Annotated in this window: 68 protein-coding genes and 1 riboswitch (2 of these 69 only partly in view); of the genes, 60 read left to right on the top strand and 8 right to left on the bottom strand. The window is 34.4% G+C overall.

Translation table 11 applies throughout. The features are described from left to right. Together D2K60_RS16825 and D2K60_RS16820 are read left to right on the top strand one after the other, a co-directional pair. On the top strand, positions 1-285 hold the 3' portion of the coding sequence (locus tag D2K60_RS16825) for a M20/M25/M40 family metallo-hydrolase (protein WP_117169290.1). The gene continues 846 nt to the left of window position 1, outside the view; only the last 285 of its 1,131 coding nucleotides appear in the window; its start codon lies off the left edge, out of view; the stop codon is at positions 283-285. A gap of 136 nt (positions 286-421) precedes the next feature. Next, complete coding sequence (locus tag D2K60_RS16820; RefSeq protein ID WP_117169291.1) at positions 422-1,669, top strand: DNA polymerase IV; 1,248 nt, start codon at positions 422-424, stop codon at positions 1,667-1,669. A gap of 57 nt (positions 1,670-1,726) precedes the next feature. On the opposite strand, the gene rnz is transcribed toward D2K60_RS16820, so the two are convergent. Continuing rightward, positions 1,727-2,650 carry a ribonuclease Z gene (gene rnz / locus D2K60_RS16815; RefSeq protein ID WP_117169292.1) on the bottom strand — a complete coding sequence of 308 codons (924 nt, stop codon included), beginning with the start codon at positions 2,648-2,650 and terminating at the stop codon, positions 1,727-1,729. 134 nt (positions 2,651-2,784) lie between these two features. After that, entirely contained in the window at positions 2,785-3,531 is a 747-nt protein-coding gene (locus D2K60_RS16810; protein WP_117169293.1) for a glycerophosphodiester phosphodiesterase, read from the bottom strand. Between the two features lie 399 nt (positions 3,532-3,930). Between D2K60_RS16810 and D2K60_RS16805 the strand changes: the two genes are divergently transcribed. The 3 genes from D2K60_RS16805 to D2K60_RS16795 all read left to right on the top strand — a co-directional run bounded on the left by D2K60_RS16805 (position 3,931) and on the right by D2K60_RS16795 (position 5,335). Further along, positions 3,931-4,722 (top strand): SDR family NAD(P)-dependent oxidoreductase, encoded by a 792-nt coding sequence (locus tag D2K60_RS16805; RefSeq protein WP_117169294.1) that lies wholly within the window; start codon positions 3,931-3,933, stop codon positions 4,720-4,722. A gap of 65 nt (positions 4,723-4,787) precedes the next feature. Further along, positions 4,788-5,120 (top strand): iron-sulfur cluster biosynthesis family protein, encoded by a 333-nt coding sequence (locus D2K60_RS16800; protein WP_162880730.1) that lies wholly within the window; start codon positions 4,788-4,790, stop codon positions 5,118-5,120. Then, positions 5,117-5,335, top strand: a complete 219-nt coding sequence (locus D2K60_RS16795) for a YqkE family protein (protein WP_117169296.1) — start codon at positions 5,117-5,119, stop codon at positions 5,333-5,335. Before D2K60_RS16800 ends, D2K60_RS16795 begins: the two co-directional genes overlap by 4 nt. A 33-nt stretch (positions 5,336-5,368) precedes the next feature. Here the strand turns inward: D2K60_RS16795 and D2K60_RS16790 are convergent, their stop codons facing one another. Next, positions 5,369-6,277 (bottom strand): aldo/keto reductase, encoded by a 909-nt coding sequence (locus tag D2K60_RS16790; RefSeq protein WP_117169297.1) that lies wholly within the window; start codon positions 6,275-6,277, stop codon positions 5,369-5,371. A 121-nt stretch (positions 6,278-6,398) separates the two neighbouring features. On the opposite strand from D2K60_RS16790, the gene D2K60_RS16785 reads away from it, so the two are divergent. From D2K60_RS16785 to D2K60_RS21175, 34 genes are all read left to right on the top strand, one after another. Further along, a complete protein-coding gene (locus D2K60_RS16785) occupies positions 6,399-6,947 on the top strand; it encodes an NUDIX hydrolase (RefSeq protein ID WP_117169298.1) in 549 nt (182 codons plus the stop codon). A 9-nt stretch (positions 6,948-6,956) separates the two neighbouring features. After that, the gene (locus D2K60_RS16780; RefSeq protein ID WP_117169299.1) at positions 6,957-8,126 is read left to right on the top strand and encodes an endonuclease Q family protein; all 1,170 of its coding nucleotides are present in this window, start codon (positions 6,957-6,959) and stop codon (positions 8,124-8,126) included. A gap of 599 nt (positions 8,127-8,725) precedes the next feature. Then, positions 8,726-9,364, top strand: coding sequence for a stage II sporulation protein M (spoIIM, locus tag D2K60_RS16775; protein ID WP_117169300.1), 639 nt, complete (start codon positions 8,726-8,728; stop codon positions 9,362-9,364). A 104-nt stretch (positions 9,365-9,468) separates the two neighbouring features. Further along, complete coding sequence (gene fur, locus D2K60_RS16770) at positions 9,469-9,927, top strand: ferric iron uptake transcriptional regulator (RefSeq protein WP_117169301.1); 459 nt, start codon at positions 9,469-9,471, stop codon at positions 9,925-9,927. A gap of 170 nt (positions 9,928-10,097) precedes the next feature. Continuing rightward, a complete protein-coding gene (locus D2K60_RS16765; protein ID WP_117169302.1) occupies positions 10,098-10,316 on the top strand; it encodes a YqzK family protein in 219 nt (72 codons plus the stop codon). Positions 10,317-10,318: 2 nt separating this feature from the next. Continuing rightward, on the top strand, positions 10,319-11,206 hold the full coding sequence (xerD, locus tag D2K60_RS16760) for a site-specific tyrosine recombinase XerD (RefSeq protein ID WP_117169303.1): 888 nt from the start codon (positions 10,319-10,321) through the stop codon (positions 11,204-11,206). Between the two features lie 30 nt (positions 11,207-11,236). After that, the gene (gene deoB, locus D2K60_RS16755) at positions 11,237-12,415 is read left to right on the top strand and encodes a phosphopentomutase (RefSeq protein ID WP_117169304.1); all 1,179 of its coding nucleotides are present in this window, start codon (positions 11,237-11,239) and stop codon (positions 12,413-12,415) included. Positions 12,416-12,426: 11 nt separating this feature from the next. After that, on the top strand, positions 12,427-13,245 hold the full coding sequence (locus tag D2K60_RS16750) for a purine-nucleoside phosphorylase (protein ID WP_117169305.1): 819 nt from the start codon (positions 12,427-12,429) through the stop codon (positions 13,243-13,245). 28 nt (positions 13,246-13,273) lie between these two features. After that, on the top strand, positions 13,274-14,575 hold the full coding sequence (locus D2K60_RS16745; protein WP_117169306.1) for a pyrimidine-nucleoside phosphorylase: 1,302 nt from the start codon (positions 13,274-13,276) through the stop codon (positions 14,573-14,575). A gap of 148 nt (positions 14,576-14,723) precedes the next feature. Further along, positions 14,724-15,917 (top strand): D-alanyl-D-alanine carboxypeptidase family protein, encoded by a 1,194-nt coding sequence (locus D2K60_RS16740; protein ID WP_117170350.1) that lies wholly within the window; start codon positions 14,724-14,726, stop codon positions 15,915-15,917. 104 nt (positions 15,918-16,021) lie between these two features. Further along, a complete protein-coding gene (gene spoIIAA / locus D2K60_RS16735; protein ID WP_117169307.1) occupies positions 16,022-16,375 on the top strand; it encodes an anti-sigma F factor antagonist in 354 nt (117 codons plus the stop codon). After that, on the top strand, positions 16,372-16,812 hold the full coding sequence (gene spoIIAB / locus D2K60_RS16730) for an anti-sigma F factor (protein ID WP_117169308.1): 441 nt from the start codon (positions 16,372-16,374) through the stop codon (positions 16,810-16,812). Before spoIIAA ends, spoIIAB begins: the two co-directional genes overlap by 4 nt. 15 nt (positions 16,813-16,827) lie before the next feature. Beyond that, a complete protein-coding gene (sigF, locus tag D2K60_RS16725; protein WP_117169309.1) occupies positions 16,828-17,577 on the top strand; it encodes an RNA polymerase sporulation sigma factor SigF in 750 nt (249 codons plus the stop codon). A gap of 131 nt (positions 17,578-17,708) precedes the next feature. Further along, entirely contained in the window at positions 17,709-18,323 is a 615-nt protein-coding gene (locus tag D2K60_RS16720; RefSeq protein WP_117169310.1) for a stage V sporulation protein AA, read from the top strand. After that, positions 18,313-18,729 (top strand): stage V sporulation protein AB, encoded by a 417-nt coding sequence (locus D2K60_RS16715; RefSeq protein ID WP_240335271.1) that lies wholly within the window; start codon positions 18,313-18,315, stop codon positions 18,727-18,729. Before D2K60_RS16720 ends, D2K60_RS16715 begins: the two co-directional genes overlap by 11 nt. Before the next feature lie 30 nt (positions 18,730-18,759). Then, positions 18,760-19,326 carry a stage V sporulation protein SpoVABEA gene (gene spoVAEA / locus D2K60_RS16710; RefSeq protein ID WP_117169312.1) on the top strand — a complete coding sequence of 189 codons (567 nt, stop codon included), beginning with the start codon at positions 18,760-18,762 and terminating at the stop codon, positions 19,324-19,326. 22 nt (positions 19,327-19,348) lie between these two features. After that, positions 19,349-20,788, top strand: coding sequence for a spore germination protein (locus D2K60_RS16705; RefSeq protein WP_117170351.1), 1,440 nt, complete (start codon positions 19,349-19,351; stop codon positions 20,786-20,788). 242 nt (positions 20,789-21,030) lie between these two features. Then, on the top strand, positions 21,031-22,329 hold the full coding sequence (gene lysA / locus D2K60_RS16700; RefSeq protein WP_117169313.1) for a diaminopimelate decarboxylase: 1,299 nt from the start codon (positions 21,031-21,033) through the stop codon (positions 22,327-22,329). A 15-nt stretch (positions 22,330-22,344) separates the two neighbouring features. Beyond that, positions 22,345-22,782, top strand: a complete 438-nt coding sequence (locus tag D2K60_RS16695; RefSeq protein WP_117169314.1) for a peptidylprolyl isomerase — start codon at positions 22,345-22,347, stop codon at positions 22,780-22,782. Between the two features lie 760 nt (positions 22,783-23,542). Then, complete coding sequence (locus D2K60_RS16690) at positions 23,543-23,893, top strand: GNAT family N-acetyltransferase (protein WP_117169315.1); 351 nt, start codon at positions 23,543-23,545, stop codon at positions 23,891-23,893. Positions 23,894-24,038: 145 nt separating this feature from the next. Then, the gene (locus D2K60_RS16685) at positions 24,039-24,779 is read left to right on the top strand and encodes a segregation/condensation protein A (RefSeq protein ID WP_117169316.1); all 741 of its coding nucleotides are present in this window, start codon (positions 24,039-24,041) and stop codon (positions 24,777-24,779) included. Continuing rightward, complete coding sequence (gene scpB / locus D2K60_RS16680) at positions 24,776-25,375, top strand: SMC-Scp complex subunit ScpB (protein ID WP_117169317.1); 600 nt, start codon at positions 24,776-24,778, stop codon at positions 25,373-25,375. Before D2K60_RS16685 ends, scpB begins: the two co-directional genes overlap by 4 nt. Positions 25,376-25,540: 165 nt before the next feature. Next, positions 25,541-26,401: a superoxide dismutase gene (locus tag D2K60_RS16675; protein ID WP_117169318.1), complete on the top strand. Its 861-nt coding sequence runs from the start codon at positions 25,541-25,543 to the stop codon at positions 26,399-26,401. A 93-nt stretch (positions 26,402-26,494) separates the two neighbouring features. Continuing rightward, a complete protein-coding gene (locus D2K60_RS16670; protein WP_117170352.1) occupies positions 26,495-27,397 on the top strand; it encodes a D-alanyl-D-alanine carboxypeptidase family protein in 903 nt (300 codons plus the stop codon). Further along, entirely contained in the window at positions 27,398-27,988 is a 591-nt protein-coding gene (locus D2K60_RS16665) for a nucleoside recognition domain-containing protein (RefSeq protein WP_117169319.1), read from the top strand. Then, the gene (locus D2K60_RS16660; RefSeq protein ID WP_117169320.1) at positions 27,985-28,518 is read left to right on the top strand and encodes a spore maturation protein; all 534 of its coding nucleotides are present in this window, start codon (positions 27,985-27,987) and stop codon (positions 28,516-28,518) included. The genes D2K60_RS16665 and D2K60_RS16660 overlap by 4 nt, the downstream gene beginning before the upstream one ends. Before the next feature lie 104 nt (positions 28,519-28,622). Beyond that, a complete protein-coding gene (locus D2K60_RS16655) occupies positions 28,623-29,369 on the top strand; it encodes a pseudouridine synthase (protein WP_117169321.1) in 747 nt (248 codons plus the stop codon). A gap of 136 nt (positions 29,370-29,505) precedes the next feature. Continuing rightward, the gene (locus D2K60_RS16650) at positions 29,506-30,222 is read left to right on the top strand and encodes a response regulator transcription factor (protein WP_117169322.1); all 717 of its coding nucleotides are present in this window, start codon (positions 29,506-29,508) and stop codon (positions 30,220-30,222) included. Then, positions 30,222-31,982, top strand: coding sequence for an ATP-binding protein (locus tag D2K60_RS16645; protein WP_117169323.1), 1,761 nt, complete (start codon positions 30,222-30,224; stop codon positions 31,980-31,982). Before D2K60_RS16650 ends, D2K60_RS16645 begins: the two co-directional genes overlap by 1 nt. Positions 31,983-31,986: 4 nt before the next feature. Continuing rightward, positions 31,987-32,169: riboswitch (cobalamin riboswitch) on the top strand. A gap of 99 nt (positions 32,170-32,268) precedes the next feature. Continuing rightward, positions 32,269-32,652 (top strand): DUF4430 domain-containing protein, encoded by a 384-nt coding sequence (locus tag D2K60_RS16640; RefSeq protein ID WP_240335272.1) that lies wholly within the window; start codon positions 32,269-32,271, stop codon positions 32,650-32,652. Positions 32,653-32,655: 3 nt separating this feature from the next. Beyond that, the gene (locus D2K60_RS16635) at positions 32,656-33,150 is read left to right on the top strand and encodes an ECF transporter S component (protein WP_117169324.1); all 495 of its coding nucleotides are present in this window, start codon (positions 32,656-32,658) and stop codon (positions 33,148-33,150) included. Positions 33,151-33,217: 67 nt separating this feature from the next. Further along, positions 33,218-33,745, top strand: coding sequence for a sigma-70 family RNA polymerase sigma factor (locus D2K60_RS16630; RefSeq protein WP_117169325.1), 528 nt, complete (start codon positions 33,218-33,220; stop codon positions 33,743-33,745). A gap of 5 nt (positions 33,746-33,750) precedes the next feature. Further along, positions 33,751-34,911: a hypothetical protein gene (locus tag D2K60_RS16625; RefSeq protein ID WP_117169326.1), complete on the top strand. Its 1,161-nt coding sequence runs from the start codon at positions 33,751-33,753 to the stop codon at positions 34,909-34,911. Positions 34,912-35,380: 469 nt separating this feature from the next. Then, positions 35,381-35,506, top strand: coding sequence for a hypothetical protein (locus D2K60_RS21175; protein WP_275896244.1), 126 nt, complete (start codon positions 35,381-35,383; stop codon positions 35,504-35,506). Positions 35,507-35,676: 170 nt separating this feature from the next. On the opposite strand, the gene D2K60_RS16620 is transcribed toward D2K60_RS21175, so the two are convergent. Further along, positions 35,677-35,928, bottom strand: a complete 252-nt coding sequence (locus D2K60_RS16620; RefSeq protein ID WP_117169327.1) for a ferredoxin — start codon at positions 35,926-35,928, stop codon at positions 35,677-35,679. A gap of 150 nt (positions 35,929-36,078) precedes the next feature. Here D2K60_RS16620 and D2K60_RS16615 point away from each other — a divergent pair, with 150 nt between their 5' ends. Genes D2K60_RS16615 through D2K60_RS16600 form a run of 4 tightly spaced genes read left to right on the top strand, consistent with a single transcriptional unit; the run spans position 36,079 to position 39,859 of the window. Beyond that, the gene (locus D2K60_RS16615; RefSeq protein WP_117169328.1) at positions 36,079-37,146 is read left to right on the top strand and encodes a YpbB family protein; all 1,068 of its coding nucleotides are present in this window, start codon (positions 36,079-36,081) and stop codon (positions 37,144-37,146) included. Next, positions 37,143-38,669 (top strand): RecQ family ATP-dependent DNA helicase, encoded by a 1,527-nt coding sequence (locus D2K60_RS16610; RefSeq protein ID WP_117169329.1) that lies wholly within the window; start codon positions 37,143-37,145, stop codon positions 38,667-38,669. The genes D2K60_RS16615 and D2K60_RS16610 overlap by 4 nt, the downstream gene beginning before the upstream one ends. Beyond that, positions 38,670-39,254 carry a CPBP family intramembrane glutamic endopeptidase gene (locus D2K60_RS16605; protein WP_117169330.1) on the top strand — a complete coding sequence of 195 codons (585 nt, stop codon included), beginning with the start codon at positions 38,670-38,672 and terminating at the stop codon, positions 39,252-39,254. It begins immediately after the preceding gene. Next, the gene (locus D2K60_RS16600; protein ID WP_117169331.1) at positions 39,251-39,859 is read left to right on the top strand and encodes a LysM peptidoglycan-binding domain-containing protein; all 609 of its coding nucleotides are present in this window, start codon (positions 39,251-39,253) and stop codon (positions 39,857-39,859) included. Before D2K60_RS16605 ends, D2K60_RS16600 begins: the two co-directional genes overlap by 4 nt. Positions 39,860-39,970: 111 nt before the next feature. Here the strand turns inward: D2K60_RS16600 and D2K60_RS16595 are convergent, their stop codons facing one another. Genes D2K60_RS16595 through D2K60_RS16585 form a run of 3 tightly spaced genes read right to left on the bottom strand, consistent with a single transcriptional unit; the run spans position 39,971 to position 41,045 of the window. Continuing rightward, positions 39,971-40,540 (bottom strand): manganese catalase family protein, encoded by a 570-nt coding sequence (locus D2K60_RS16595; protein WP_117169332.1) that lies wholly within the window; start codon positions 40,538-40,540, stop codon positions 39,971-39,973. A gap of 15 nt (positions 40,541-40,555) precedes the next feature. Further along, positions 40,556-40,825 (bottom strand): spore coat protein CotJB, encoded by a 270-nt coding sequence (locus D2K60_RS16590; RefSeq protein ID WP_117169333.1) that lies wholly within the window; start codon positions 40,823-40,825, stop codon positions 40,556-40,558. Beyond that, entirely contained in the window at positions 40,812-41,045 is a 234-nt protein-coding gene (locus D2K60_RS16585) for a spore coat associated protein CotJA (RefSeq protein WP_117169334.1), read from the bottom strand. The genes D2K60_RS16590 and D2K60_RS16585 overlap by 14 nt, the downstream gene beginning before the upstream one ends. A gap of 138 nt (positions 41,046-41,183) precedes the next feature. On the opposite strand from D2K60_RS16585, the gene D2K60_RS16580 reads away from it, so the two are divergent. From D2K60_RS16580 to D2K60_RS16570, 3 genes are all read left to right on the top strand, one after another. Further along, complete coding sequence (locus tag D2K60_RS16580; protein WP_117169335.1) at positions 41,184-41,819, top strand: CBS domain-containing protein; 636 nt, start codon at positions 41,184-41,186, stop codon at positions 41,817-41,819. 232 nt (positions 41,820-42,051) lie between these two features. After that, the gene (locus D2K60_RS16575) at positions 42,052-42,636 is read left to right on the top strand and encodes a genetic competence negative regulator (protein WP_117169336.1); all 585 of its coding nucleotides are present in this window, start codon (positions 42,052-42,054) and stop codon (positions 42,634-42,636) included. Positions 42,637-42,665: 29 nt separating this feature from the next. Continuing rightward, on the top strand, positions 42,666-43,640 hold the full coding sequence (locus D2K60_RS16570; protein WP_117169337.1) for a YpdA family putative bacillithiol disulfide reductase: 975 nt from the start codon (positions 42,666-42,668) through the stop codon (positions 43,638-43,640). 43 nt (positions 43,641-43,683) lie between these two features. On the opposite strand, the gene D2K60_RS16565 is transcribed toward D2K60_RS16570, so the two are convergent. Then, positions 43,684-44,655, bottom strand: a complete 972-nt coding sequence (locus D2K60_RS16565) for an asparaginase (RefSeq protein ID WP_117169338.1) — start codon at positions 44,653-44,655, stop codon at positions 43,684-43,686. An 89-nt stretch (positions 44,656-44,744) separates the two neighbouring features. On the opposite strand from D2K60_RS16565, the gene prsW reads away from it, so the two are divergent. From prsW to spoIVA, 14 genes are all read left to right on the top strand, one after another. Continuing rightward, the gene (gene prsW, locus D2K60_RS16560) at positions 44,745-45,437 is read left to right on the top strand and encodes a glutamic-type intramembrane protease PrsW (protein ID WP_117169339.1); all 693 of its coding nucleotides are present in this window, start codon (positions 44,745-44,747) and stop codon (positions 45,435-45,437) included. Positions 45,438-45,592: 155 nt separating this feature from the next. Then, a complete protein-coding gene (gene sleB / locus D2K60_RS16555; protein ID WP_117169340.1) occupies positions 45,593-46,492 on the top strand; it encodes a spore cortex-lytic enzyme in 900 nt (299 codons plus the stop codon). Positions 46,493-46,510: 18 nt separating this feature from the next. Beyond that, positions 46,511-47,851 (top strand): germination protein YpeB, encoded by a 1,341-nt coding sequence (ypeB, locus tag D2K60_RS16550; RefSeq protein WP_117169341.1) that lies wholly within the window; start codon positions 46,511-46,513, stop codon positions 47,849-47,851. Between the two features lie 125 nt (positions 47,852-47,976). Next, positions 47,977-48,630: a flagellar brake protein gene (locus D2K60_RS16545; protein WP_240335273.1), complete on the top strand. Its 654-nt coding sequence runs from the start codon at positions 47,977-47,979 to the stop codon at positions 48,628-48,630. 139 nt (positions 48,631-48,769) lie between these two features. Continuing rightward, positions 48,770-49,456, top strand: a complete 687-nt coding sequence (gene cmk / locus D2K60_RS16540) for a (d)CMP kinase (RefSeq protein ID WP_117169343.1) — start codon at positions 48,770-48,772, stop codon at positions 49,454-49,456. After that, positions 49,453-50,034 (top strand): lysophospholipid acyltransferase family protein, encoded by a 582-nt coding sequence (locus tag D2K60_RS16535; RefSeq protein WP_117169344.1) that lies wholly within the window; start codon positions 49,453-49,455, stop codon positions 50,032-50,034. Before cmk ends, D2K60_RS16535 begins: the two co-directional genes overlap by 4 nt. A gap of 102 nt (positions 50,035-50,136) precedes the next feature. Next, positions 50,137-51,276, top strand: coding sequence for a 30S ribosomal protein S1 (gene rpsA / locus D2K60_RS16530; protein WP_117169345.1), 1,140 nt, complete (start codon positions 50,137-50,139; stop codon positions 51,274-51,276). A 219-nt stretch (positions 51,277-51,495) separates the two neighbouring features. Then, positions 51,496-52,101: a YphA family membrane protein gene (locus D2K60_RS16525; RefSeq protein WP_117169346.1), complete on the top strand. Its 606-nt coding sequence runs from the start codon at positions 51,496-51,498 to the stop codon at positions 52,099-52,101. Further along, entirely contained in the window at positions 52,094-52,987 is an 894-nt protein-coding gene (locus D2K60_RS16520) for a YIEGIA family protein (protein WP_117169347.1), read from the top strand. The genes D2K60_RS16525 and D2K60_RS16520 overlap by 8 nt, the downstream gene beginning before the upstream one ends. A gap of 1 nt (position 52,988) precedes the next feature. Further along, positions 52,989-53,174, top strand: coding sequence for a capping complex subunit for YIEGIA (locus D2K60_RS16515; protein ID WP_117169348.1), 186 nt, complete (start codon positions 52,989-52,991; stop codon positions 53,172-53,174). A 157-nt stretch (positions 53,175-53,331) separates the two neighbouring features. Continuing rightward, on the top strand, positions 53,332-54,642 hold the full coding sequence (gene der, locus D2K60_RS16510) for a ribosome biogenesis GTPase Der (RefSeq protein WP_117169349.1): 1,311 nt from the start codon (positions 53,332-53,334) through the stop codon (positions 54,640-54,642). Positions 54,643-54,659: 17 nt separating this feature from the next. Next, positions 54,660-55,670, top strand: a complete 1,011-nt coding sequence (locus tag D2K60_RS16505) for an NAD(P)H-dependent glycerol-3-phosphate dehydrogenase (RefSeq protein WP_117169350.1) — start codon at positions 54,660-54,662, stop codon at positions 55,668-55,670. 89 nt (positions 55,671-55,759) lie between these two features. Further along, a complete protein-coding gene (locus D2K60_RS16500) occupies positions 55,760-56,020 on the top strand; it encodes a stage VI sporulation protein F (RefSeq protein WP_117169351.1) in 261 nt (86 codons plus the stop codon). A gap of 361 nt (positions 56,021-56,381) precedes the next feature. Next, on the top strand, positions 56,382-57,432 hold the 5' portion of the coding sequence (gene spoIVA, locus D2K60_RS16495) for a stage IV sporulation protein A (protein WP_117169352.1). 428 nt of this gene lie beyond the right edge of the window; the window shows 1,051 of its 1,479 coding nt (coding positions 1-1,051); the start codon lies at positions 56,382-56,384; its stop codon lies off the right edge, out of view.

The raw sequence follows: 57,432 nt of genomic DNA, 5'->3' as shown, positions 1-57,432 counted from the left end.
GAAAGTACTATTATGTACCCTGGCTATAAGCAAGTAGATGGGGATCATGTTGTAGAAATTGCTAAGCGTGCAGCTAAACGTATTGGACGTAACAGTACACTGAAAACAAGTGGTGGTGGCAGTGACGCCAATATAATTGCAGGATTTGGTATTCCAACAGTAAATTTAGCTGTTGGGTATGAAAATATTCATACAACAAATGAAAGAATGCCAGTAAAAGATTTAATCAAAGTTACCGAATTTATTGTTTCAATTATCGAAGAAGTAGCAACACCTAGTAAATAAATACTTAAAACGTCTCTCTAAGTATTTGAGGGACGTTTTTTTGTGCTACTACTTTGAACGATAACCAATTAGCCATAATAATAAAGATCGTGTTATAATTAATTTAGAACGAATGTTCTTTTAAAGGGAGAGACCTATGTCTAAATGGTATCCAAAAAATGGAAGAGTAATATTTCATGTAGATATGAATAGTTTTTATGCATCAGTAGAGGCAGCTTATGACACCTCATTAAAAGGGAAACCGCTTGCTATTGCAGGCAACCCGGAAGAACGTCGGGGAATAGTAGTGACGAGTAGCTATGAAGCAAGAGCAAAAGGGGTAAAAACGACAATGCCTTTATGGGAAGCGAAAAAGCTTTGTCCTAATTTAATTGTGATGCGCCCAAATTTTGATCGTTATCGTAAAGCATCAAGTGAAATGTTTAAAATGCTTGCAGCAATTACACCTTGTGTGCAACCAGTATCAATTGATGAAGGGTATATGGATATTACCGAATGTGTTGCCTTGGGGTCGCCTATCGAAATAGCTGAACGCTTACAAAAACAGATTATTGATGAATTAGATATACCTTGCAGTATAGGTATAGCTCCAAATAAATTTTTAGCGAAAATGGCTTCAGATATGAAGAAGCCGATGGGAATTACTGTTTTACGAAAACGTGATTTAGCAACAAAACTTTGGCCACTACCTGTAGATGCAATGCACGGAATTGGTGCTAAAACAGCAGAGAAGTTAAATAAAGTTGATATTATTACCATTAAAGATTTAATTGAAGCTGACACATATAGTCTAAAACGTTTGCTTGGCATTAATGGTGAACGGCTTCAAAATCGTGCTAATGGAATTGATTTAAGGCCTGTTGATCCAGATGCAATTTACGATTTTAAAAGTATTGGTAATTCTGAGACATTACCTGAAGATACAATTGATGATAGAGAAATCCAGAAATTAATCCGAAAACTAGCGCGGAAGGTTTCTGCGAGATTAAAACGAAAAGAAGTAGTCGGACAACACGTACAAATCACGATTCGATTTCATGACCGTAAAACGATTACAAGAAGTCTTAAATTGTCTGAATTTATTGAAGAAGAAGAGACGATTTTTTCTATTAGTAATAATTTGTTTGAAAAGCACTGGAATGGGGATCCAATACGTTTATTAGGAGTAACTGTCCAAGACCTGGTGGATAAGAAAGAAATTAGCCAACAGCTCAATTTATTTACGTATGAGAAAGCGGCATCGAAAGAAAAACTCTTTCAAACAATGGAAAAGTTAACTGAAAGATACGGAGAAAATACGTTTAAAAAAATAAAACAAGTAGAAGATAAAAGCCAACCACGCACAAGCTTTCAAAAAGATTACCTAGATGATTATAAAAAATAAGCACAATTCTCTATTATTAGAAAAAGAATTGTGCTTATTTAGTATGTCGTTTTTTTCTTACTTTTGAATGATTTCCCACTCAAGTAAATCAGCTACAATTTTTGAATTAGGAAAGATAGCTGTTGCTTCTGCTTCTAATTGAGTAATTGCTTCCCCTTGATAACGAGAAGAAATATGGGTTAATAACAACTGGTTGACAGCTCCTGATCGAGCAAGTTCCGCTGCTTGTTTCGTTGTGGAATGGTAATAGTTATATGCCATTTCTTCTTCATCTTGAGCAAAAGTTGCTTCATGAACTAGGACATCACTATCTCTAATAAATGCAGCTATTTCAGTAAAATATCTTGTATCTCCCAAAATGCTCACTATTCGCCCCTTTTTATTAGGGCCAATAAAGTCGGCTCGGTTAATCGTGCTGTTATCAGCTAGGATAGTTGTTTCATTTTCTTTTATTTGTTGATAAATTGGCCCAGGTGGAATTCCTATCGCTTTTAATTTCTCGGCTAAGAGCTCCCCAGATGAATCCTTCTCTACAATTCGGTAGCCATAAGAGTCAATACCATGTTCCAACTTTTTGCAATAAACGTTAAACTTGCTATCTTCAAATAACATGCCTTCTTCAACTTCATGAAAATAAAGCGGATAGCGAAGACGTGTTTGACTAACTTCTAGACTAACAGTGATGTATGCTTCTATGCCCTTTGGCCCGTATATAGTAACAGGAGTTATACCATCTTGAAACGAGCGACTACTAAGAAAACCCTGTAAACCATATATGTGGTCACCATGCAAGTGTGTAATAAAAATTTTATCTATTTTACGCGGTCGGATGTTCGTGTTTAATATTTGATGTTGTGTTGCTTCACCACAATCAAATAACCAAGTTGTGCCTCTTTCTTGCGTAAGGTCTAGTGCGACTGCAGATACGTTGCGTTCTTTAGAAGGAACGCCCGCTCCAGTACCTAAAAATTGTAGTTTCATTCATTACCATCCTCGACTATATTGTTTTGGTGGTTCAAATGTAGTGTTTAAATCATCAATTGCTACATTTGGCCAATACGAATTATGTCTGCACATAGGTCGCATAATTTTCGTTCCAACTGCTAACTGCCTGCTTATTCTAATATATCTTGTTCAAATAATTCTCTTGTCTCAATTGCAACATGGGGTAGGTCGGTAAAAATTGCACGTAACCCTAATTTATAACAGCGCAACATTTGAGCAGATCGATTTATTGTATAGCAAGCCAAATATAAGTCTTTAGATTCTGCTTTAGCTATAAATGCTCGATTTAATAAGCGATATTTAATATGTAAGCCATTAGCACCAAGTTTTTGTGTGAAAGTAAATAATTCCGTCATTCTATTTGAAGTCAATAATGCTGTTGTTACACTTGGATCAATTTTATGCATTTTTTTTATGCTGTTTGGATTAAAACTAGAAATAACTGTTTGATTTATTTTATTGTATTTTTTTAATAAATCATAGACAAGTTTTTCAATGTTCCTATATGCAATGATATTTGTTTTTAATTCTAAATTAAGTAATACTTTTTTATCCATTGACCAATATAAAAAATCTTCAAGTGATAGGATGGATGTATTGACATAATACTCTGAAAACCAAGAGCCAGCATCTAATTTTTGTAACTCCTCGAATGTATAGTCTTGGACAAACCCCGTTCCATTGGTTGTTCGTCTTACGCTTTCATCATGAATTAACACAGGAATATGATCCTTAGTTAATTGAATATCAGTTTCAATTCCATCTGCGTTTTGTTCATAAGCAAGTTGAAATGCCGGCATTGTATTTTCCGGTGCTAGTTTACTAGCTCCACGGTGTGCATAAATAATTGTTTTCACTCTTTTTCACCTCTAGATAAGGTATTCTTTATGATTGTGTTATATTTCTAAAAAAAAGTCAATTTGAAAGTAAGTGATATCTTAAGAAATTGTAAACAAAAACGACAGTAACAATATTATTTTAGGGTTTTTAATCGTCATGAACAAAAAGTGGAAGTAAGGTGGAACAGGCTTTCCAAGCTTAGATGAAAGAAAATTTATTTTGATTTAATTATTTTTTTAGAATCAAGAAGGTATTGATCCTCTTTTTTTAAAAAAATTGTCAAGCAACTGAGCAATTCAAAATAGAGATAAGTTATTGGTTTTCGTAGTAAAGCCAATAAGGCTATTATTTGCAGTAGCGTTCAATAAATAGCATAATTAATAGTAAGAATTCGTGTATACAAGAAAGGGACATAAATGAGAGATTTTTCGAACAAGACGATAATGATTACCGGTGCATCAAGTGGCATTGGGGAAGTTTTAGCACATAGGCTAGCGATGGCTGGTGCAAATCTAATTCTATTGGCACGGTCTGGTGATAAACTAGAGAAGATTAAAATTAAATTAGAACAGGATTATCCGATTACATGTACATATTATATTGTTGATTTATCTAATAAGGTATCTTTGCAATCGTGCTTAGTAAAGATTGAAGCAAACCATCAGACGATTGATGCCATGGTAAATAATGCGGGATTTGGAATTTTTGATGCTGTTCAGGATGCGGATTACCACGATATAGAAAAGATGTTTCAAGTGAATGTGTTAGCTTTAATTGAAGGGATTCGTTATTTTTTACCACATTTTATCAAGAAGAAACAAGGGCATATCATAAATATTGCATCCTTTGCTGGTAAAATTGCTACACCTAAGTCATCTGCATACAGTGCAAGTAAACATGCTGTGTTAGGCTTTAGTAACGCGCTTCGTTTAGAGGTAGAGAAACAAGGTGTACTTGTAACGACGGTTAACCTTGGACCAGTACGGACGAACTTTTTTGATGTAGCTGATCCAACAGGAAATTATCAAGAAAATGTGAAAGATTTTATGATTGAACCAGATCAAGTAGTCGATCAAATTGTCAAAGTACTATTTAGAAAAAAACGAGAAATTAACTTGCCAAGATGGATGGAGTTTGGTAGTCGACTTTATCATATCTTCCCAGGATTAGCTGAACGCTTATTGCGTAATCAGTTCAGTAAAAAATAAGATCGTTGCATTTTTGAACAGAAATTTTTATACTAAGAATATAGACAAAAATGGAGGGTTCTCCGATGAATTTAACGATTACAGAAGAAGCATTAGAAAAATTAATAGTACTAAATAGTGAAAACCAAAAATACTTGTTGCTATTGTATGATAATGATGGCTGTGATTGTAGTGTTAGTGGCATTCCGACAATTCGTTTCACCGATAAAAAGAAAGAAAAAGATAAGGACGTAGCATGTTCTAAATATGACGTTATAGTAGATTCATTCCATGAAATGTTTTTTGAAACAAAAGTAAAACTTGATTTTATCGGGAATGGATTTCGGTTATCAAGTCCAGCAGGAATGTTAAATCCAATTATCTCGATGCAAACAGTAACAAAGGAAGTGCCAGCATGAGTAAAAAACAAGAAGAAAACAGTTTGAAAGATAGATTAGATCCAGCTATAGTTAAAGCTTTACAAGGTAAAAAGGAATTGTTGAAACAAGTAGAAGTGGATAAAATAGAAAAGATACGAAAGCAAAAGATAGCGGACCGAAAAGAACGAGAAGCAAATAAAAGCTTTGAAGAACTTTTAGGAGAAAGTGACTTGAATTGGAAAAAGTTTAAATAAAAAGCATGGGATTAATTATCCCATGCTTTTTATTTATCTGTGGTTTTGATAGGTGGTTGGTCTTGATATCTGTTGTAAAGCTTGATAAGTGGACTCAGACAATGGTGTAGCATTTTTAAGTCTTACGTTATCCAGTAATTGTTTCGTTGAGCTCGCGCCAACTACTGCACTTGCAACGGCCGGTTTATGCAGAACATACTGCAAGGCAGATACAGATAAAGTGTTGGTTTCTTTACTTAATGCATTTGTCATTGCTACTAACTCTTCATAGCTATAATCAAGATAACCATCATTTCCTTTTTGTTTAACAACTTCTTGTGCTTGATCACTTAACATACCTTTTGCTAAAGCACCTCTAGTGACGACGCTGATGTTGTTTTTTTCTAATAGAGCTAATAATTCTTCTTCAGGTCTTCGATCAAACATACTGTATTGCATCATTACCGATACAATCGAAGATCGCTTCACATATTCACGAATAACATTTGGTCTGATTGAAGACATACCATAATAGCGAACGAGGCCTTCTTTTTTAAGTTCTTCAAACGCTTCTATGGTTTCATCAATTGGATCGTCAATCGTTCCTCCATGGAGTTGATAGAGATCAATGTAGTCCGTTTGTAACCTTTGTAAGCTCTTCTTTACTTGTTCTTTGATATATGCCTTAGAAGGATCCCAAAACCATGTACCATCTTCGTTAAGATGATTCCCTACTTTGGTTGCTAAAATAACATCTTCTCTCTTTCCTTTTAATGCTTTACCAACAATTGCTTCATTTTCCGCTTTGTCATATAAATCAGCTGTATCTAAATAGTTAATCCCCTGATCAAGTGCTGCTGTAATAATGTTAGTGGCCTTTTGTTGATTTGTTCCTAAAGACATACAGCCTAAACCTAATTCAGAAACAAATAAATCAGAATTTCCTAATCGGTTTTTTTTCATGAATAATCGTCCTCTCCTTTATAGATAATACAATTGTAAAAAGAAACACAATGAAATACAACTCTTGCAATTGCTATGTTAAAATAAATGAAAGAAAAGTAGTCGAAAGGAGTGCATGACAATGACGAAAAAACTTGAAGAAAAAACGATCCAAACAACAAACATTTTTAATGGAAAAGTGGTAAATCTACAAGTTGATGAGGTAACACTTCCAAATGGAAAGACTTCGAAACGAGAGATTATTAAACATCCTGGTGCGGTTGCAATTATAGCACTAACAGAAGAAAATAAGATTGTCTTTGTTGAACAATATCGTAAACCATTAGAAAAAAGTTTGGTAGAAATACCTGCAGGGAAATTGGAAGAGGGAGAAAAACCAGAAGTAACAGCTTTACGTGAATTAGAAGAGGAGACAGGTTATACAACGGATCAATTAGAACTTGTTACATCTTTTTATTCATCACCAGGTTTTGCTGATGAGCTTTTATATATCTATTTCACAGACAAACTTAAACCAGTAGAAGAGGCAAAATCCTTGGATGAAGATGAATTTGTTGAATTAATGGAATTAACTTTAGAGGAAGCGGAAGCATTAATGGCAGAACAGAAAATTCATGATGCAAAAACAGTATATGCGTTAATGTATCTTAAACAACTATTGAAAAAGTGAGGTTCTCACATGTCGTTACAGACTATATACGTCGACCTACATATACATATAGGACGTGATTATCACAACAAGCCTGTTAAGATAACAGGTTCTAAAACGTTAACACTGACAAATATTTTAATAGAAGCAAGTCGTAAAAAAGGAATTCAATTGATTGGTGTGATTGATTGTCATGTCCCTTCCGTACAGGAGGAATTAGAAGAACTATTAGAAGCAAATAAAGCAGAAGAGATAACAGATGGTGGTATAAGATTTGAAGAGGTTACATTAATTTTAGGTTCTGAAATCGAAGTCTATGATGAAAATTGTCAGGGACCTATTCATGTTCTATGTTTTCTCCCTGACTTGGATAAAATGAAACAGTTCACGGAGTGGTTATCAACTAAAATGACCAATATAAATTTAAGTTCGCAACGGTATTATGGGTCGGCCAAAGATTTACAATATAAAGTAAAAGAATTAGAAGGTTTGTTCATTATAGCGCATGTATTTACGCCATTTAAAAGTCTATATGGTAAAGGTGTTGATCAATCATTAACTGAAGTTTTTGATCCTGACTTAATTGATGGAATCGAATTAGGATTAAGTTCTGATACTGATATGGCTGACACAATTAAAGAATTGCATGCGTATACTTATTTAACTAATTCTGATGCGCACTCTTTAGCAAAAATTGCTAGAGAGTACCAAAAAATTCAAGTAGAAAAACCCAGCTTTAAAGAATTAACGTGGGCCTTGCATCGAGTAGAAAACAGGAAAGTATTAGTGAACTATGGAATGAACCCGCTACTAGGTAAATACCATACGACTGTCTGCAAACTGTGTTTGTCTGATCAAGTAGATGGTACCATTTGTAAAACATGTGGTCATAACGGGATTATAAAAGGTGTTGCGGATCGAATTATGGAATTAAAGGATACAAACGAACACCCTATACACCGTGTTCCGTATGTGCATCAAGTTCCTTTAGAATATATTAAAGGGTTGGGTCCAAAAACAGTTAAAAAGCTTCTTGATACATTTGGTACAGAAATGAATATCATTCACCATGCTTCAGAAGCAGAGTTAACGGAAATTATTACACAACCAATAACGAAGCAAATTTTACAAATGCGTGAAGGAAAACAAAAGGTTAAAGCAGGTGGCGGAGGTAGGTATGGTCAAATTAAATCGGATTAAGAATATTTTAAACAAATAGATAACACAACTATCACATAATGAAAAGGCATTTAAGTCTTGTTATAACTAAAAAGCCACTTAATTCAAAGTTTAAGTTGACTTCGTAATCATCATTATATTTCATCTTACGCACTGGAGAGAAACTCCGTCGTGTCGTAAGTGTCTTACAACTCTAGACACGCTACGGTAGCAAATAGTCTCCCTTGCCGTGGACACAACCTCAGCTATCTATAGAAGCAAAGAGCGCTTCTATAGAGGAGAGGATCTTCAGCCCGTTCCTGCGGAAAGGGAGCCCATTTCACTTGAGGAGCGTGGCAAAAGTTCTTTTAGATGCCCATTTATATAAAGATCCTTACAAATACTTCATGCTGGGGCATAAGTTGAATTATTATTTATACAAAAGAGCGTTAAATTACGAGAGAGTCTATAGTTGTAAAGATTGTGTAGCCATAACAGATATACTTTAAAAATAAAACAGTCAATGACTAGCCTTATTTTTTTGCTGAGCAAGTTGAGTAAGTAATTGGTCTATTTAATAAACACCGCTCATAGATTCTTACTATAGTCACTAGTCTTTATGGTAGGAGTGGAGGGAGTCTATGAATCGCAATAACAATTATGTAATAGTCCATGTAAAAAAATATCGCCTTGTTTATTTTTTTATGCTAGTTTTGTTCTTAATCGGTATAATTTTTGGAGCAGTTATTGTAAACAGTATGGATTTTGTTCAGAAACAAGATCTCTATTTTTATCTTGATCAATTTATGAATCAATTACTAGAAGGGTCAACGGTAGAGAAACAGGAACTTTTTAAAACAACCTTTTCCTATCATTTACAATACCTACTCTTATTTTTTATATTAGGTTTATCTGTTATTGGCGTACCGATTATCTGGATATTAATGTTTATTAAGGGAGTAGTCGTTGGTTTTTCTGTTGGTTTTTTTGTTAATCAATTAGGATGGAAAGGTTTAGTTTTTGCTGCTGCATCTATTGCACCACAAAACTTGTTTGTCATCCCCATTTATTTATTAGCAAGCAGCGTTGCAATGATATTTTCATTAGCTTTATTCCAAAAGCTATTTTCTAGGAGAATACAACAACCAACATTGCGTCCATTCATTCAATATGTTGTCGTGTTTCTATTATTTATTGGAATTGCGGCTATAGCTGCGTTGGTAGAATCAGTTGTGTCTAGCTCTGCGATGAAATTAGTTATTTCATGGCTCTATAATTAAGTTATTATTAAATAATAATGATTATCATTAATAATTTATAATTATTTTAATTGACACGTAACAACTCCCTACTTATAATTGAGAATGTAAGGGAGGTTTCATACATGGAACATCGAATTGATCGAATAAAAAAACATTTACACTCACAGAGCTATAAGCTTACACCACAGCGTGAAGCCACAGTTCGTGTGTTATTAGAGCGAGAAGAAGATCATTTAAGTGCAGAAGATGTTTATTTATTAGTGAAAGAGAAAGCACCCGAAATTGGATTGGCAACTGTATACCGTACACTTGAGTTATTATCCGAACTTAAAATAGTAGATAAAATAAATTTTGGTGATGGTGTTTCCCGTTATGATCTACGTGAAGAAGGTGCTGCACATTTCCACCATCATTTAGTATGTATGGAATGTGGATCTGTTGAAGAAATTATGGATGATTTATTAGAGGATGTAGAAAAAATAGTTGAAAATGATTGGAATTTTAAAGTCAAAGATCACCGTTTAACATTTCATGGTGTTTGTCGGAAATGTCAAGAAGAAGAATTAAAAGCATCCTCCTGAATAGAGCCTTTAGTGCAGAAGGCTTTTTGTTTTGGGCTTTTTTATTTACAGTTAGTCTATTTTTCGTTAATCTAAATATAGTATGTGTATATATTTTCACCAAATTGGCATATCTTGTAGGGAACACGTTTTAAAAATGTGTGAAACAGGTATAGATAGGAGATATGCCAATGAAGACTATAATGCGTTATACGAAGGATACGATGAAACTATTTTTATTATTCATACTTTGTACAACTTTATTCTATTTTGGTTTGCGAGCTATGGAGGTAGAATACCAAAATTATCATCGCTATGATCCGCCAGAAGGAAAAGCTGTAAAAGTGATGCAGCAGGAACAACATGATTGGATTAATCGATTATCAATCTTTTTTCGAATAGGAGAATAGAAATGAAAGATACTGTCGATGACTTTTTTCATTACTTACAAATAGAAAGAGGACTTTCTATTAACACGTTACAATCTTATCGACGAGACATAAAACAATATTGTTCATTTTTAGAAACGGATTGTCAGATAACAGATTGGAAACAGGTTGATCGTAGTCATATATTAAAATACCTTTATAATTTAAAAGACCATGATCGATCGCAAGCAACTATAGCTCGTGCACTCTCATCTATTCGACTATTTCATCAATTTTTAGTTAGAGAATATCAGTTTGTAACTGATGCTAGTTTACATATTGAATCACCAAAGAAGGCTCGAACACTACCAAAAGTTCTTTCAACAAAGGAAATAGATACACTATTAATGATCTCTACAACGGATCCGTTAACGACACGTAATAAAGCAATGTTAGAAATGCTATACGCTACTGGATTAAGAGTATCTGAATTAACTCACTTAAAGGTAACTGATTTACATTTAATGATGGGTTTTGTACGTTGCTTAGGAAAAGGTGGAAAGGAAAGAATTGTACCTTTAGGTGACATCGCAAAAGATGCAATAGAAATTTATTTGACTGATAGTAGAAATCAATTAGTTAAAAATAAAAGTACCGAACAATTATTTGTTAATCATCATGGTAATGCACTATCAAGGCAAGGATTTTGGAAAATTTTAAAAGGAATTGCCAGAGATGTTGGTATTAAGAAAGAAATAACGCCACATACGTTAAGACATTCATTTGCCACACACTTACTTGAAAATGGAGCAGATCTTAGATCCGTGCAGGAAATGTTAGGACATGCTGATATCTCCACTACTCAAATATACACCCACGTTTCTAAAGCAAGGCTAAAGGACGTATATACAAGTTATCATCCAAGAGCTTAATTTAATCAGAAAAACTAGGAGGGCGTAACGATGGCACCATTTAAACGCATATTTTTAATTGTAATGGATTCAGTAGGTATAGGAGAGGCTCCAGACGCGCCACAGTTTGACGATGTCGGTGCAGATACATTAGGTCATATCGCTTCACATATGAATGGCTTAGATATGCCAACCATAGGGAAATTGGGTCTAAGTAATATCCAAGAAGTCGAGGGTATTGATATAGCATCTAAACCTTTAGCACATTATACTAAAATGCAAGAAGCTTCTAATGGAAAAGATACAATGACTGGTCATTGGGAGATGATGGGTTTATTTATTGATCAACCTTTTCAGACGTTTCCAGATGGATTTCCAGATGATTTATTGTCAGAAATTGAAGAACGTACAGGTCATAAAATTATTGGTAATAAACCAGCATCTGGGACAGAGATTTTGGTAGAACTTGGTCAAGAACATATGGATACAGGTGCTCTTATTGTTTATACTTCTGCAGATTCGGTTTTGCAAATCGCAGCCCATGAAGATGTCATACCGATTGAGGAACAATATAGAATTTGCGAAATAGCACGTGAACTAACCAAAAATGATAAATATATGGTAGGACGAATCATCGCACGTCCATTTACAGGTAAGCCGGGTGCTTTTGAACGTACGTCTAATCGCCACGATTATGCATTAAAGCCGTTTGACCGCACAGTGATGAATGAATTACAAGACGCTTCTTTTGACGTGGTAGCGCTTGGTAAGATTTCTGATATCTTTGATGGTGAAGGAGTAACTGAATCTATTAGAACGGATGATAATGATGATGGAATGGAAAAATTTATTCAATCTATGGATAAAGATTTTCAAGGTCTAAGCTTTTTGAATCTAGTTGATTTTGATGCGAAATACGGCCATCGACGTGATCCAAAGGGATACGGTGAAGCTTTAGAAACATTTGATACGCGCTTACCCGAAGTGTTAAACAAATTACGTGAAGATGATCTGTTAATTATTACAGCGGACCACGGGAATGATCCGACGCATCATGGAACAGATCATACGAGAGAATATGTACCTTTATTAGTTCATCATCAAGCAATAGAAGCAGGTAATGCATTACCAATTCGTCAAACTTTTGCAGATATTGGTGCTACTGTGGCTGAAAATTTTGGCATAAAGATGCCTAAATATGGCGATAGTTTTTTGAAAGACATTAAATAAGGGGGATAAAGATGGAGAGAAAACACGTTTTAGAAGCACAAACATTTATACAAGAGAAACTTACGGTACAACCTACAATTGGTTTAATTCTAGGATCAGGATTAGGCGTGTTAGCAGATGAAATAACAGAGGCTGTTTCTATAGCTTATGCAGATATTCCGAATTTTCCAGTATCGACTGTTTCTGGTCATAAAGGTCAACTTGTAATTGGTAATTTAGAAGGGAAACAAGTAATTGCGATGCAAGGACGTTTCCACTTTTACGAAGGATATACGATGGAACAAGTTACTTTTCCAGTTCTTGTGATGAAAGCGTTAGGAATTAAACAATTGTTTGTGACAAATGCTGCGGGTGGAATTAATGAAACCTTTGAACCAGGTGATTTAATGGTAATAGAAGATCACATTAATAATATGGGAACGAATCCTTTAATCGGCCCAAATGATGATCAAATAGGTGACCGTTTTCCTGATATGTCACAAGCTTATAATAGAGAATTAATTGCTCATGCAAAAGAAAGTGCAAAGCGATTAGATTTAAAAGTTCAAACTGGTGTATATGTTGGAAATACTGGACCTTCTTATGAAACTGGTGCGGAAGTGAGAATGTTGCGCTACTTAGGTGGAGATGCTGTAGGTATGTCAACGGTTCCAGAAGTTATTGTGGCAAACCATGCTGGTCTATCAGTTTTAGGGATATCTTGCATTTCTAATATGGCAGCAGGTATTCTAGATCAACCACTTAATCATCAAGAAGTGATGGAAACTACATCAAGAGTTAAACAAGATTTCTTAACTTTTGTAAAAGAAATGGTGAAAAATTTAGTTTAAAATAAGCTTTAGATGTGAGGTGAATAGAATGCGAATGGTTGATGTTATATTGAAAAAACGGAATGGTCATGTGTTAACAAAAGAGGAAATATCCTTTTTTATTAATGGCTATACAGAAGGAACGCTTCCAGATTATCAGGTCTCTGCGTTATTAATGGCAATCTATTACTCTGGAATGACGGAAGAAGAGACAGCAAACTTAACAGAAGCAATGGTAGCTTCAGGTGAAACGATTGATTTGTCTGCAATAGAAGGCCATAAAGTAGATAAGCATTCTACAGGAGGCGTTGGAGATAAAACAACATTTATTGTTGGTCCTTTAGTAGCATCTGTAGGGGTACCCGTTGCTAAAATGTCTGGAAGAGGTCTAGGTCATACAGGAGGAACGTTAGATAAATTAGAATCGATTCCTGGATTCACGATAGAGTTAGACAAAGAAGCTTTTATTGAACAAGTAAATACACATAAATTATCAGTAGCAGGGCAAACAGGTAATTTAGCACCTGCGGATAAGAAACTGTATGCATTACGCGATGTAACTGGAACAGTGGATTCGATTCCATTAATTGCAGGATCAATTATGAGTAAAAAACTAGCATCTGGTGCTGATAGTATTGTGTTAGATGTAAAAACTGGTTCTGGTGCTTTTATGAAAACAATGAAAGAATCACAAGATTTAGCAAGACAAATGGTAACTATCGGAAAACATTTAGGGCGTAATACGATTGCAGTAATAAGTGACATGAACCAACCATTGGGCCATGAAATTGGAAATGCGAATGAAGTGAAGGAAGCCATTGACGTTCTTCTAGGGAAGAATATACCTGATTTGCGTAGATTATCTTTAGAATTAGCAGCACATATGACAGTGTTGGCTGAAGTCTTTGATTCCTATGAAACTGCTTATATAGAATTAGAGAAAAATCTTGATAATGGCAAAGCTTTTCAAGCGTTTCGCTCTTTTGTAGAAGCACAAGGTGGAGATATTAGTGTAATTGATAATCCTGATAAGCTTCCTAAAGCCTCATATGAGATCGAGATAAAAGCAAAAGAAACAGGTTATATCTCTTCAATGGATGCTGAATTAATTGGGATAGCAGCAATGCATTTAGGAGCTGGAAGAGCTACTAAAGAAGATACGATTAATCATGGTGTTGGTATTCGACTTCTTAAAAAATTAGGTGAACACGTTTCAATTGATGAGCCGATTGCTATTTTATTTAGTGATACAAATGTAGCTAGACAGTCAGAAGAAGCCATGCAACAAGCATACACATTATCAGATAAAAAATCTGATGTGGTAGATTTAATTCATGAAGTTATTAAATAATACGAAGTGATACAAGTAAAATAACTACCTCTAAACATAATAGATAACCAAGAAATCACCTGAATTTTAATTCAGGTGATTTTTTGGTTATAAAAATCACTGATTATGGAAAAAATATGAACATTACGTATTTGGAGGTTTACACATGATGAAAAGAACAGTCTTGCTATTAACGATGTTACTATTATTATTTCATTCACAATCAATGGTGACAAATGCAAATGAGAAAGAGAAAGAGAATGAATCAACAACAGATGAATTAGCGCTAGCTAAAACTGCAAGTTCAGCTATATTAATCGAAAGAGATACCGGTAAAATATTTTATGAAAAAAATGCACATGAACAATTACCGCCAGCTAGTATGACGAAAATGATGACACTCATCTTAATAATGGAGGCATTGGATGATGAAAAGATAACATTAACCGAAAAAGTTCGTATTAGTGAATATGCAGCTTCTATGGGTGGATCGCAAATTTTCTTAGAAGAAGGGGAGGAAATGACTGTAGAAGATCTTCTTAAAGGCATTGCAATGGCTTCAGGAAATGATGCTAGTGTTGCTTTAGCTGAACGAATTGCTGGAAGTGAAGCAGCATTTGTAACAATGATGAATCAGAAGGCTAAAGAATTAGGGTTAGAAAATACACGTTTCCAAAATCCGACTGGTTTACCAGCAGAGGATCACTTCTCAACTGCATATGATATGTCAATAATTGCAAAAGATCTTTTGAAACATGAAGAAATCACAACGTACACGAGTGTTTATGAGGATTATTTACGTAAGGGTACAGAAGATGAGTTTTGGTTAGTAAACACAAATAAACTGGTTAAATTTTATGACGGTGTGGACGGATTAAAAACTGGTTATACATCTGAAGCCAAGTATTGTTTAACTGCAACAGCAAAAAAAGATGATATGCGTGTAATTGCAGTTGTACTTGGAGCGGAGTCGACAAAAAATAGAAATCAAGCTGTTACACAAATGTTTGATTATGCTTTCTCACAATATAAAACAGAACAATTGTATGCCGGACAGCAAGCAGTAACGAAAATTTCTATGGTGAAAGCTGATAAAGATGAAGTGGATGTTATTACAGAAGATGCTGTATCAATTGTTTTAGAGAAGGGGGAAAAACAATCGGGAATTGAAACGAATATCAAAATCAATCAAGATATACAGCTCCCTTTAACGAAAGGAAGCGAAATTGGACTATTAGAAGTCAAAAAGGATGGTAAATTATTATCCGAAACCCCGTTACTTCTAAATGAATCACTTCAAGAGGCAAGTGTTTGGAAGTTATTTAAATACTCGATGAAAGAATTGGTGAAAAAAGAGGGATAAGTATCATTTTATTCGAATAAACACTAGTTTTGTCATGTTGCAGGAATTCAATCAAACAAAATAGAAACAAACCAGAGAACAAAGGATTAAGAGGAGGAAAAACAGTGAGCTTGATAACAGATTGGAAAACGAAAGAAAATGTATTGCTGGTAAGACTATCGGGTGAACTAGATCATCATGAAGCAGAACAATTCAAAACAGAATGGCAGACTATGATTAAAGAGACAAATACAGAACATGTCATTATGAACTTAGAACAACTAACCTTCATGGATAGTTCAGGATTAGGAGTTATCCTAGGCAGATATAAGGAAATCAAACAACGAAAAGGAGAAATGGTGGTTTGTTCGATTTCACCTGCTGTAAAACGTTTGTTTGAGTTATCTGGATTGTTTAAGATTATTCGATTGGAAGAAAACGAATCATTTGCATTGCTTCGTTTGGGGGTGGCATCGTGAAGAACGAGATGGATATCAAATTCTCTAGTATTAGTGCAAATGAATCGTTTGCCAGAGTCACTATTGCTGCTTTTGTCTCCCAATTAGATCCAACGCTGGATGAATTAACAGAAATAAAAACAGTGGTTTCAGAAGCTGTTACGAATGCGATCATTCATGGCTATAATCATAATGAGAATGAAACGATTTATATGTCTTGTTCAATTGATGACGATAGAGTAGAACTTGTTATTAGAGATACGGGGATAGGTATTGATGATATTGACCAAGCTATTGAGCCACTTTATACGTCTAAACCAGAATTAGAGCGGTCTGGTATGGGTTTTACGATTATGGAAAATTTCATGGATAAAGTTGAAGTGGAATCATCAAGTGGTCAAGGAACAATAGTGAAATTGATCAAACATTTTAATAAAAGTCGAACCTTATGCAATTAAGGGGATGGACAAAAAATGGAATTAAATAAAACCCATAACGTTAAACAGTTGCGCGACGAAGAGGTAAAAGCATATCTTCGTCTTAGTCAATCGGGAGATCAAAATGCAAAAGATATTTTGGTTGAACGAAATGTAAGGTTGGTTTGGTCTGTTGTTCAACGCTTTATGAATCGTGGATATGATCCAGATGATTTATTTCAAATTGGGTGTATTGGTTTACTAAAATCAATTGATAAATTTGATTTGTCATATGATGTTAGATTTTCAACTTATGCAGTTCCAATGATTATTGGAGAAATTCAACGATTTTTACGTGATGATGGTAGTGTGAAAGTCAGTCGTTCTTTAAAAGAAACGGGTAATAAAATCAGACGAAAAAAAGATGATTTAACGAAAATGTTAGGTAGATCACCTACAATTTCTGAAATTGCAGAAGCACTTGATATATCTGTTGAAGATGTCGTGCATGCCCAAGAAGCTGCCAAAACGCCACACTCTATTCATGAAACAGTTTATGAGAATGATGGAGATCCGATCACACTTCTTGATCAGATTTCTGATCAAGAAACAAATTGGTTTGACAAAATTGCGCTTCAAGAGGTAATACGTGATTTGGATGAACGTGAGAGATTAATTGTTTACTTACGTTATTATCAAGACCAAACACAAGCAGAAGTCGCACGTAGGTTGGGCATTTCTCAGGTACAGGTATCACGATTAGAAAAGAAGATTCTAGACTGGATGAAAAATCAAATTGAGATTTAAAAATAATTTTTAATGAACTGCATGCCAATCGTTAGATAAAATCTAACAGTTGATTGCAGTTTTTTATTGTTTTTAATGCATGATTCTATGCGGAATGTTCCATACTAAAAAGAAGTTTTGGAGGTGTTCACATGCAGGGGATCATTTATTTAAGGATGAAAAAACATTACCAGACAACAGAAAAGAAAAAAATAAAGTTAAGGGATATTGCACATATCTCAGGAAATGAAACAATTGTTGCTACATTAAATCAAACTGTTATATATGAAATAGTAAAAGAAGATTTACAAGTTTGTGTTATAGAGGGATTTACAGTTATTCAAAAATTGCAAGCGTCTTTTCCTGAACTTGATTTACAACTACTAGGTCCAAATCAAACAATTATACATATTTCTAAAAAAGGAAGGTTGCCTCAAGTAACTTTTGTTCTATTAGTTTGGCTCTTATTATTTGTCGGTTCTGCCATGACAATTATGAACTTTCATTATGATGTAAGTATGCAAAGTGTACAACAACGTCTTCATTATTTGTTTACAGGAGAAGAAGAGAAATATCCACTTTGGATGCAGATTCCTTATTCATTAGGACTTGGTCTAGGAATGATTCTATTTTTTAATCATGTTTTTAAAAAGCGTTTTAATGAAGAACCTAGTCCGTTAGAAATAGAAATCTATAAGTATCAACAAGATATAGATCAATATGTTAGTCATTACGAAAATAAATTGAATGATACAAATGATAAATAAACTTATTGATCTATTTATAGGTTTAGGATCTGGATTGATAGTGGGAACAGGCTTCGTCGCATTTTTAACGATGTTAGGAATTATACCAAGGTTAGTTACATTAAGTAAAACAAAGAATTTCTTGCATTATTATGAAATGGCAGTTGTATTAGGGGTTTTTTTTGGTACGTATCTCTCATTTAGCAATTTTACTTTTCATCTTCCAACTGCCATTTTAGTGATTTGGGGATTATTGCATGGCATTTTTATTGGTATGTTAGCCGCAGCATTGACGGAGGTTTTAAACGTTTTCCCTATTTTAGCAAAGAGAATACGAGTCGATCATCAAATTATTTGGCTAATGATGGCTATCGTACTAGGGAAGATTATTGGGTCATTATTTCAATGGCTACTACTGGTTAAGTAAGCAAATTAATCGGACGAAAGGATAATTGCAATGAATACGAAACAAGTTATTATCATTACAGATGGTGATCAATATGCACAACAAGCAATCGATTACATAGCTAAAACTTTAGGTGGCACGTCACTTTCTGAATTTGCAGGTAATCCTAGTGCTTATAAACCAAGAGACATCATTCAGGCAGTTTATCAGGCAAAAAAAAATCCCGTTTTTGTTTTAGTCGATGATGCTGGTGTATTCGGAATAGGATCAGGTGAGGAAACCATATTAGCTTTAGCGAATGATCCGATCATTACTATCTTAGGAGTTGTTGCAGTAGCAGCACATTCAAAAAATATGGAGTGGTCACGTGTGACACTTTCAATAGATCAAGAAGGGCAAATCATAGAGCACGGGGTTGATAAAGAAGGAGTTCCGGTTTCTGAAGTTGGAAGAATCAATGGTGACACGGTCTACATATTGGACCAAATGGATCTTCCTAACGTTATTGCAATTGGCGATATTGGTAAGATGCATGGATATGATGATAAATCAAAGGGTTATCCCATTACTCTAAAGGCTATTGAATTGATTTTAGAAAGAGGGGTTACAATTGAGTAAAAAAAAAGATAAGCAACCAATTATGAAAGATATAAATGAAATTCAAAGTTTTATGAAACAGAAATTAGGAGTTGGCACGTCTTTTGATATTGGTTTTAGAGAAATTATATTATTAAAACAAAAAGTACAATTGTATTATGTAACAGGACTATGTGAAACACCTGTGATTGTAGAGTTACTGAAAAAACTTGTCTCCATTAATGACGAAGAGACAAATAAAAGTCAACTTACTGCAATAATAAAAAATCGTTTAGTTCATCAACAAGTTGAAGAATGTAGAAATTTTGATGATGCGATGACACAACTATTATCTGGATTAATCGTCATCTTTATAGATGGAGAAGATGTTTGTTTTATTGTAGATGTAAGAAGCTATCCCGGAAGAAGCCCTGAAGAACCAGATACAGAAAGAGTTGTTCGCGGCGCTAGAGATGGATATACAGAAAATATTATTGAAAATACAGCCTTAACAAGGCGACGCGTTCGAGATGAGCGGTTACGTAATGAACTTATGCAAGTTGGACAACGGTCTAAAACGGATATCTGTATTTCTTACATTCAAGATATCGCTGATGATGGTTTGGTTAAAAAGATTAAAAAGGAATTGGAGAAAATCGACATAGATGGTTTAGCCATGGCCGATAAAACTGTAGAGGAATATTTGGTGAAACAGGGAGTTAATCCTTTTCCTTTGGTTCGGTATACCGAACGACCAGATGTTGCTGCTATTCATCTATTTGAAGGGCATGTACTAATAATGGTTGACACCTCACCAAGTATGATTATTACACCAACCACATATTTTCATCATGTCCAACATGCAGAGGAATATCGTCAATCCCCGCCAATTGGAACATTTATACGTTGGATACGATTTACTGGAATTCTTGCATCGATCTTCCTTCTACCCTTATGGTACATTTTGGTGATCGAACCACAATTACTACCAGATGCACTATCATTTATTGGACCTAATGATCCAGGAAACATACCAATTATTTTGCAGATTATATTAGCAGACATAGGAGTTGAATTCTTGCGAATGGCGGCCATACATACGCCGACGCCACTATCAACTGCAATGGGATTAATAGCAGCTGTTTTAATTGGGCAAATCGCTATTGATGTTGGTCTTTTTACAGCTGAAGTCATTTTATATGTAGCAATAAGTGCGATAGGTTCATTTGCAACGCCAAGTTATGAACTTAGTATCGCAAACAAAATGATTCGAGTCATTTTACTTATATTTTCTGGGATTTTTGGCGTGAAAGGATTAATAGTTGGATTCTCATTATATGTTATTCTCTTGGCTCATACAAAGTCTTTGAATACACCATACTTATGGCCATTCTTACCGTTTAATGGGAAAGCATTAATGCAAATATTGTTTCGATTTTCAGTTCCACAATCGAAAGAACGACCAAGTATTGTGCATCCAAAGAACAATTATAAACAACCTTAATTCAATTATTTGAATTAAAAAAGTTGAACCCATTCTTAACTTGTGGTAAATTAATTTTATCTAAAAGAAAAAGTAGTTGGGAATGTGTTAGAAATCCCTTCCATTATATGTTATGAATGTTGCTCATTCATCGTATAAACTGGCAAGGGGTTTTTTATTTTATTCAGCTAGATCAAGTCATTATTAGTGTACTTGGCAGAAGAAATAGAACATATTCTCTTTAGGATTGTGGAGGTGTATTGATGCAGGAGCTTAATGATATAGATACTCAAGGTCATTTAACAATCGGAGGAGTAGACACTACATATTTAGCAAAAAAATATGAAACACCTCTTTTTGTATATGATGTTGAAAAAATAAGAGAGAATGCACGTGCCTTTGTTGATACTTTTGCACGCTTAGGTGTAAATGCGCAAGTTGCTTACGCAAGTAAAGCCTTTTCTTCTATTGCAATGTTACAAGTTGCAAAACAGGAGAACTTGAGTTTAGACGTTGTATCACAAGGAGAATTATATACAGCTTTACAAGCTGATTTTCCTACTGAGAAAATTCACATGCACGGTAACAATAAAAATAAAGCTGAATTGGAAATGGCAGTTAAACATAATATCGGTTGTATTGTTATCGACAATTTTTATGAAATTGACTTACTAAAAGAAATATTAGCAAACTATCAAAGTGAAATTGATGTACTTATTCGTGTCACTCCAGGTATTGAGGCACATACCCATGATTATATTCTTACTGGTAACGAAGATTCAAAATTCGGGTTTGATTTAGCAAATGGGCAAGCAGAAGAAGCATTTAAAAAGTTACAAGAAATTGACAGTATGCATGTTAAAGGGCTACACTGTCATATAGGTTCGCAAATATTTGAAACAGATGGATTTGTTATGGCGGTACGTCGATTATTTGAATCATTGGTTAACTGGAAGAAAAGTTATGGCTACAACCCAGAAGTATTAAATTTGGGTGGTGGTTTTGGAATTCGGTATACAGATGAGGATGAACCATTGAAACTCGATGGTTATGTTAATGCCCTTGTTGATGAGATTAAACAACAAGTTGAAAAACATAGTATGGATTTTCCAGAGATATGGATTGAACCAGGTCGTGCGATTGTGGGAAATACTGCAATAACACTTTATACAGTAGGTTCAAAAAAGCAAATTCCTGGCGTGCGTGACTACATTGCAGTCGATGGTGGAATGACAGATAATATTCGACCTGCACTTTATCAAGCCAAGTATGATGCTGTCCTTGCAAATAAAGCGAATGTACCAGCGTCTACCACTGCATCCGTTGCAGGGAAATGTTGTGAATCAGGCGATATGTTGCTATGGGATGTACCATTAGCAAATGCAGAATCAGGCGATATTCTTGCAGTTTTTAGTACAGGTGCGTATGGTTATTCTATGTCAAGTAATTATAATCGTTTTCCAAAAGCAGCTGTAGTATTTATTGAAAACAAGCAAGATAAACTTGTCATTCAGCGCGAGACCTATCAAGAAGTTAGTAAAAATGACTTATCTTACGAATAATTAGGAGGAATAAACATGAAACAAGCAACAATTGATTTTGAAAATGGCGAAAAAATAGTAATTGAAATGTACGAGGAAGCAGCTCCTAATACAGTAGCAAACTTCGAAAAATTAGCAACGAGTGGTTTTTATGATGGTGTTGTATTTCACCGCGTAATACCTGGTTTCGTTGCACAAGGTGGAGATCCAACAGGAACAGGATCAGGTGGACCTGGTTATGCTATTGCTTGTGAAACAGAAGGTAATCCACATAAGCATAAAGCAGGATCATTATCCATGGCTCACGCAGGCAAAGATACTGGTGGAAGTCAATTTTTCTTAGTACATGAGCCACAACCTCATTTAGATGGTGTTCATACTGTGTTTGGACAAGTAATAGAAGGTATGGATGTTGTTTTACGCATTAAACAAGGTGACGCTATGAAAACTGTCACTTTTGCAGAAAAAGAGTAAGTTCTCAAGAGACAAATAATTTTAAAATTCCAAAAAAGATATGATTTCCAGATTACTATGGGAATCATATCTTTTTTTAGTTTCAATTATCGTATCAAAATACTTTCACCTCGATTTTTGAATGTACCGTGTCTATTCGTTTTAATGAAACAGATCTACTTTCCATATTCATTCTCCTTTCTCTTGATTAAATCCAGCGGAGCGCTTAACTTGTAAAACCCAACGTTTTAAAAATTCACTAATTCAATAATGTTATTTTCAAGGTAATCTCTCACGTTATAATTCCAAACTTATGACCAAGGTGTTGATTTTATTGCCAATAACTGCGACAATTAGTAGATTCGTTTTTATTTATGTAGTATGTAACGTATCAAATGGTATCTTATGTTTTTCACGCCTATCAATTTTAACATAAATATCCAATCTAAGGTGAAATAGCTAGGTTACTATATAGGGCTAAACAAATCCCTAAGTTATTAGTATACAGTGATAAAATGAATTGCTTTTTTTAAGTTCAGTCTTTTTTAGTATTAACTAGGTTTTAAATAATGGATATTTTATAACAATTGATATCTAGATCATGACAATCATTGAAAAAAGTAGTATGATCTATATGTACAAAAGAATAATAGCTGTATGTAGATTTAATAACATTCCATTCAGCGCGGATATGATAAAAGTTTTAAGAACTTATTGGAACCTTTTGAGGACCGGTAACGTTATACTATATAATAAGTTCTTATATAATTGAGGGGTATATATGTTAATTCGTTTTAAAAAATCGCTAGAAAAGATTGCAATGGGTCTATTGTCTTTTATGCCAGAGGAAAAAGATGTGAAAAAACTCCAGCAAACAATTAAGGAGTATGAAAACAATAAAAATTGGAATTTATATTTGTGGAAAGAAGAAGATGTTTTAGGAGCAATTGGCATATACGTGGATGAAGAATTAGGTAAAGTTATCATTCAACATATATCAGTTAATCCTTCACACAGAAACATGGGCATAGGTAAGAAAATGGTGAATGGCATTAAGGAACAATACGTGGAGAAATATCAAGTTTGTGCCAATGACTTAACAGAAAACTTTTTAACCAAGTGTGATGCTTAAGGATCTAAAACCAGCTCATTATGAGCTGGTTTTAGTTTTTTTATAGAAAATTAATAGAATAAGGCATTTTTAGTTAGTTGTATATGCTAAGATATATTATGACAAGTGTAAGCACGGCGATATAGTAAAAAAGGGGAAGGATTTTATGCAACAATCCTATCAAGTGAAGTTAGATACTTTTGAGGGTCCGCTGGATCTTCTTTTACATTTAATTAATCAATATGAAATAGATATCTATGATATTCCCGTTTCTAAAATTACAGAGCAATATATGCACTATATACATACAATGCAACGACTTGAATTAAATGTTGCTAGTGAATACTTAGTGATGGCTGCTACGTTATTGGCAATGAAAAGTGCACTTCTCTTACCAAATCAGGAATTAGATCTAGAAGAGGAATATGAAGAGGATCCGCGTGAGGAATTAATGCGCCGGTTAATTGAGTATCGTAAATATAAGGAAGCTGCTAGTCAACTTCAAGATAAAGAATCAGATTTAAGTTATAGTTTTACAAGGCCAGCTCAAGTTATATCGTTTAAGAATAGTCCAGAAAAAGTTATTGCAAAAGGTGAAATGTCTATCTATGATATGCTTGCAGCAATGCAAAAAGTATTTGATCGCAAAAAATGGAATCGCCCATTAGAAACAACAATTCAGCGAACAGAGATACCCATAAAACAGCGAATGGAAGAAGTTATAGCTCAATTGCAAGGTCATAGACTAGGTGTTTCATTTGATACGTTATTTGAGTATCCGTCGCGTTCTCATATAGTTGTGACTTTTATGGCTGTACTAGAGCTAATGAAAAACAAAAAAATTTACTGCAAACAAGAATCGCATTTTGATGCATTGATTATTTATAGCATGGAGGATAACGCGTGAAACTAGCTAATTATAAAGCGATTTTAGAAGGGTTATTATTTGCCACTGGAGATGAAGGATTAAATAAAAAACAAATGAAAGCAGTATTAGAAACAGATGTAGATATAGTCGACGAAATTATTCTCGAATTAATGGATGATTATAATCTCGATGAACGTGGTATTATGCTTGTTGAATCTAAAGGTACGTATCATTTGGCAACGAAACCAGAGCATACAATCTATTATCAAAAGTTACTGGAATCTCCACACACGTCAAAGCTTTCGCAAGCAGCACTTGAAACGTTAGCCATTATTGCTTATAACCAACCAATTACTCGAACAGAAATTGAGGATATACGTGGGGTTAAAAGTGATCGTGGTGTTCAAACGCTTTTGTCTCGAGCATTAATTGAAGAGGTTGGGAGAAAAGATGGAGTTGGAAGGCCAGTAATGTTTGGAACTTCTGTTGATTTCCTTACATATTTCGGATTAAAGTCTATAGAAGAATTACCGCCATTACCAGAAAGTGTGAATGAATCAGATGTGAGTGAAGAAGCGGATTTATTTTTCGAGAATTTTGAAGCAAAGATGAATCAAACGAATGAAGAGAAGTAGCATACAATGTGTTACTTCTTTTTTTATGAGTGCGTGATTGTTAGTGATCACTATGGAGATCACTTTAGCGATCTTTCGAGCGATTAATACTTGTTTTGAAGAGGGTAAAGAAGCTAATGGTACCAAAACTATCCGTTTATCATAGGCTACGGTTGAGGTGATTTGATGGAGAAGAATACAAAAGCTTATATAACTGATTTATTAGAGTGGTCATATGCAGTGGAAGAATTGTTGCATCGAAACGACGATCAACGTCAAGAGCTATCAGGTTGGGATGATTGGAAAATTCAACTAGAAGATGGATTGCGTGAGCAAAGTTTGTCTGAAAAAGAAACCCTGTATTTAAGAGATGAAGCTCAGCGTTTCGCACTTCGTTTAGAGCAGGAATTAAACAACGGAGCGGTTCCAATAGGAAAACATAAGCTACCACCATTACCATATGATTATGATGCACTTGAGCCTTTTATTTCGGAAAAAATAATGCGCTTGCACCACGATCAACATCATAAGTCTTATGTAGATGGATTAAATAAAGCTGAAGTAGCCATTTATCATGGAGAAACTGATAATAAAATGTGGAAGCATTGGTTTAGGGAGCAAGCATTTCATGGATCTGGCCATTATTTGCATACTATTTTTTGGTTTAATATGACACCAAATGGAGGCGGAGAACCACAAGCTAACAGCATACTTGCCAAACAAATAAACAAAGATTTTGGTTCGTTTAAAAAATTTAAACAAATCTTCACAAAAGGCGCAGAGTCTGTTGAAGGAAGTGGTTGGGCGTTGCTTGTATGGTCTCCTCGAGCACAACGATTAGGAATCCAAACACATGAGAAACATCAACATTATGCGTTAGCCGATAGTATTCCATTACTTGTACTTGATGTATGGGAACATGCATATTATCTACAATATGAAAATGATCGCAGTGACTATATTAAAGCGTGGTGGAATGTAATTGATTGGGAAAACGTTAGACAAAGATTTGAAGCAGCTAAACAGATTACCTGGAGGCCATATTAAGTAGATGACGTAATTGTTTCAGGTCATATGCTCGTCCTTTCTGCATAAGATTATAGAGAAAGTATGTAGAGAGGATGTAAAAAATTGAAATCAATGCTGCTAATTATAATAGGTTGTATTTGCTTGTTGACAATCAACCCTAAAACTGTTGAGGCGAATCCTAGTGTAACAGCTCGTAATGCTATTCTTATGGACCAATCGAATGGAGAAATTCTATATGAAAAAGCTGCTGAAGATCCAGAACTGATTGCTAGTATAACGAAAATAATGACAGCAATATTAGCAATTGAATCAGGTAAAATGGAAGATACTGTTACTGTAAGTCGCGAGGCTGCTTACACAGAAGGTTCCTCTATTTATTTGCAAGAAGGAGAGAAAATAAAATTAAAAGATCTTGTTTATGGTTTAATGTTGCGATCAGGAAATGATGCTGCAACAGCAATTGCGGAATATGTTGGTGGTAGTGTAGAAGGATTCTCTTATCTGATGAATGAGAAAGCGACTTGGTTAGGGATGGAACAATCACATTTTGATAATCCGCATGGTTTGGATTCGGAATCACACTTTTCAACTGCATATGATATGGCTTTATTAACCAAACACGCCATGGAAGATGAACAATTTGTGACAATAACTGGTGCGCAATCATATCTTTCCGATCAACGTTCTTATGCTTGGGGAAATAAAAATAAACTACTAACTACTTATTACTCCTATACAATTGGAGGAAAGACTGGTTATACAAAGGCGGCTGGTAGGACACTGGTTTCTGTTGCTAAAAAGAATGATGTCACGTTAATTGTAGTGACTTTAGATGACCCAAATGACTGGCAAGATCATATTCGCTTATTTGATTGGGGATTTGAACAATATAATCTATCATCAAGCACAAGTTCATTGCAAGACCAATTAGCAGTAGGAATGCAAAGTAAAAAACGGGTGAGCTTCATTGAAACTGTTATTACTTTTTTCAATAAAATGGTCGGTGTGATGTAGATGGTCAATTATATCTGGGCTGGTATGTCGATTATAGGAATTATTTATGCAATGATTAACGGAACAATGGATCAAGTGAATGAGGCGATTTTTTCGAGTGCATCAGAAGCAGTAACTTTATCTATAGGTTTAATCAGTGTGCTCGTCTTTTGGTTAGGCTTAATGCGTATTGCAGAGAAGGCTGGCATTTTAAGTAAGCTTTCGACACTCTTCAAACCACTTGTAACGAGGTTATTTCCTGAAATACCTAAAGATCATCCAGCAATGGGTTATATTCTTTCAAATTTCATTGCAAATTTATTTGGACTTGGAAATGCTGCTACCCCAATGGGGATAAAAGCAATGAAGGAAATGAAGTTACTTTCAAATTCTGATAAGGCAAGTCGTTCGATGATCACATTTTTAGTGATTAATACATCAAGTTTAACGCTAATTCCGACAACAGTGATCGCAATTCGAATGCAATATCAATCAACCGCTCCAACAGAAATTGTTGCTACGACTATAATAGCTACACTTGTCACAACATCATTGGCTATTATAATTGATCGACTATTTTATTTGAAAAGGGTGAGTAAAAACAAAAAATGAACACCATTACATTAATCAGTGCATGGATTATACCTAGTATGGTGATGATTGTTTTAATTACCGGTACAGTAAAAAAACTCCCTACATATGAATTATTTGTTGAAGGTGGAAAAGAGGGGATAAAGACAGCAATTTCGTTACTACCATTCTTATTAGGTATGATTGTATCTATTGCTATCTTTCGAAGTTCAGGAGCTTTGGACGCATTTATAAGTTTACTACAACCTGTATTGTTATTTTTAGGTATTCCTAGTGAGATAGCACCTTTAGCCTTCACAAGACCAATATCAGGAACAGCTGCATTAGCAATTACTGCTGATTTAATCAAAATACATGGACCCGATTCGTTTATTGGAAGACTTGCTTCTACGATGCAAGGAAGCACAGATACGACGTTTTATATTATTACTGTTTATTTTGGTGCAGTAGGTATTCATAAAATGGGAGATGCATTAAAAGTTGGACTAATAGCCGATTTTATTGGTATAATAACATCAATTATAGTTGTAACAATTGTATTTTCACAATAAAGCGTTAACGCTACTGTTAACGCTATTGTTTTGTTGCGCTTTTTCTGTCAAAATAAACTATACAAAACCAATTATTAAAAATCGAATGAAATTATGGTGATAATATGTCAAATAATGAAGAACGTTTACAGAAAGTGATTGCACACAGTGGAGTCACTTCTAGAAGAAAAGCTGAAAAACTTATCGAGGATGGTAAAGTAACCGTTAATGGAAAAAAAGTTAAGAAGCTAGGTACGAAAGTAACACCAGACGATAAAGTTGAAGTAGAAGGTTTACCACTTGAAAAGGAACAACATGTCTATTATGTTGTATATAAACCTAGAGGTGTAATTTCTAGTTTGAAAGATGATAAAAATCGAAAGGTACTTACAGATCTAATACCGCACTTAAAAGAACGGGTTTATCCTGTTGGAAGATTAGATTATGATACTTCTGGTATTATTTTGCTGACTAATGATGGAGAATTTACACAGTTATTAATGCATCCAAGTCATGAAATGGATAAAGTTTATGTCGCCAAAATCGAAGGTATCCCGTCAAGAGAAGCGATTAAAGAATTGAGAAATGGTGTTAAATCTGAGGGAGAAGTTTTAAAAGCTATTCATTCTAAAATTTTATCTACTGATGAACAAAAAAATACCGCAATAATGGAACTAGTCTTGCATCAAGGTAAAAATCGTCAAGTAAGAAGGATGTTTGAGGGGATTAATCATCCAGTAAAAAAACTTAAACGAGAGCGTTATGGATTTTTGACGTTGCAAGGTTTACAGCCAGGTGATTACCGTGAATTAACGCCGCACGAAGTCAAACAGCTTCGTAATGAAGCATTACAAACAAAAATAAAAGAGTGACTTTATTATTCTAATTAGTCAAAAGTCAGGTGTTTATTGCGAAATATGTTGAAATAATCACCTTTTTCTTCTAATGACCAAGTTAATAAAGAAGATGCTCTAATTAATGCAAAGGTGCTAGGAAGGGGTATTTGGGATGGATGAAAACAATAAGATACTCGTGGTTGAGGATGAGGAAAGAATTAGACGCTTGTTAAAAATGTATTTAGAAAGAGAAGGGTATATTGTCGAAGAGGCAGATGATGGTTATCGAGGCCTTGAATTAGCAATAGAAGAAGAGTATACATTAATAATATTAGATCTCATGCTTCCTGGACAGGATGGTATTGTAGTTTGTAAAGGTATCCGCGAAAAAAAAGCGACGCCTATCATTATGCTCACAGCCAAAGGAGAAGAAGCAAATCGTATTGAGGGTTTTGAAGTCGGTGCAGATGATTATATTGTTAAACCATTTAGTCCTAGAGAAGTCGTGTTACGAGTAAAAGCTTTGCTGAGAAGATCATCTTCCATACCAGCATCAAATATAGAGAAGGTAACAAAAGATATACTCGAATTTCAACACATTTTGATAGAGAATGATGCGCATCGTGTTTTAGCAGGCGGTATTGAAGTTGGATTAACCCCAAAGGAGTATGAATTGCTCCACTTTTTAGCAACTTCGCCAAATAAAGTCTTTGATCGCGAACAACTATTAAAGGAAGTATGGAAGTACGAATTCTTTGGTGATTTACGCACAGTAGATACACACGTGAAACGATTACGTGAAAAGTTAAACAAGGTATCTAAAGATGCTGCTAAAATGATTGTCACGGTCTGGGGAGTAGGCTACAAATTTGAAGTAGCTGATGAATAATGTTTTGGAGAAGTGTTGTATTTAAACTCTGGGTAACTTTTTTGATTGTTATTTTTGTCGTTTTAGCAATTATCAGTTTTTTTCTACTAGAATTTTTTGAAAGTTACCATGTGAATCAAGCAGAGGAAGAATTATTGGATACTGCTAATAAAGTTTCAACAATTCTTAGTGAGTACGAAGATCAAGAACTTATTGAAAATATGATAGAAACAATTAAAGATCCCGCAAGCCGGATTATTATTGTTGAAGATCAAGAATATAGTTGGATATCTGAAAGTTCGGATGAAACACTTCCTCTTATCACGAGCGAGTGGTTATTCGAAAATGAGGAATACAGAGCTGTATACTTTAGTGATAATGTGGTAAAGAGTGAGACAACACTGCATGACGGTACGAAAGTCTTATTGATAGGTACTAGGTTAAATGACCAAGTTGGAGCAGTTTATGCTTATCAATCAAGTACTGTCGTTGCTGCAACTACAGAACAAACTACGCGTATTATTCTCCTAGCAGCTGCAATTGCCATTGTGTTAATGACTATTTTTGCGTTTTTTCTATCAACACGGATAACAAAGCCATTAATTCAAATGCGTGAAGCTGCGTCTGAATTAACAAAGGGTGAATTTCGTACAAAAGTACCAATTTTAACACATGATGAAATTGGTGAATTGGCTATGGCTTTTAACCGGATGGGAAGACAACTTAATTATCATATTGATGCACTAAGCCAAGAAAAAGAACAGTTATATAGTATTTTACGATCAATGGCTGATGGTGTTATCACATTAAATCGAGTAGCAGACATTATTGTTTCTAATCCACCAGCAGAAAAGTTCTTAAAAGATTGGCGTTACGAGCTAGACATAGAGGATAAAGAAATTTTACCTAATGAAGTAAAAGATCTTATGCAAGAGGTAATAGCAATAGAATCTGAGTCAATGCGTGAAGTATTTATTCAAGGACGAAACTGGGTTATGATCATGTCTCCATTATATGATCAAACTAAAGTACGTGGTGTTGTTGCTGTCATTCGTGATATGACAGAAGAACGAAAAATGGATAAATTACGTGAAGACTTTATTGCAAATGTATCGCATGAATTACGTACACCGATTTCCATGCTACAAGGTTATAGTGAAGCAATTGTCGATGATATTGCTGAATCAAAAGAAGAAAAAAATGAATTAGCACACATTATTCGAGATGAGTCACTACGAATGGGTAGACTCGTTAATGAATTGCTTGATCTTGCACGAATAAAAGCAGGACAAATTCAATTAAACCAAGAACATATAGAAGTAGATCTATACGTTGATCGAATTATTCGAAAGTTCAAAGGTCTTGCTAACGAAAAACACATTTCTTTAAGGTACACTATTACGAATAAAGATTTAATCTTATCTTTTGATCCAGATCGTCTGGAACAAGTCTTAACTAACCTAATTGACAATGCAATTAGTCATACACAAGAACATGGAGAAATTGTTGTTGGTATAGAGGAACAAAAAAAGAAAGTTCTTTTTACTATCATGGATAATGGATCAGGTATTCCTCAAGATGACTTACCATTTGTATTTGAGCGATTTTATAAAGCAGATAAATCAAGACAAAGAAAAGCAGGAAAGAAAGGCACAGGCCTTGGATTAGCTATTGCCAAAAATATCATTGAAGCACATCGAGGTAATATATCGGTTCAAAGTAAACATTCTGAAGGTACCACTTTTTCTTTTGAGCTACCAAAAAGTAAGGATAACGCGTAAAATAATTAAATAATGTGTAATTGGTGTATGTAACATAACAGGGAATCTGGTGTGATACCAGAACTGTCCTCGCAACTGTAAGTACAGACGAAATGAATAAATCCACTGTATCAATTAGTCGGTATGGGAAGGATTCAAAGTAGATAAATGTACGAGTCAGTAGACCTACCAATTTCACTTTATCAATGCTTCGAGGAATGAGCAATTGATTTGTTTTTTTTGTGTGATTTTTTTACCTAATTATGCAAATTATTGTTCAGTCCTCCAAAAAATGGAGGAATTTATAATGAAAAATCACGTAAAGTTGATCATGGCCTTTTTAGTTAGTACACTGATCTTATTAGGTTGTGGCCAAACAGAGACACCAGATGAAACTACTAATGCTAACGAGCAAGCAGTCAATATAGTAATTTCAACAGATAATGGAGAAGAAGTTATTTCTGATGAAACGATTGAAATAGAAGAGAATGAAATATTGATGGACGTATTGGAAGAAAATTATGAAATTGAAGATGTAGATGGCTTTATTACCTCTATAGATGGTGTAGAACAAACAGATGATAAATTTTGGTTGTATGAAGTAAATGATGAAGAAGCTCTTGTTGGTGCAAATGAATATGAATTATCTTCAGGTGATGAAGTTGTTTTTGATTTACATGGAATGGAATAATTAATGAAGCGGACATATCGTTTAACATTAATTGCTGTGTTAGCTTCATTGTGTGTTGTTGGACGAGTTGCTTTTCAGTTTTTACCAAACATACAGCCTGTAACTGCCATTATTATCATTACGGGATTTTTTTTAGGACCAATTTCCGCTTTCTTTTTAGCAGTTATCACTACATATATATCTAATTTGTTCTTAGGTATGGGAATTTGGACGATATGGCAAATAGTTGCATGGTCGTTTATCGGTATTTTCAGTGGATTAATAGGAAAGATACATTTTAAAAAACCTTTTATTCTTTTATTTGTTTATGCACTTTTAGCTGGTCTATTTTTCGGCTTTACATTTGCTTTCACGAACTACGTTATTACAGGAAAGTTTCTAGCTTACTATTTAGCTGGTCTGCCTTTTGATATCTCACACGCTATTGGTAATGTGTTATTCCTGTGTGTATTGTATAAACCACTTTCTCTCATTTTCAAGCGATATTTACAGACATAAATAAACGATAGAGTGTAACCTTTTGTAGGAAGTAACGACTAATATATTAGGACGGGAGGTCTTATAAATGAAGACCACGTTTGAAGATTTATATAATAAGTATCATCAAGATTTGTTTCAGTATATTTTTTATATGGTCAAAGACCAATCTTTGGCTGAAGATCTTATTCAGGAAGTATATATCAAAGTACTAAAGTCATATGATTCGTTTCGGGGTGATAGTACAGAAAAAACGTGGTTATTTTCTATTGCAAGGCACACAACGATGGATTCTTTTAGAAAACAACAACGAAACAAACAACGATTAATAGATTTTTTTAATTTTAATAAACAGGAATCTGATTTTAAAGACCCTTCCGACTTACCTGAAGAGGTTGTTATTCTTGATGAGGATATGAAAAACATTTATTATCAATTAGATCAATGCAGTCTAGGTCAAAAACAGGTCATAATATTGCGCTTTATTCAATCTTTATCGATTCAAGAAACAGCAGATATTATGGGATGGTCAATCAGTAAAGTGAAAACTACACAGCATCGAGCCATAAAAAAAATGCAAAAATTACTACTAGACACTCACATAGAGAGGAGGTAATAATCATGGATCAACAGAGGTTGGATGAAATAGATTTAGAAAAAAAATTAAATAAAATGCCTAAAGTAAAGGATCAACAATCAAAGGAAATCTTGTATAATAAAATCCAACAAGAACTAAATACAACACCAAAATCTAAACAAAACCGATCTTGGGTTATTCCTTCTCTGGCATTAATAGCCGCATTGTCGGTAGTTTTTATTTTTATCCGCAGTACAAATACAACACTGTTTGATAATGCAGATCAAATAGAAAGTAGTGAAGATAGCTTTACTTCACAAGAACAAAATATTTCAGGTGACACAAGTGAAGAAAGTGTCGGTTTAGTTGAAACAGAGGTAAATATAGAAAGTATGTTGTATTATCATGAAATTGAACAGGAACAGACATTCACACTGACTGTAGCTGATCAAAATTATCAATACGCAATCCCAATCACTTTAGTTGACGCTTCGTCAACCGGAGAACCGAATGATTACTACAATCGAATTAATAGTTATGTTGAAGATTTAGTTGAAAGTGTTGGAATAAAAACATTTCCATTTGAAGATATAGTATTTGAGTTTATTGATAACAAGGAACAACTTTTTATGACTGTTCCAAATGCATATCAATTTCCTAATGGTTCTAGTAACGCAATTATGTTTCAACAAATGCTTGATTTTATGTTCACACCGTATGGAATCAGTGAAATTAATGTACAAACAGAATCTGCTGATCCAGTTGATTTAGGTCCATATGGCGTTATAGATAAATTTCCTTTGCGAAAGATAACAAATCAGGTGTACAAAATTTATCAGTACGAAGATCTAGAGAAGTTGCTCATCCCTACAAGTGTTAATGAAATAGTATCGATTAACGAGGCACTAACGCTTATGCAGCTGGATGAAGGGAATTATATCAAAGCACCTATTCCAAAGGATGTGTTTTTTAACGCTGAAGACAATGGTAAGGATGAAATGATTATTTCATTTTCAGAGTCAAATCAATTCTCTAATAATCAGAGAACCGCGTCGATGATCGAAGCAATCCTAATTACCGCAAAAACGTTTGGTTATAGTAGTGTTGTTTTTGATATCCCGATTGATAGTGATGTAGTAGGGGAATACAGGCTTCATGAATCTATTCCTGTACCTGATGGTGTTAATCCACTTGTTTTACATTAATTATTAACACAACTATATTACTTAAAAAACAAGCGGTAATCGATTACTGTTTTGCGTTTGGATTATATTTGATCTATTACCTGACATTGTTTAAAAAGGTCTGCTTTTTTTTTAAAATTGTTGCTTATGACTGAATTAACATAGACTCAGTCGTAACTGCCATGTTGATTTCCGCTTCAGGCAGTCGCTTTCCGCGGGCAAGTCTGCAGCTAACTTCGAAAAGCAAAGAGCACTTTCCGAAGTGGATCTTCAGATCTTGCTTTTCCCGCAGGACTTTGAATTTACTTCCTGAACCCACACCGCACGAAGAAAATCGAACTATATTTTCAAGGATCGACTGCCTTACGCTACAATCAATCATCATAATGTGAGAAGCTGTTGTCATAAGCACAATAAAACTTTATCACCAGCAGATAATATATTAATTTTAATCTCTATCCAGCGAAGGAAGTAAATGGAGGAGACTCCTGTGGAAACAGCACAAGTGGATCTTCGACTGTGCCCACGGAAAGCGAATCAATATACTGACGTAGCGGGTGAGAGTCTTCTCTTACGACAGCGTTTCTCTCATGTAGGTCAGATGGAATTCAGATGATTTCGAAAGAGGCGTGGAGTCAATTTCTATTTTGGATTGTGAGAAATCCTTGTTATACCAAGACTTAAGTACCTGTTTTACACTGTGAAAGTTGAGTTATAAAGTAATTCAAACTAAAAAGTGAAGGAGCCATTTGATAGTGGTTCCTTCACTTTTTGAATAATAACAAACTATTTTTCATATTTGAAAGGGTCACGATCAAATGATTCTTGAGCAATTTTGATCGAGTCAGTCGGGCAACCTTCATGTGCGTCCAACATATCCTCTTCTAATATTTCTGGTATTTTAACGTTCCCTGTATTATCATCTAAGAGAACGTAGGCAATCCCCTCATCATCATAATCATATATATCAGGAGCTGCTGCCCCACATGCACCGCAGGCAATGCATGTATCTTTATCCACTATTGTATAATGAGCCATGCTAACTCTCCCTTCTTGCTCTTTCATGTTTTATTAGTAAAGTATATCTATTTTTACTATTTTACGTTCAATTACTTGTTTTTGCAATGACGGTACAAGTGGAGATAATGAATAACTACTTTACTATTTTTAAAAAAGGAGTTAAAAGCTATGTTTAGAGCAATTTTACTAGATTGTATAGCACGTATAAGTATGGAACGGAGTACAGCTTCGATTTTTCATCTCTTGGTTGGTAAGCGCTCAATACAAACGTTGCAAGATTCTAAACTCTATCAAATTACACCTTATTTTGGTGTTTGCAAACATTTGGAAAGAAAGTACTTTGAGGATGAAATTAAAGCTTTAGTAACTGAAAATTATGTTACATTGGACAATCAAAATAATGCGCATATCACCCAAAGTGGTGAGGTATATTTAAAAGGCAAATTAGAAAACTATCCAATTAAACAATTAAATGGTCTTATTTTTGATCGAATGAGTGATTTATTCTGGTTAAGATTGCAATTATGGATTCAAACTTATACGAATATGTCTCGCAAGAAGGGGTACTTTGTTGCAATTACGGAACATAAAGAGGTGCAAACATGGGTAAAGAAACATTATCACATCCATAGAGATGAAAGTGATCAATGGTTAACTGGTATACATCACGAATTGTCTAGCTTTCTTAAAAGTATTAATCCGGATTTAGCGCAATTATTTGTTGATCGATTAACGGGTTATCAAAAGATTGGTTTAACTATGAACCAATTAGCAAGAAAATATCAAACAACGCCTGTCGATATTCATTTATACTTAACTGGTACCATACATCAATTACTAACCTATCTGCATGAACGAGAAAACCAATTAAAATATTTACCGACATTTTATTACTTTACACAGATATCAAAGAAATTTATTACGAATTCAGCAGAAAAAACATACCACTTAATAAAAAAAGGGTTTGACGTTGAACAAATAGCGCGAATTAGACAACTAAAAGTAAATACGATAGAAGATCATATCGTTGAAATTGCTTATATTGAGCCGGAATTTTCAATAAATCCGTATGTAGATCAAGAGTCAGTTACAATTATACTCACTGCTATTAGGAGTAATAAGACAGCAAAGTTAAAACAAATCAAAGAATTAGCTGGAAACAATTTTAGCTATTTTCAGATTCGCCTCGTATTAACGTATTCTGATTTTCCACAGAAGGAGGGTTTATTAAAATGAATCAACTAGAGCGGATCTTGCAAGATTATTTTGGGTTTAATGCATTTAGAACTGGACAAAAAGAAATTATTGAAGATGTCTTAGCAGGTAATAATGTATTAGGCGTATTGCCTACAGGATCGGGAAAATCCATTTGTTATCAGATTCCAGCAATTAAGGGAAATGATACCGTTATTGTCGTATCCCCTCTGCTATCTCTTATGTCAGATCAAGTAAAACAGTTAAAGGCTAAAGGTTTTAAAAAGGTTATCGCAATAAACAGTTTTGTTGACTATACGGAGAGACATTTTTTATTTGACCAGCTGGATTCATATAAATTAATTTATCTTTCACCAGAAATGTTACAAAATAATCGTTTATTAGATCGATTAAAAAGGATAAAAATATCTTTGTTTGTTATTGATGAAGCACATTGTATCTCTCAATGGGGTCATGAATTTAGACCTGATTACCTTAAATTGAATCCTGTTATAGAAGCGTTAAATAATCCTCCAATATTAGCTTTAAGTGCAACAGCTACACCGGAAGTTCAAAAAGATATTGCTAAACAATTAAATAATGTGCCATTAAATAAACATATTTATCCAATGGATCGAGACAATATTGCGTTTACTGTTCAGGCATTACAATCAAAACAAGAAAAAGTAAGTTATTTAAAGCAATTATTAGGAAAGTTTCCGGTTCCAACTATGATCTATTTTTCAAGTAAAAAAGAAGCTGAATTTGTTGCAAGTCAATTAGGGGATAGTTTACAAGAACTTCGTGTTGCATTTTATCATGGTGGTATGGAACAAGTAGATCGTATTTTAATTCAACAACAATTTATGGAGAATCAGTTAGATGTGATCTGTTGTACCAGTGCATTTGGAATGGGGATTGATAAATCAAATGTACGTTTAGTAGTGCATTATCATATACCTACCCAAATTGAATCATTCATACAGGAAGTAGGCAGGGCAGGGAGAGATGGAATGTCTAGTGTCAGTCTGGTATTGTACGCACCTTTTGATGATATTTTACCAAAGCGTTTAATTGAATCTGAATTACCTACAACGGAACAAATCCCTACAATTATAAATAGACTTGATTCACTAGCAAGATCAGACAAGAAAGTTGACTTAGGTAGTCCGTTATTAATAGAGGAGTTTCAAATAAACGAAACACAATGGCGATTTTTACATTATCAACTAGAAAAACATGATATGATTAAAGAAGATCAAATTTTGCCGATATATGATAAGAAGGCAGAAATTTTGGAAGCAATAAATCAAAGAATTATTGAAAGAACGTACTATAAATTAAATAAATTAGATGAAATATTAACCTGGGTAACCGGCGTAACTTGTAGAAGAGAACAATTATATCAAGCATTTCAACCTGATAGTTCAGAAGCGAAATACTTTTGCTGTGATTACTGTGATTTTACATTTAATAAATGGGAACCAATCGTTGAAGCAAAGCAACTTGTAGAAAGTAGTTGGGAAATAGAATTAGCAAATTTGTTCTTGCTAGAGGGGAAGTAAATGAAAGATAGACAAGCAGCAATTATTGCAAGTATGACTAGTAAACAAGTTAGACAACCAGTTTACATATCACAGGGACTTTTACTATTTATAAGTGTAATCATTGCTTGGTTTATTCATGGTTCATTTGCATTTTTTCCAGCACTGTTTGAAGGCTCAGCCACTGAAATTATCTATTATGGTCTATTTTCAGGTATTATTGTCGTGGCAATTGACATTTTTATGTACCAAACCCTATCTAAACGTTATTGGGATGATGGTGGAATTAACGAAAAAATATTTGAAGGAAGTAATATCTATCAAATTATTATCCTAACAATGTTTGTTGCTATAACAGAAGAGGTATTGTTTCGTGGTGTGTTGCAGTCCAGTATTGGTTATATTGCAACGAGTTTGCTATTTGCGTTTATTCATATCCGATATTTATTCAAGCCCGTTTTATTTATTAGCGTTGTTATGCTAAGTTTCTATATTGGTTTTTTATTCGAGGTTACAAATAACCTTAGTGTAACGATTATGACACATTTTATTATTGATTTCAGTTTAGCTTTATATTTACGTTTTTTTAGGAGGGGTTATAGATGAGTGACTACAGAGAAGATCAAGCAATGAGACTACGCGAGCAAATGCAACAAATTCAACGTGACTCTACTGCTAAGGAACAGCCAATTACTACTCCTGAAAAATTAGAGGAAGATGAGCCAAACATTGATATTTTAGATTTGCCACCACGTAGTTATGTGCATGCTGATAAAAAAACAAAAACGAAATGGAAAATCAATTTTCTGTTTATACGTTTTTTAGTTGTCTTATTCATTGTTATTGTAGGATTAGTTTTAACCTATCAGGTATGGGGAGAAGAGTGGTTTAGATCAATAAATGATGAGAATACGGTATATTCACTTCCTGTAGGAGAAAAAGTTACCGTTATTCCAATTAATCAGGAATTATCTAACGAAGTGACTATTGCGGTAGCTAAAGAAACCAATGAGAATGAACTTGTAGAAGTTACTGGAAGATACTATCTTGTAACGGAAAGTGATACGCTAATTTTAATTGCAGAAAAATATTATCAATCAACAAACGTTGTCAGTTCTTTACGTGAATTTAATGAACTAGATTCAAATATCGTAACACCAGGTCAGAAAATTTTCTTACCTAATGAAAAAGAACTAAAGATTTTAGAATAAAAAATCTTTAGTTCTTTTTATTGATTACGCAACTTTCGGAAAGTGAAACGGGCATTTAAGTCTTGGTATAACTCGTGATCATTTTATTTTGTGAATTATATAGAGATTTATCTAAAAGAATTGTTTTTTATCTTTTTCGTCAATTAATATTTGAGCCGCTTCTCTAAAACGTTGCGAATGGACAATTTCTCTTTCGCGTAAAAACTTTAAGCTGTCGTTTAATTGTGGATCATCCGAAACATTAATAATCCATTGGTATGTGGCGCGTGCCTTTTCTTCAGCCGCGATGTCTTCATATATATCTGCAATTGGATCACCTTTTGCTTGAATGTAGGAGGCAGTCCATGGTGCGCCTGCAGCATTTTGATAATATAACGCACTATCGTGATTCACATAATGAGCGGCCAAACCAGCTTCTTTCATTTGTTCTGGGGTAGCATCTTTGGTCAATTTATAAATCATTGTTGCAATCATTTCTAAATGCGCGAATTCCTCGGTACCAATATCATTTAATAGACCAACTACTTTATTTGGAATTGTATAACGCTGGTTGAGGTATCGCAACGCAGCGGATAATTCTCCATCTGCACCCCCATATTGCTCGATAAGATATTTGGCTAAACGTGGATTACATTCTGTTACGCGTACAGGATACTGCAGTTTTTTTTCATAATACCACAATGTGATTTCCTCCTTTTACACTTGCCAAGGCCATGGGGCATTATCCCAATTCCAAGGATAACCAGAATAGCTTTTACCGAAATGCATGAGTGGACCAAACTGTTTTTCGAATTGTTTTTTTAACTTTTTACTTTCAAGTGTACATTGATTAAATTGTTGAATGGCTTCTAAATCTTCGGGATGTGTATCTAAATATAAATTAAGTTCAACTAGAACAAAGTCAACTGCTTGAATTTCTTCTAAGAGATCGTAGTATTGTTGAGGCATTTGTTTAGGCGTGCTCATGTTTTTCCCTCTCTTTCTTAGGTGGATAAGGATCAAATAGTGCTGGCCATAAAGTGCCGGCAAAAAGTGCTTCACGTGCTGTAGGATATTGTGCAAGATTAGGCGGTTGAAATCCCATGTACAAATGGGGAGGTGTCGAATAACTCTTTCTAACAATGGGAGGGCAAGGGTCTAACGGACTAATATATGGATAATAATACTTCGTGTTTGTATAATTCATCTTAAAGCCTCCTTTTTAAAAAAATAACTATGGTAGAATATATGGCATATAAGCACGTCCTATGTGTATAATGATATATATTAGTTCTTTTCGAACAATAACTGGAATCAATAATGAATAAAAAATGAGGTGTTTGATGTGTTTGTAAGAAGTGCAATGAAATCAATTCATCAATGTTTTACGGTATCCCCAAATGAATCAGTGAAAACAGCATTAAATCTAATGAATAATAACAGTATTCAAGCGATGCCTGTAGTTGATGAGGATAAAATTTTCAAAGGAATGATCTCAAAACAAGATATTTATCAGGCCTTTTTTCAAGAAGATTTAGAACGAACTGAATTTTTAGAATCGAAGATAGTAGCAGATATTTTAACACAGCATGATTTATATATTTCTGAGGACGAGGTATTCGAGAATACACTAACAACGTTTAAAGGTTTTCCGATATTAGCTGTTGTTAATGAGCAAAAGAAATTTCTTGGTATAATCAGTCGTTTTGATGTGATTGAACAATTTGAAAGTGTTTTTGGAATGAAGAAACCGGGTGTTCGAATTGCATTCACTTCTGAAGAATCATCAGGCCGCTTTGCTAGATTAGCAGACATCTTAAAACAGCTACATGCTAATATTATATCTATTACAACCTTTGATGAAACAGATAAATTAGCAAGACGAATTGTTTTAAAAGTGAATGAAGATGTTGATGCGAATAAACTAAAGAGTAAGCTTGAAAGAGCAGGGTTTCGTGTATTAGATATTAAAAATATGTAAATCTTGATTTATAGTAATTTGTTTGCTTTCAATCAAGTTATAACTACTATATAATATACATAATTTCAAGTAGGGTACTTTTAAATAAATAAAAGTACCTTATTTGATACCAATCAATTTCTGTTGTTTATTTATATGGGTTGGTATTCGTTACAAAATCGTATACAATAGCATATTATGATATAAATTACGTATTACAATATAAAGGTAGCTAATAAGGGGGGTAATTAACATGCGTTTAGAACGACTTTCTTCTGATCAATTTAAAATATTTCTAACTTTTGATGATTTGGTTGATAGAGGTTTAACAAAAGAAGACCTATGGAGAGATTTACCTAAAATGCAGGCTTTGTTCCACGATATGATGTATGAAGCTAGTGATGAATTGGGTTTTGAATTAGAAGGTGTATTATTAGTGCAAGTTCACGTAATGCAAGCACAGGGTATGTTAATTATCGTAACACAAAGTCAAATTGAGGATGAAGAAGACGAAGAAGATTTTATAGAAATGAAGGTAACGTTGGACGAAAGTAAAGAATTAATTTTTCTATTCCAATCGTTTGAAGATTTGATTCAATTAGCGATACATTTAGATCAAGTTGGAATAACAGGCGGTACTGTATATTCATTTGAAGGAAATTATTATATGGAATTAACAGATGAAGAAGTATTAGATGTGAATCGAGAACATATTATTGCGATTTTGTCTGAGTTTGCTTCACCAAGTATCCTAACATCACATCGTTTAATCGAGTACGGTAATACAATCATGTCACAAGATGCAGTAAAGCAATTAACCAAATACTTTGCCAAGTAAAACAGAAATGACTGCTAGGGGGATTTATTATGCAAGAAGAGCAAGCTATTATTATTGGGGCAGGACCCTGTGGTATGTCAGCAGCTATTGCATTACAAAACAAAGGTATAGAACCGTTATTAATTGAAAAGGGCAATGTCGTCAATGCGATCTATCATTACCCAACGCATCAAACGTTTTTTAGCTCCAGTGATCGATTGGAAATTGGAGAGATACCGTTTATTACAGAATATAAAAAACCTGTTCGTAATCAAGCGCTAGCCTATTATCGTGAGGTAGCAAAAAGAAGAGACTTACGTGTAAATAGCTATGAACGCGTAGTAAAGGTGCTGCGCCAAAGTGACGATTTTCTCCTATATACAGAGACGAATACCGGATTAAAAAATGTATACAAAACACATTCCGTAATCGTAGCAACTGGTTACTATGATCAGCCAAATTTATTGGGTATAAAAGGGGAAGAACTTTCCCATGTTAGTCATTACTTTAAGGAAAGCCATCCATATTACAATAAAAACGTTGTCGTCATCGGTGGGAAAAATTCGGCCGTTGATGCAGCGTTAGAGTTACATAATGCTGGCGCTCATATCACAGTACTTTATCGAGGTAGTGATTACTCTAATAGCATTAAGCCGTGGATCTTACCTGAATTTGTTTCATTAGCAAATAAAGGAACGATAACAATGGAATTTAATGCTACCATTACTGAAATTAAGGAAAAAACTGTTGACTATAGCGTGGATAATCAATCGAAACAAGTAAAAGCCGATTTTGTCTTTGCTATGACTGGTTACCAACCTGATCAATCTTTTTTGAAAGAAATGAATATCGAAGTAGATGATGAAACAGGCAGACCTTCATTTAATCAGGAAACAATGGAAACCAATGTGGATAATATCTATATTGCAGGTGTAATTGTAGCCGGGTTTAATAACAATGAAATCTTTATTGAAAACGGACGATTTCATGGACCGCTTATCGCTGAAGCTATAGCAAAAAAGTAATGAATTATTTTCAATAAAAAAGCAGCACTACTGTGCTGTTTTTTTATGCTTCAAATATTGTTTCTAACCGATCTGGTGAACAATTGGATTCAAGTAATAGGAGCAACTTGATTCTTGCTTTTTGACCGGATAGTCCTTTAGCGAATAAAACACCTGCATTTTTTAATTGTTTTCCACCACCTGGATAATCATAAGTAGGTTGAACAACTCCTTTAAAACTTCGCGATACTAAAACAACAGGCACATTATTTTTTATAAGTTGTTCTATAGAATCAACTATGGCTGGTGGAACATTTCCTTGACCAAATCCCTCAATAACTAATCCATCTAATGATGTTGCGGTAATTGCATTAAATAATGTTTGATCAATACCAGCATATACTTTAATTAAAGGAACGTTTTTCGTTATAGATTCTACTTGATACGTTTCAAGTGAAATCCATTTATGATAAAAATAAACTTTTTGTTTTGTCAGCATACCTATTGGACCGAATTGTGGACTTTTAAAAGTTGCAATATTACTTGTTGATGTTTTTGTTGCATATGCTGCTGTATGAATTTCATCATTCATAACAACAAGTACCCCTTTTTCTTCAGACTCAATTGCACTTGCAACGCGTACTGCACTAATTAAATTATACAACCCATCTGAACCCACCTCATTACTTGAGCGCATTGCACCAGTTACAACAACTGGTTTCTTTGTTTGTAAATAGAGATCGAGGAAATAAGCTGTCTCCTCTAATGTATCCGTACCATGCGTAATAACAATACCATCATATCTATTTGTTTTTAGACGTTTTTCAATATGCTGACCTAGTTGTAACATAAGGATTGGTGTAATATGTGGAGATGGTAGATCAAATAAATAGTCGTCATCTATTTTTGCGAATTGACTTATTATTGCATCTTCACTGGCTAAGGGATGCTTTTTAGTTGTGGAGACTGAACCAGTATCTATGTTCTCAGTCATCGCAATGGTTCCACCAGTATGAATAAGTAAGATATTTTTCATTATTTGCACCAACTTTAATATTTGTATTTTCAAGTCTTCTACTTTCATGATACGATGAAAGTAATTTTTATGGAAGAGGGTGCCGAATTATGGTAGCACTTTTATCTGCCGGTATTGCACCAGCACTAGCTCTAATGTCCTTTTTTTATTTAAAAGATCGATTTAATACAGAGCCACTTTTACCAATAATTCGAAGTTTCTTATATGGGGCACTGCTTGTTTTCCCGATAATGTTTATTCAATATGCATTTTCAGTTGAAGATATTGGTCAGTCACCATTCGTGTCTTCATTTATTTTAACCGGAATGTTAGAGGAATTCTTTAAATGGTTTATTTTTATATACACGATTTATAAGTTTACTGATTTCGATTCCGTTTATGACGGGATAATATATGGCGTTGCAATCAGTTTAGGTTTTGCTACACTTGAAAATATATTATATTTATTTGCTCATGGGATTGAATATGCTTTAAGTAGAGCTATATTTCCAGTTTCTTCGCATGCTTTATTCGGGGTAATTATGGGATATTATTTAGGTAAAGCAAAGTTTAATGCAATACATTCTCGGTCGATCATGATTAGTGCTTTATTTATTCCAGTAATATTACATGGTTTATATGATTATATTTTGCAAATTGTACCAGGCGGAAGATGGTTTTATATATTAATACCATTTATGGTTATATTATGGTTAAATGGTATGAAAAAAGTTAAAATGGCAAACCAACAGCATATACCGATCTATAATCAGGTTAAAAGTGAGAAAACACCTGATTTATAGCAAGTATTCCTTACGATTTTGTAACTAGGATACTTGCTTTTTTTATGTAATTAACATCATAGATGACTAAATTCAATGTATAAAATAACAGTTTCGCACGAAAATACATAACAAGATAGAAACCATTACTTCTAAGAATCTAGGAGGAGCGCAGGATGAGTATAGTTAAAAAAAGCATCTTCTTATTCAGTTTCGTAGGTATATTATTTAGTTTTACAAACGTTGTACCTATAAACACGACCCACGCGTTTAGTGACCAAGTAATTCAACAAGGTGCGACTGGTGAGGATGTTATAGAGTTGCAAGCAAGATTGCAGTATCTCGGATTTTATAACGGAAAAATTGATGGTGTATTTGGGTGGAGTACGTATTGGGCCTTACGCAATTTTCAATACGAATTTGGTATGGAAATCGATGGTTTAGCAGGTACAGCTGCAAAGCAAAAGTTAGAGAAAGCATCGGAATATGATAGAGCATATGTAAAGCAACAAATTGAAGCTGGAAATAATTTTACGCACTATGGTGGTGTGCCCAATGAAGATCAAATAAAAAAGAAAAAAAATACCCCTAAACAAGAAGCACAGCCAGCACCAAAACAAGAGCCACAAGAACCAAAGAATGAACAAGCACCACAAGAAGAGGTAGAAGAAAGCCCTGAAACATCGCTCGAACCAACAGCAGTTAATGTTCCGAATGGATTTTCGCAAAATGATATTCAATTAATGGCAAATGCTGTTTATGGTGAAGCAAGAGGAGAATCCTATGAAGGACAAGTAGCTGTTGCTGCAGTCATATTAAATAGGGTGAATAGCGCTACTTTTCCGAATACTGTTTCTGGCGTTATTTTTGAACCAAGAGCATTCACTGCCGTAGCAGATGGGCAGATTTGGTTAACACCAAATGATAGAGCTAAGGATGCTGTTGTAGATGCGATTAACGGATGGGATCCAACTGGTGAAGCAATATACTACTTTAATCCAGATACTGCTACATCGAGTTGGATTTGGTCAAGACCACAAATCAAAAAAATTGGCAAACATGTTTTTTGTATGTAAGAAAGGAGAATGACTATCATGTTTAGATGGATTGCAATTGGTCTACTAGCGATCGTTGTATTTGCAACCGGTGCATGGGGATACCAAGAACATCAAGAAAAAAATGAAATTTTAGTACAAGCAGAGAATAATTATCAGCGTGCATTTCATGATTTAAGTTATGAAATGGATTTGTTACATGACAAGATAGGTACAACATTAGCGATGAATACGAAAGAAAGAATATCGCCACAATTAATTGAAATTTGGCGATTAACATCAGAAGCACAAAGTGACGTGGGTCAACTCCCCCTAGTATTAATGCCATTTAACAAAACGGAAGAATTTTTATCTGACATTGGTGATTTTAGTTATCGTGCGTCTGTCCGTAATCTTGAACAAGAACCTTTAACTGACGATGAAATAAATACTTTAAACGAATTGTATCAAACAGCTGGGGATATAAAAAATGAATTAAGAAAGGTACAACACGCGGTCTTAGAAGAGAATTTACGTTGGATGGATGTACAGTTAGCTTTAGCTTCTGAGGATGAACCAATGGATAATACGATTATTGATGGTTTTGAAACTGTAGAGGAGACGCTAGGTGGCTATTCAGAAAGTAATCTATCAGCAAGTTTAACAGGTATATCTAATGAAACGCATGAATTTAAATTTATTAATGGTAAAAAAATATCTGAATCAAAAGTTGAAGAACGAATTCGTGAATTATTTGATTTAGATCAGGACATTGATTTAACGGTTGCTAAAAGTGGAGATGGCGCAACGATTCCAATGTATAGTGCTTCCTTTGAAAAAGGCAATGAGCATGGGTATGTTGATATTTCAATCAAAGGCGGTCATCCGCTATCATTTATGTTAAATCGAGAAATTAAAGATAAAAAGTTAAGTTTAAATGATGCACAGCTAGAGGCGGAAAAGTTTTTAGAGAAAAACGGATTTGAGAATATGGAAATGTTCCAAAGTAGTCAATACGATCACGTCGGTGTTTTTCAATTCTTATATCAACAAGATGACGTTCGTATTTACCCGGATAAACTGCAAATGAAAGTAGCATTAGATAATGGAGAGATATTAGGTTTTATTGGAACAGACTTTTACCGCAACCACATAGAGAGAAAAATCGAAGAGCCTACACTATCAATTGATGAAGCAAAAGAGAAGGTAAATACATCTGTAGTTATTCAAGATCAGCATTTAGCTATTGTTGATGATAGTGGTATGGAGGAAGTTTTGGCATATGCATTTCTAGGAACAAAAGATAATGAAACATTCCGTATATTTATTAATGCGATGTCTGGTGAGGAAATTCATGTAGAGAAATTAAAAACAGCTGAAGCAAAATGGAATGTTGATTAAGAAAGGGGAAAAAAACCCTTTCTTTTTTTCTTTAATCTCTATTATTATCTTGCGTAATCTGTATGTTATTTGCGATAATACATATAGACATGTGTAGAATTACCTAGAGAGAAGGAAACATTTTGATGAAAATTGGAACAACCCTTACATTAGAAGCTGAAAATGAGGATGGAGAAATGCATCGGTATAGGTGCAAGGTTGTAGAGATGAAAGGAACTACAATGTATATAGATTATCCAATTAATGAACAAAGTGGTAGGACAAGCATTTTTCCAAAAGGAACTATTTTTCTAGCAAATTTCATTGGTAATGATCAATCTATTTATCAATTTGATACAGAAATAAAAGGAAAAAAAACAGCTAATGTACCGATGTTACTGTTACATTTTCCAAAAGATGATCTAAAAAGAATTCAAAGAAGAGAGTATGTTCGGATAATGACTACGCTTGATATATCTATTCATGATACGAATCAAATCGAGCAACCATTTACAACAATTACCTATGATATAAGTGGTGGAGGTTTAGCTATTGCTTTACCTTCCAATCAAACAATCGAACCTGGTAAGACAGTTGAAATGTGGCTTGTTTTACCGATGGAATCAGGTGAAACGATTTATGTAACTGCTCAAGCTGAAGCAATACGCACGTATCAAAAAAAGGAATCGGATAGACGGCTATTATCAATGAAATTTACTACTATAAATGAAAAAGAGAGGCAACAAATTATTCGTTATTGCTTTGAAACACAATTAAAAGAAAGACGGAAAGATCTTTAATTTAACATGTCTATTTTTTAGAGGGTATATATTTTGTGAATAATATTTCCATAGAAGAATAACGTCAATTTCATAAATGTGGTATTCTTTTAGAAGTACTATTTTAATAGATGTTTTTGTTTAGAAAGGAAGAATAAAAATGGTTGAAAAAAAAATAGCTATTGCTATTGATGGCCCAGCTGCAGCTGGAAAAAGTACAGTTGCTAAGATTGTAGCATCTGATTTAGACTATATATACATAGATACGGGTGCGATGTACCGGGCGATAACTTATAAAGCAATACAAGAGAATGTTAATCTAGAGGATAGCGATGCATTACACGATTTAATTGTAGCAACTACACTGGAATTAGATCAAGGTCAAAATGGTCAAAAGGTTTATCTTGACCAAACAGACGTAACAGAATTAATAAGAACGCAAGAAGTGACAAACCTTGTTTCGATTGTTGCTAAACATGCTAGTGTTCGTAATGAAATGGTTAAGCGACAACAGCAGATGGCTGCTAAGCGTGGTGTTGTCATGGATGGACGGGACATTGGTACACATGTGATTCCCGATGCAGAGGTGAAAGTTTTTCTGATTGCCTCTGTAGAAGAAAGAGCTGAACGAAGACAAAAGGAAAATGATAAAAAAGGAATTGCTTCAGAACTAGAACAATTAAAGTATGAGATTGGAAGAAGAGATAAGTTAGATACAGAGCGAGAAGTTTCTCCTCTTCTAAAAGCTGAAGATGCGATAGAGATTGATACAACAGCTTTATCAATTAAAGGAGTTAGTAGTAAGATATTAGACATTGTGCATTGTGTAAAGGAGCAAAGTAGATGAGTTTCTATAATTTTGCTAAAGGACTTGTAGGATTATATGTTAAACCTGCCTATCGCATGAACGTTATTGGGAAAGAAAATGTTCCAAAACAAGGTCCTGTTATTATTTGTTCGAACCATATATCAAATTGGGATCCATTAGTTGTAGGCATAACTTGTCCACGTAATATATACTTTATGGCCAAAGAGGAATTATTCACCAATAAAATCATTGGTGTATTATTAAGAAAAGTACATGCTTTCCCAATTAAGCGAGGTATGAAAGATCGTAATGCCCTACGGACTGCACTAGAAATCCTTAAGGGAGGAAATACATTAGGATTATTTCCAGAAGGCACGAGAAGTAAAAATGGAGAAGTTGGAGAAGGATTGTCAGGCGTTGGTTTTTTTGCTTTACGATCGGATGCCAAAGTAACTCCTTGTGCTATTATTGGGCCGTATCAAAAGGGAAAAAGACTTAAAGTGGTATATGGTAAACCAATTAATATGGAAGAATTGCGTGAGAGAAAAGCATCGGCACGAGAGGTAACGGATATAATTATGGAAGAAATAAGACAATTAAGACAGGCTAATTTGTAAGTTTCACTGGCTAACACTTGACAAACAGCTTGAAATGTTAGAAGTTAGAAAAAAGGACATTGCAGTTTTGAGTTTTGTCGTAAATTGAAGGAGGCCTCTTGTATGGATGAAATGAATAATGAAGTATCAAATTTCAAAGAATTAACAGAAGGCGAAACAATTACAGGTAAAGTTGTAAAAGTAGAAGAAAAACAAGTATTAGTTGACATTGGTTATAAGGTAGAAGGGATTGTTCCGATTAGCGAACTATCTAGTCTTCACGTAGAAAACGCAAGCGATGTTGTTAGTGAAGGTGACGAATTAACGTTGAAAATAAAAAAAGTAGATGATGATGAAATTGTCCTATCTAAACGTGCTATTGATGCTGATCTAGCGTGGGATGATCTAGAAGAAAAATTTAAAAATGGTGAAATTTTTGAAGCGACTGTTAAAGATGTTGTAAAAGGCGGACTAGTTGTTGATCTAGGTGTACGAGGATTTATTCCTGCTTCTTTAGTAGAGAATCATTACGTAGAGGATTTCTCTGACTATCAAGATAAAGAACTAGCTTTGAAAGTTGTAGAATTCGATCGTGAACAAAATCGCCTAATTCTATCTCATCGTGCTGTTGTAGAATCTGATCAAAGTGAAAAGAAACAAGAAGTGCTGGCTTCCATTAGCGAAGGTCAGATACTAGAAGGTAAAGTAGCGAGAATTACCAACTTTGGTGTATTTGTTGATTTAGGTGGAATTGATGGACTTGTGCACATTTCTCAATTATCCCATGAACATGTTGAAAAAGCATCGGATGTTGTTTCAGAAGGCGAATCTATTAAAGTAAAAGTATTAGCAATTAATATAGAAAATGAAAGAATATCGCTTTCTGTAAAAGAAACAACACCTGGACCATGGGAAAATATTGAAGAAAAATTACAATCTGGTAGCATAGTTGAAGGGACGGTAAAACGTTTAGTTAACTTTGGTGCTTTTGTTGAAGTGTTACCTGGAGTTGAGGGTCTTGTACACATTTCACAAATATCTACTGAACATATTGGTACGCCTCAAGAAGTATTATCTGTGGGACAGTCAATTAAAGTGAAAGTTCTAGATGTAAATGAAAAGGATAAACGTGTATCATTAAGTATTAAAGAAATAGAAGCTGATCAGAATCAACAAGATCTAAAAGCTTATGTAAAAGAAAGTGATCATGCAGGTTTTCAACTTGGAGATATGATTGGTAACAAATTAGATAAATATAAATAATTCAACTTTCTCAGAATGAAACAGGTATTTACGTATTGGTATAACTAGAGAGTCTCGCACTTCAAAGTTGAAGTTGACTTCGTACACCTTTCATAATCATCATATAATAATTTTGAGAAGTCCGCACTTTTAATGTGCGGGCTTTTTTGTGTCCAACTTTTATTATAAGTGTTTAAAAGTATGGAGCAATAGCTATAATGACTACTGGTGGTGATCACATTGGATGGCATTTTATTTTATTGGCTAGGTTGGATATTTTGGGTTATAACAACTTTTTTTATGCAAAAAGGAAAGAATCGAACAACTTTAACCTTTTTTATCCTACTTATTATTGCTTTATCTTTGATGAAATTCACTATTTTGGGTTATGAAATAGGTCTTTCCTTTTTCGTACTTATTTGTGGATCATTTTTCCTTTTAGTAAAGCAAAACCGTAAATTATATACACTTTTTGTCATTACCTTCATTGGTTTTAGTTATACTGGTTTACGCTTATGGGAAGTTGTTAGTCCAGTATGGGTGATTATACCCCGTGTTTATTTATATGCCGCTATTATAATTTTACTGACGCTATTTTTTAGCAGAAATTATGTCCAATGCTTTTTGATAGGTTGCTTGTCTATCAGTCTTGGTGAAGTTGTTTATGTCTTGTTAGTTGATCGAATTGGTTGGGATCTACCAATTGGAGATAGCGGTATTATGGACTTACTATTCTTACATGTTTCCTCAGTATTAATTTTATATATTTGGAAAGAAATAAAATTAAAATTCGAGGATATACTACAACAAGTAGAACTGCAAAAAAAGGGGTGGACAAATGAATGAATACACATTACCAATTATTTACGGTGTAGTATTTGGGACGATTTCTCGCGCTATCATGCTTCGAACAGACTATCGACAGTACCCTACATACTTGCATGGAAAAGTAATTCATCTTGCTTTAGGTTTCATTGCGGCTGCATTAGGTGCTGTAGCGATACCGGCCATAATGGAAAAAGAATTTACCGCAGTTACCTTTCTGACAATTGCTGCATCGCAATTTAGAGAAGTTCGAAATATGGAACGTAATACGCTGGCAGAATTAGATAGTTATGAATTAGTACCCAGAGGAAATACATACATTGAAGGGATTGCTGTAGCGTTTGAAAGCAGAAATTACCTAGTTATTTTCGTATCTTTTTTAACTACATTAATTTACATCGTCATTAATTGGTGGTCGGCAATTTTATTTGGTATTTTAAGTTTTATAGTCGTTCGAAAGTTAATGAGTGGTTCGACTATGAAAGAAATTGTGGAGATTGAAAAGAAAGAAGTTCATTTCAATGGTGCTGGTTTATATGTTGATAATATTTACATCATGAATATTGGACTTCCAGCTAGACAAAAAGAAATCCTACAGTATGGAATGGGATTTGTGCTTACACCTAAAAATTTTAATGTCCGCTCGACAATTGCAAATTTAGGACAGAGACAAGCAATTTTACACGATGTGTCTATTTCTTTAGGCGTGTTCCGTGATTCTGGAACCCCAGCCCTAGCTCCGTTAATTAAACGAGATTTAGATGACGGTAGAATTGGCGTTTTTATTTTGCCTCAAAATCAAGATGTTGAAAAGGCCAAAAATGTTATAGGAGCTGTTCCAGTATTAGAAAATGCAATTCGTATGCCTTCTGAATCTAAAGCTAGTAAAAAGAATCGAGGTAAGTAAGATGGATATAGAGAAAGCAATTTTAGCTATCATTACAATAAACAAAGAAAAAGTGTCAGGGGGCGCACCCATCTTTTTTTGTGAAAATAAAAATGAAATGGACAAGGTTGGAGCAAATCTTGAAGCGATTATTGATGGAATCTGTCATGCACTGAGCGATGAATTATATATTATCGTGAAACATTAAAATGATAACTTTTTTTAAAACAGTCTTTGTTAAAATCAATTGTTGTTTAAAGTTACCGCTTTTGTTAAAATGTATAAGTTAAGGTTATAGATATAGATTTCTATCTACTATAATGTAAAACATATCATATGAACGTATAAGAAAGGATGTACCTTTCATGAGAAAATCAGTAGTAGCAATTGTAGGAAGACCAAACGTAGGTAAATCAACGATATTTAATCGACTTGTGGGGGAAAGAATCTCCATTGTAGAAGATACTCCAGGTGTGACGAGAGATCGTATTTATGCACCAGCTGAATGGTTGACAACTACATTTAATCTTATTGATACAGGTGGTATTGAATTAGGCGACGAACCATTACTTGTTCAAATGCGAGAACAAGCTGATGTAGCCATTCGAGAAGCCGATGTTATTATTTTCATGGTAAACGGAAGAGAAGGAATTACAGCTGCTGATGAAGAAGTAGCTAAAATCTTATTTAAATCAAACAAACCAGTTGTCTTAGCTGTGAATAAAGTAGATAATCCAGAGATGCGCGAACAAATTTATGAATTTTATTCATTAGGATTTGGTGAGCCATACTCTATTTCTGGTACGCACGGTCTAGGACTCGGAGATCTTTTAGATAAGGTAGTATCCTATTTCCCAACATTAGAGCAAGAGGATGTTGATGAAGAGACTATTTACTTCAGTTTAATCGGTAGACCAAATGTAGGGAAATCATCATTAGTTAACTCCTTGTTACAACAGGAACGTGTAATTGTTAGTAGTATTCCAGGAACAACTCGCGACGCAGTTGACTCACCTTTTACAAAAGATGATCAGGATTTTATCATAATTGATACTGCCGGTATGCGTAAACGTGGTAAAATTTATGAGTCTACAGAAAGATACAGTATTTTACGTGCATTAAAAGCAATTGAGCGTTCAGATGTTGTTTTAACATTAATTGATGCTGAATCTGGTATTATTGAACAAGATAAAAAAATTGCGGGTTATGCACATCAGGCAGGCAAAGCTGTTGTTATTGTTGTGAATAAATGGGATACAGTTATTTCTGATGATAAGGCAATGAAGGAATTTGAACAGAAAATTCGTGTACAATTTCCATTTTTGGATTATGCACCAATTGTGTACTTGTCAGCCAAGACGAAAAAACGTACTCAAACTTTAATTCCACAAGTTTTAATTGCTAGTGAGAATCATTCAAAACGTGTAGAAACTAACGTTTTAAACGATGTTATTATGGATGCTATCGCAACAAATCCAACCAGTACGTTTAAAGGTAAGAAACTTAAGATATTATATGCAACACAAGTAGCGGTTAAACCTCCTAGTTTTGCTGTGTTTGTTAATGATCCAGAACTTCTTCACTTTTCGTATGAACGATTCTTAGAAAATCGTATACGTGCGGCTTTTGGTTTTGAAGGCACACCAATAAAAATATTTGCAAGACAAAGAAGTTAATTAGGAGGTAGAAATAGATGGATAGAATTGCAGTTTTGGGTGCTGGGAGTTGGGGAACAGCTTTAGCTTTGGTATTACAAGAGAATGGTCATGACGTTCGTCTATGGACACACAAACAAGATCATGCGGACGATATAAACAAGACACATAGGAATGTAGCCTATTTGCCGGAAATAGAAATACCAGATGATTTATTTGTAACGAGTCATTTAGACAAGGCACTAAAAGATGTTACCACTATTGTATTTGTTCTACCTACTAAGGCTATACGTGATGTTTGTAGACAGGTCGACAAAATAATTGATCATAAAGTGACGATTATTCATGGAACTAAAGGAATTGAATCTAAAACATTTAAACGTGTTTCAGAAATGATGGAAGAGGAACTTTCAGAAAATCTATTTGAAGAAATAGTTGTTTTGTCTGGACCAAGTCATGCAGAAGAAGTAGCTATCAAGCATCCTACTACGGTAACAGCTTCTTCAAAAAGTATTGCTGAAGCACAAAAAGCACAGGATCTGTTTATAAATAAAGATTTTCGTGTGTATACTAGTCCAGATATGATTGGCGTAGAATTGGGAGGCTCTTTAAAGAATATTATTGCTTTAGGAGCTGGTATTTCCGATGGATTAGGTTATGGTGATAATGCAAAAGCAGCCTTAATGACGAGAGGTTTGGCAGAAATAGCACGATTAGGTACAGCAATGGGGGCGGATCCATTAACATTTACTGGCCTTAGTGGTGTTGGTGACTTAATTGTTACCTGCACTAGTATCCATAGTCGAAATTGGAAAGCAGGTAACCTTTTAGCTAAAGGTAACCCGCTTGACGATGTGTTAAATGAAATGGGAATGGTTGTGGAAGGTGTTTATACTACTGAAGCAGCTTACCATCTTGCCGTAGACCGAAAGATTGATATGCCAATTACAACGGGTTTGTATCACATTTTATTTAAAGGTGCAGATCCTAAAGATGTTGTTGATCAATTAATGACACGGATGCGACGTCATGAAATGGAAGATTTATAAGTATTTTAAGTAATCCTTATATGGGTTAACATCATTATTCCTCCTTGCATATAGTATGTTGAAGATATTTAGTCAAGGAGGAGAAGTACGTGAGCGATTTCAAAAACAATATGTTTGATCAGATTCAAAAAAAATCTAACATTAATTCAGATGAGATTATAAAAGTAGCTAATTCTGTTCAAAATGCTGATTTCTCAAATGAAACGACGGTAAGAAACTTGGTTAGACAGTTAGCTAAGATGGCCAATAAGCCAATTTCCAAAGAAAAAGAAGACAAATTAGTCGAATCCATTACAAAGAATAATGTGCCAACTGATATAAACGCCTTAAGTCAACTTTTTAAAAAGTAGATGGAACTGGGCATATGAGGATGCAAAATAGATTCATCAGCATAATATAAAACGCACAAGCATTCATTTTAGAGTTGCTTTGGGTATTATTTAGTCATACCGAGATGGAAATTGCCCCTTCTGTCTCGGTCTTTTTTTATATTTTTTTAAAAAAATATCTTTTTTAAGCATAATAAGTGATTCTCTGTAGTAATAATCTTAGGAGTGGACAATTAGTTCAACTGAGCTTCATCTACATAAGATTTGACATTCTCGAATTTTTATTTCGTAATCGAGTCATATTACAGTAGGACAATGTCATAGACTGTAAATGTCAAAGATTCGTAATCGTTTATGGTGAAGTAGATCGGGAGGGGATCACTTGGAAAGAGTTGATATTTTTAAAGATATCTCGAAACGAACGAATGGAGATATTTATTTAGGTGTAGTAGGAGCAGTACGTACTGGTAAATCAACATTTATTAAAAAATTCATGGAACTGGTTGTCTTACCTAATATTGCCGATGAGGGCGATCGAGCGCGTGCACAAGATGAATTACCACAAAGTGCGGCGGGTAAAACAATTATGACAACCGAACCGAAATTCGTTCCAAATCAAGCGGTTGCTATTCATGTTGATGATGGCTTAGACGTCAATGTAAGGCTAGTAGATTGCGTTGGTTATACGGTAAAAGGTGCACAAGGTTTCGAAGATGAAAATGGACCGAGAATGATTCATACGCCTTGGTATGAGGAACCAATTCCATTTCATGAAGCAGCTGAGATTGGAACACGAAAAGTTATACAAGAGCATTCTACAATGGGTGTTGTGGTAACAACTGATGGATCAATAGGTGATATACCTCGCATTGACTATGTTGAAGCAGAACAACGTGTAGTTGATGAACTAAAAGAAGTTGGTAAACCGTTTATCATGGTTGTAAACTCTGTTCAGCCTTACCATCAAGATACAGAGTTACTTAGACAACAGCTCGCGGATGAATATGATATTCCTGTATTAGCTATGAGTGTGGAGAGTATGAAAGAACATGATGTGTATAACGTGCTGAGAGAAGCATTGTATGAGTTCCCTGTTTTAGAAGTGAATGTAAACTTACCTAGTTGGGTAATGGTTTTAGATGATGATCATTGGTTACGAGAGAGCTATCAATTGGCAATTCAAGAAACTGTAAGAGATATCAAACGTTTACGAGATGTAGATCGGGTTGTGGGTCAGTTTGATGATTATGATTATATTGACCGAGCGCAGATTGCTGGTATCCAAATGGGTGAAGGTATTGCTGAAATTGATTTACAGGCACCAGATCACTTGTATGATCAAGTTTTAAAAGAAATAGTAGGGGAAGAAATTAGAGGGAAAGATCATTTACTTGAATTAATGCAGGACTTTGCGAAAGCAAAACGAGAATATG

Source organism: Paraliobacillus sediminis (assembly GCF_003426055.1).
The sequence above is the reverse complement of the archived record's forward strand: the minus strand, read 5'-3'. Positions and strand labels throughout refer to the sequence as shown.

What these genes read in the sequence shown, in the direction of transcription:
- D2K60_RS16820 (WP_117169291.1), top strand. Translation starts at nt 422, where the DNA reads ATGTCTAAATGGTATCCAAAAAATGGAAGAGTAATATTTCATGTAGAT.
- rnz (WP_117169292.1), bottom strand. Translation starts at nt 2,650, where the DNA reads ATGAAACTACAATTTTTAGGTACTGGAGCGGGCGTTCCTTCTAAAGAA.
- D2K60_RS16805 (WP_117169294.1), top strand. Translation starts at nt 3,931, where the DNA reads ATGAGAGATTTTTCGAACAAGACGATAATGATTACCGGTGCATCAAGT.
- D2K60_RS16800 (WP_162880730.1), top strand. Translation starts at nt 4,788, where the DNA reads ATGAATTTAACGATTACAGAAGAAGCATTAGAAAAATTAATAGTACTA.
- D2K60_RS16795 (WP_117169296.1), top strand. Translation starts at nt 5,117, where the DNA reads ATGAGTAAAAAACAAGAAGAAAACAGTTTGAAAGATAGATTAGATCCA.
- D2K60_RS16790 (WP_117169297.1), bottom strand. Translation starts at nt 6,277, where the DNA reads ATGAAAAAAAACCGATTAGGAAATTCTGATTTATTTGTTTCTGAATTA.
- D2K60_RS16785 (WP_117169298.1), top strand. Translation starts at nt 6,399, where the DNA reads ATGACGAAAAAACTTGAAGAAAAAACGATCCAAACAACAAACATTTTT.
- D2K60_RS16780 (WP_117169299.1), top strand. Translation starts at nt 6,957, where the DNA reads ATGTCGTTACAGACTATATACGTCGACCTACATATACATATAGGACGT.
- spoIIM (WP_117169300.1), top strand. Translation starts at nt 8,726, where the DNA reads ATGAATCGCAATAACAATTATGTAATAGTCCATGTAAAAAAATATCGC.
- fur (WP_117169301.1), top strand. Translation starts at nt 9,469, where the DNA reads ATGGAACATCGAATTGATCGAATAAAAAAACATTTACACTCACAGAGC.
- D2K60_RS16765 (WP_117169302.1), top strand. Translation starts at nt 10,098, where the DNA reads ATGAAGACTATAATGCGTTATACGAAGGATACGATGAAACTATTTTTA.
- xerD (WP_117169303.1), top strand. Translation starts at nt 10,319, where the DNA reads ATGAAAGATACTGTCGATGACTTTTTTCATTACTTACAAATAGAAAGA.
- deoB (WP_117169304.1), top strand. Translation starts at nt 11,237, where the DNA reads ATGGCACCATTTAAACGCATATTTTTAATTGTAATGGATTCAGTAGGT.
- D2K60_RS16750 (WP_117169305.1), top strand. Translation starts at nt 12,427, where the DNA reads ATGGAGAGAAAACACGTTTTAGAAGCACAAACATTTATACAAGAGAAA.
- D2K60_RS16745 (WP_117169306.1), top strand. Translation starts at nt 13,274, where the DNA reads ATGCGAATGGTTGATGTTATATTGAAAAAACGGAATGGTCATGTGTTA.
- D2K60_RS16740 (WP_117170350.1), top strand. Translation starts at nt 14,724, where the DNA reads ATGAAAAGAACAGTCTTGCTATTAACGATGTTACTATTATTATTTCAT.
- sigF (WP_117169309.1), top strand. Translation starts at nt 16,828, where the DNA reads ATGGAATTAAATAAAACCCATAACGTTAAACAGTTGCGCGACGAAGAG.
- D2K60_RS16720 (WP_117169310.1), top strand. Translation starts at nt 17,709, where the DNA reads ATGCAGGGGATCATTTATTTAAGGATGAAAAAACATTACCAGACAACA.
- D2K60_RS16715 (WP_240335271.1), top strand. Translation starts at nt 18,313, where the DNA reads ATGATAAATAAACTTATTGATCTATTTATAGGTTTAGGATCTGGATTG.
- spoVAEA (WP_117169312.1), top strand. Translation starts at nt 18,760, where the DNA reads ATGAATACGAAACAAGTTATTATCATTACAGATGGTGATCAATATGCA.
- D2K60_RS16705 (WP_117170351.1), top strand. Translation starts at nt 19,349, where the DNA reads ATGAAAGATATAAATGAAATTCAAAGTTTTATGAAACAGAAATTAGGA.
- lysA (WP_117169313.1), top strand. Translation starts at nt 21,031, where the DNA reads ATGCAGGAGCTTAATGATATAGATACTCAAGGTCATTTAACAATCGGA.
- D2K60_RS16695 (WP_117169314.1), top strand. Translation starts at nt 22,345, where the DNA reads ATGAAACAAGCAACAATTGATTTTGAAAATGGCGAAAAAATAGTAATT.
- D2K60_RS16690 (WP_117169315.1), top strand. Translation starts at nt 23,543, where the DNA reads ATGTTAATTCGTTTTAAAAAATCGCTAGAAAAGATTGCAATGGGTCTA.
- D2K60_RS16685 (WP_117169316.1), top strand. Translation starts at nt 24,039, where the DNA reads ATGCAACAATCCTATCAAGTGAAGTTAGATACTTTTGAGGGTCCGCTG.
- D2K60_RS16675 (WP_117169318.1), top strand. Translation starts at nt 25,541, where the DNA reads ATGGAGAAGAATACAAAAGCTTATATAACTGATTTATTAGAGTGGTCA.
- D2K60_RS16670 (WP_117170352.1), top strand. Translation starts at nt 26,495, where the DNA reads ATGCTGCTAATTATAATAGGTTGTATTTGCTTGTTGACAATCAACCCT.
- D2K60_RS16665 (WP_117169319.1), top strand. Translation starts at nt 27,398, where the DNA reads ATGGTCAATTATATCTGGGCTGGTATGTCGATTATAGGAATTATTTAT.
- D2K60_RS16660 (WP_117169320.1), top strand. Translation starts at nt 27,985, where the DNA reads ATGAACACCATTACATTAATCAGTGCATGGATTATACCTAGTATGGTG.
- D2K60_RS16655 (WP_117169321.1), top strand. Translation starts at nt 28,623, where the DNA reads ATGTCAAATAATGAAGAACGTTTACAGAAAGTGATTGCACACAGTGGA.
- D2K60_RS16650 (WP_117169322.1), top strand. Translation starts at nt 29,506, where the DNA reads ATGGATGAAAACAATAAGATACTCGTGGTTGAGGATGAGGAAAGAATT.
- D2K60_RS16645 (WP_117169323.1), top strand. Translation starts at nt 30,222, where the DNA reads ATGTTTTGGAGAAGTGTTGTATTTAAACTCTGGGTAACTTTTTTGATT.
- D2K60_RS16640 (WP_240335272.1), top strand. Translation starts at nt 32,269, where the DNA reads ATGAAAAATCACGTAAAGTTGATCATGGCCTTTTTAGTTAGTACACTG.
- D2K60_RS16635 (WP_117169324.1), top strand. Translation starts at nt 32,656, where the DNA reads ATGAAGCGGACATATCGTTTAACATTAATTGCTGTGTTAGCTTCATTG.
- D2K60_RS16630 (WP_117169325.1), top strand. Translation starts at nt 33,218, where the DNA reads ATGAAGACCACGTTTGAAGATTTATATAATAAGTATCATCAAGATTTG.
- D2K60_RS16625 (WP_117169326.1), top strand. Translation starts at nt 33,751, where the DNA reads ATGGATCAACAGAGGTTGGATGAAATAGATTTAGAAAAAAAATTAAAT.
- D2K60_RS16620 (WP_117169327.1), bottom strand. Translation starts at nt 35,928, where the DNA reads ATGGCTCATTATACAATAGTGGATAAAGATACATGCATTGCCTGCGGT.
- D2K60_RS16615 (WP_117169328.1), top strand. Translation starts at nt 36,079, where the DNA reads ATGTTTAGAGCAATTTTACTAGATTGTATAGCACGTATAAGTATGGAA.
- D2K60_RS16610 (WP_117169329.1), top strand. Translation starts at nt 37,143, where the DNA reads ATGAATCAACTAGAGCGGATCTTGCAAGATTATTTTGGGTTTAATGCA.
- D2K60_RS16605 (WP_117169330.1), top strand. Translation starts at nt 38,670, where the DNA reads ATGAAAGATAGACAAGCAGCAATTATTGCAAGTATGACTAGTAAACAA.
- D2K60_RS16600 (WP_117169331.1), top strand. Translation starts at nt 39,251, where the DNA reads ATGAGTGACTACAGAGAAGATCAAGCAATGAGACTACGCGAGCAAATG.
- D2K60_RS16590 (WP_117169333.1), bottom strand. Translation starts at nt 40,825, where the DNA reads ATGAGCACGCCTAAACAAATGCCTCAACAATACTACGATCTCTTAGAA.
- D2K60_RS16585 (WP_117169334.1), bottom strand. Translation starts at nt 41,045, where the DNA reads ATGAATTATACAAACACGAAGTATTATTATCCATATATTAGTCCGTTA.
- D2K60_RS16575 (WP_117169336.1), top strand. Translation starts at nt 42,052, where the DNA reads ATGCGTTTAGAACGACTTTCTTCTGATCAATTTAAAATATTTCTAACT.
- D2K60_RS16570 (WP_117169337.1), top strand. Translation starts at nt 42,666, where the DNA reads ATGCAAGAAGAGCAAGCTATTATTATTGGGGCAGGACCCTGTGGTATG.
- D2K60_RS16565 (WP_117169338.1), bottom strand. Translation starts at nt 44,655, where the DNA reads ATGAAAAATATCTTACTTATTCATACTGGTGGAACCATTGCGATGACT.
- prsW (WP_117169339.1), top strand. Translation starts at nt 44,745, where the DNA reads ATGGTAGCACTTTTATCTGCCGGTATTGCACCAGCACTAGCTCTAATG.
- sleB (WP_117169340.1), top strand. Translation starts at nt 45,593, where the DNA reads ATGAGTATAGTTAAAAAAAGCATCTTCTTATTCAGTTTCGTAGGTATA.
- ypeB (WP_117169341.1), top strand. Translation starts at nt 46,511, where the DNA reads ATGTTTAGATGGATTGCAATTGGTCTACTAGCGATCGTTGTATTTGCA.
- D2K60_RS16545 (WP_240335273.1), top strand. Translation starts at nt 47,977, where the DNA reads ATGAAAATTGGAACAACCCTTACATTAGAAGCTGAAAATGAGGATGGA.
- cmk (WP_117169343.1), top strand. Translation starts at nt 48,770, where the DNA reads ATGGTTGAAAAAAAAATAGCTATTGCTATTGATGGCCCAGCTGCAGCT.
- D2K60_RS16535 (WP_117169344.1), top strand. Translation starts at nt 49,453, where the DNA reads ATGAGTTTCTATAATTTTGCTAAAGGACTTGTAGGATTATATGTTAAA.
- rpsA (WP_117169345.1), top strand. Translation starts at nt 50,137, where the DNA reads ATGGATGAAATGAATAATGAAGTATCAAATTTCAAAGAATTAACAGAA.
- D2K60_RS16520 (WP_117169347.1), top strand. Translation starts at nt 52,094, where the DNA reads ATGAATGAATACACATTACCAATTATTTACGGTGTAGTATTTGGGACG.
- D2K60_RS16515 (WP_117169348.1), top strand. Translation starts at nt 52,989, where the DNA reads ATGGATATAGAGAAAGCAATTTTAGCTATCATTACAATAAACAAAGAA.
- der (WP_117169349.1), top strand. Translation starts at nt 53,332, where the DNA reads ATGAGAAAATCAGTAGTAGCAATTGTAGGAAGACCAAACGTAGGTAAA.
- D2K60_RS16505 (WP_117169350.1), top strand. Translation starts at nt 54,660, where the DNA reads ATGGATAGAATTGCAGTTTTGGGTGCTGGGAGTTGGGGAACAGCTTTA.